This window comes from Shewanella hanedai (assembly GCF_007197645.1).
GTDB classification, from domain to species: Bacteria; Pseudomonadota; Gammaproteobacteria; order Enterobacterales; family Shewanellaceae; genus Shewanella; species Shewanella hanedai.
Window position 1 is genome coordinate 1 of record NZ_VKGK01000006.1, and the last position, 57671, is coordinate 57671.

At 42.1% G+C, this 57671-nt stretch carries 51 protein-coding genes, 1 tRNA gene and 1 pseudogene (1 of these 53 running past the window's edge); 32 read left to right on the top strand and 21 right to left on the bottom strand.

The genetic code is table 11. The features are described 5' to 3' along the window. Positions 1-163: 163 nt before the first annotated feature. Together trxB and ald are read right to left on the bottom strand one after the other, a co-directional pair. Positions 164-1120 carry a thioredoxin-disulfide reductase gene (trxB, locus tag FN961_RS06590; protein ID WP_143563769.1) on the bottom strand — a complete coding sequence of 319 codons (957 nt, stop codon included), beginning with the start codon at positions 1118-1120 and terminating at the stop codon, positions 164-166. A gap of 145 nt (positions 1121-1265) precedes the next feature. Continuing rightward, positions 1266-2381 carry an alanine dehydrogenase gene (gene ald / locus FN961_RS06595; protein ID WP_143563770.1) on the bottom strand — a complete coding sequence of 372 codons (1116 nt, stop codon included), beginning with the start codon at positions 2379-2381 and terminating at the stop codon, positions 1266-1268. A gap of 179 nt (positions 2382-2560) precedes the next feature. On the opposite strand from ald, the gene lrp reads away from it, so the two are divergent. From lrp to serS, 6 genes are all read left to right on the top strand, one after another. Beyond that, positions 2561-3064 carry a leucine-responsive transcriptional regulator Lrp gene (gene lrp / locus FN961_RS06600; protein ID WP_143563771.1) on the top strand — a complete coding sequence of 168 codons (504 nt, stop codon included), beginning with the start codon at positions 2561-2563 and terminating at the stop codon, positions 3062-3064. A 189-nt stretch (positions 3065-3253) separates the two neighbouring features. After that, positions 3254-5800, top strand: coding sequence for a DNA translocase FtsK (locus tag FN961_RS06605; RefSeq protein WP_143563772.1), 2547 nt, complete (start codon positions 3254-3256; stop codon positions 5798-5800). Positions 5801-5907: 107 nt separating this feature from the next. Further along, the gene (gene lolA / locus FN961_RS06610) at positions 5908-6534 is read left to right on the top strand and encodes an outer membrane lipoprotein periplasmic chaperone LolA (protein WP_143563773.1); all 627 of its coding nucleotides are present in this window, start codon (positions 5908-5910) and stop codon (positions 6532-6534) included. A 9-nt stretch (positions 6535-6543) separates the two neighbouring features. Further along, complete coding sequence (locus FN961_RS06615) at positions 6544-7875, top strand: replication-associated recombination protein A (protein WP_143563774.1); 1332 nt, start codon at positions 6544-6546, stop codon at positions 7873-7875. Beyond that, the gene (crcB, locus tag FN961_RS06620; protein ID WP_143563775.1) at positions 7868-8242 is read left to right on the top strand and encodes a fluoride efflux transporter CrcB; all 375 of its coding nucleotides are present in this window, start codon (positions 7868-7870) and stop codon (positions 8240-8242) included. Before FN961_RS06615 ends, crcB begins: the two co-directional genes overlap by 8 nt. 18 nt (positions 8243-8260) lie before the next feature. Further along, positions 8261-9547: a serine--tRNA ligase gene (gene serS, locus FN961_RS06625; RefSeq protein ID WP_143563776.1), complete on the top strand. Its 1287-nt coding sequence runs from the start codon at positions 8261-8263 to the stop codon at positions 9545-9547. A 580-nt stretch (positions 9548-10127) separates the two neighbouring features. Here the strand turns inward: serS and FN961_RS06630 are convergent. The 6 genes from FN961_RS06630 to punR form a co-directional block, all read right to left on the bottom strand. Continuing rightward, on the bottom strand, positions 10128-10475 hold the full coding sequence (locus FN961_RS06630) for a TusE/DsrC/DsvC family sulfur relay protein (protein ID WP_143563777.1): 348 nt from the start codon (positions 10473-10475) through the stop codon (positions 10128-10130). Continuing rightward, positions 10472-10753, bottom strand: coding sequence for a sulfurtransferase complex subunit TusB (tusB, locus tag FN961_RS06635; protein ID WP_143563778.1), 282 nt, complete (start codon positions 10751-10753; stop codon positions 10472-10474). The genes FN961_RS06630 and tusB overlap by 4 nt, the downstream gene beginning before the upstream one ends. Next, positions 10753-11109 carry a sulfurtransferase complex subunit TusC gene (gene tusC / locus FN961_RS06640; RefSeq protein ID WP_143563779.1) on the bottom strand — a complete coding sequence of 119 codons (357 nt, stop codon included), beginning with the start codon at positions 11107-11109 and terminating at the stop codon, positions 10753-10755. Before tusC ends, tusB begins: the two co-directional genes overlap by 1 nt. A gap of 61 nt (positions 11110-11170) precedes the next feature. Then, positions 11171-11560, bottom strand: a complete 390-nt coding sequence (tusD, locus tag FN961_RS06645; RefSeq protein WP_143563780.1) for a sulfurtransferase complex subunit TusD — start codon at positions 11558-11560, stop codon at positions 11171-11173. A gap of 145 nt (positions 11561-11705) precedes the next feature. Further along, the gene (locus FN961_RS06650; protein WP_143563781.1) at positions 11706-12368 is read right to left on the bottom strand and encodes a Bax inhibitor-1/YccA family protein; all 663 of its coding nucleotides are present in this window, start codon (positions 12366-12368) and stop codon (positions 11706-11708) included. 294 nt (positions 12369-12662) lie between these two features. After that, complete coding sequence (gene punR, locus FN961_RS06655) at positions 12663-13565, bottom strand: DNA-binding transcriptional activator PunR (RefSeq protein WP_143563782.1); 903 nt, start codon at positions 13563-13565, stop codon at positions 12663-12665. Between the two features lie 116 nt (positions 13566-13681). On the opposite strand from punR, the gene punC reads away from it, so the two are divergent. The 3 genes from punC (at position 13682) to FN961_RS06670 (ending at position 16719) form a co-directional block, all read left to right on the top strand. Next, positions 13682-14953, top strand: coding sequence for a purine nucleoside transporter PunC (gene punC, locus FN961_RS06660; protein ID WP_373293367.1), 1272 nt, complete (start codon positions 13682-13684; stop codon positions 14951-14953). Positions 14954-15067: 114 nt separating this feature from the next. After that, a tRNA-Ser gene (locus FN961_RS06665) sits at positions 15068-15158 on the top strand. 376 nt (positions 15159-15534) lie between these two features. Further along, entirely contained in the window at positions 15535-16719 is a 1185-nt protein-coding gene (locus tag FN961_RS06670; protein WP_221936104.1) for a sensor histidine kinase, read from the top strand. A gap of 84 nt (positions 16720-16803) precedes the next feature. Here FN961_RS06670 and FN961_RS06675 read toward each other — a convergent pair. From FN961_RS06675 to FN961_RS06685, 3 genes and pseudogenes are all read right to left on the bottom strand, one after another. Next, positions 16804-17019: pseudogene (locus tag FN961_RS06675) on the bottom strand (succinyl-CoA--3-ketoacid-CoA transferase); the annotation flags it as partial. Between the two features lie 194 nt (positions 17020-17213). Beyond that, positions 17214-20426, bottom strand: coding sequence for an efflux RND transporter permease subunit (locus FN961_RS06680; protein ID WP_143563784.1), 3213 nt, complete (start codon positions 20424-20426; stop codon positions 17214-17216). Positions 20427-20429: 3 nt separating this feature from the next. Next, positions 20430-21617 (bottom strand): efflux RND transporter periplasmic adaptor subunit, encoded by a 1188-nt coding sequence (locus tag FN961_RS06685; RefSeq protein ID WP_143563785.1) that lies wholly within the window; start codon positions 21615-21617, stop codon positions 20430-20432. Between the two features lie 372 nt (positions 21618-21989). Here FN961_RS06685 and FN961_RS06690 point away from each other — a divergent pair, with 372 nt between their 5' ends. Beyond that, a complete protein-coding gene (locus FN961_RS06690) occupies positions 21990-22364 on the top strand; it encodes a cation transporter (protein WP_143563786.1) in 375 nt (124 codons plus the stop codon). Between the two features lie 34 nt (positions 22365-22398). Here FN961_RS06690 and FN961_RS06695 read toward each other — a convergent pair whose 3' ends face one another. Further along, the gene (locus FN961_RS06695) at positions 22399-23652 is read right to left on the bottom strand and encodes a Y-family DNA polymerase (protein WP_143563787.1); all 1254 of its coding nucleotides are present in this window, start codon (positions 23650-23652) and stop codon (positions 22399-22401) included. Between the two features lie 101 nt (positions 23653-23753). Next, the gene (locus tag FN961_RS06700) at positions 23754-24167 is read right to left on the bottom strand and encodes a LexA family protein (RefSeq protein WP_143563788.1); all 414 of its coding nucleotides are present in this window, start codon (positions 24165-24167) and stop codon (positions 23754-23756) included. Between the two features lie 172 nt (positions 24168-24339). Here FN961_RS06700 and FN961_RS06705 point away from each other — a divergent pair, with 172 nt between their 5' ends. After that, a complete protein-coding gene (locus tag FN961_RS06705; protein ID WP_143563789.1) occupies positions 24340-25260 on the top strand; it encodes a manganese-dependent inorganic pyrophosphatase in 921 nt (306 codons plus the stop codon). 68 nt (positions 25261-25328) lie between these two features. On the opposite strand, the gene FN961_RS06710 is transcribed toward FN961_RS06705, so the two are convergent. Then, on the bottom strand, positions 25329-27782 hold the full coding sequence (locus FN961_RS06710; protein WP_143563790.1) for a Lon protease family protein: 2454 nt from the start codon (positions 27780-27782) through the stop codon (positions 25329-25331). 326 nt (positions 27783-28108) lie between these two features. On the opposite strand from FN961_RS06710, the gene FN961_RS06715 reads away from it, so the two are divergent. Next, the gene (locus FN961_RS06715; RefSeq protein WP_143563791.1) at positions 28109-28795 is read left to right on the top strand and encodes an SDR family NAD(P)-dependent oxidoreductase; all 687 of its coding nucleotides are present in this window, start codon (positions 28109-28111) and stop codon (positions 28793-28795) included. A gap of 54 nt (positions 28796-28849) precedes the next feature. Here the strand turns inward: FN961_RS06715 and FN961_RS06720 are convergent, their stop codons facing one another. The 3 genes from FN961_RS06720 to FN961_RS06730 form a co-directional block, all read right to left on the bottom strand. Beyond that, the gene (locus tag FN961_RS06720) at positions 28850-29314 is read right to left on the bottom strand and encodes an RES family NAD+ phosphorylase (RefSeq protein ID WP_143563792.1); all 465 of its coding nucleotides are present in this window, start codon (positions 29312-29314) and stop codon (positions 28850-28852) included. Next, positions 29311-29763 carry a type II RES/Xre toxin-antitoxin system antitoxin gene (parS, locus tag FN961_RS06725; protein ID WP_143563793.1) on the bottom strand — a complete coding sequence of 151 codons (453 nt, stop codon included), beginning with the start codon at positions 29761-29763 and terminating at the stop codon, positions 29311-29313. Before parS ends, FN961_RS06720 begins: the two co-directional genes overlap by 4 nt. 274 nt (positions 29764-30037) lie before the next feature. Next, positions 30038-31255, bottom strand: coding sequence for a DUF3103 family protein (locus FN961_RS06730; RefSeq protein ID WP_143563794.1), 1218 nt, complete (start codon positions 31253-31255; stop codon positions 30038-30040). Positions 31256-31827: 572 nt separating this feature from the next. Between FN961_RS06730 and FN961_RS06735 the strand changes: the two genes are divergently transcribed. The 5 genes from FN961_RS06735 to FN961_RS06755 all read left to right on the top strand — a co-directional run bounded on the left by FN961_RS06735 (position 31828) and on the right by FN961_RS06755 (position 35789). After that, positions 31828-32514: a LysE family translocator gene (locus tag FN961_RS06735; RefSeq protein ID WP_143563795.1), complete on the top strand. Its 687-nt coding sequence runs from the start codon at positions 31828-31830 to the stop codon at positions 32512-32514. Between the two features lie 175 nt (positions 32515-32689). Further along, on the top strand, positions 32690-33373 hold the full coding sequence (locus tag FN961_RS06740) for a protein-disulfide isomerase (RefSeq protein ID WP_143563796.1): 684 nt from the start codon (positions 32690-32692) through the stop codon (positions 33371-33373). A gap of 244 nt (positions 33374-33617) precedes the next feature. Then, the gene (locus tag FN961_RS06745) at positions 33618-34505 is read left to right on the top strand and encodes a peptidoglycan-binding domain-containing protein (RefSeq protein ID WP_185972740.1); all 888 of its coding nucleotides are present in this window, start codon (positions 33618-33620) and stop codon (positions 34503-34505) included. A gap of 42 nt (positions 34506-34547) precedes the next feature. Beyond that, the gene (locus FN961_RS06750) at positions 34548-35147 is read left to right on the top strand and encodes a DUF2971 domain-containing protein (protein ID WP_143563798.1); all 600 of its coding nucleotides are present in this window, start codon (positions 34548-34550) and stop codon (positions 35145-35147) included. Positions 35148-35174: 27 nt separating this feature from the next. Next, positions 35175-35789: a hypothetical protein gene (locus tag FN961_RS06755; RefSeq protein ID WP_143563799.1), complete on the top strand. Its 615-nt coding sequence runs from the start codon at positions 35175-35177 to the stop codon at positions 35787-35789. 101 nt (positions 35790-35890) lie between these two features. Here the strand turns inward: FN961_RS06755 and FN961_RS06760 are convergent, their stop codons facing one another. Both FN961_RS06760 and FN961_RS06765 read right to left on the bottom strand, forming a co-directional pair. Next, positions 35891-36547 carry a nitroreductase family protein gene (locus FN961_RS06760; RefSeq protein ID WP_143563919.1) on the bottom strand — a complete coding sequence of 219 codons (657 nt, stop codon included), beginning with the start codon at positions 36545-36547 and terminating at the stop codon, positions 35891-35893. A 260-nt stretch (positions 36548-36807) separates the two neighbouring features. Further along, positions 36808-37719: a LysR family transcriptional regulator gene (locus tag FN961_RS06765; RefSeq protein WP_229814633.1), complete on the bottom strand. Its 912-nt coding sequence runs from the start codon at positions 37717-37719 to the stop codon at positions 36808-36810. A gap of 149 nt (positions 37720-37868) precedes the next feature. On the opposite strand from FN961_RS06765, the gene FN961_RS06770 reads away from it, so the two are divergent. The 9 genes from FN961_RS06770 (at position 37869) to FN961_RS06810 (ending at position 47780) form a co-directional block, all read left to right on the top strand. Next, on the top strand, positions 37869-38840 hold the full coding sequence (locus tag FN961_RS06770; protein WP_143563921.1) for a glutathione S-transferase family protein: 972 nt from the start codon (positions 37869-37871) through the stop codon (positions 38838-38840). A gap of 85 nt (positions 38841-38925) precedes the next feature. Continuing rightward, on the top strand, positions 38926-39903 hold the full coding sequence (locus tag FN961_RS06775; RefSeq protein WP_143563800.1) for a glutathione S-transferase family protein: 978 nt from the start codon (positions 38926-38928) through the stop codon (positions 39901-39903). A gap of 15 nt (positions 39904-39918) precedes the next feature. Beyond that, positions 39919-41088: a questin oxidase family protein gene (locus FN961_RS06780; RefSeq protein WP_143563801.1), complete on the top strand. Its 1170-nt coding sequence runs from the start codon at positions 39919-39921 to the stop codon at positions 41086-41088. Between the two features lie 397 nt (positions 41089-41485). Next, positions 41486-42184 (top strand): hypothetical protein, encoded by a 699-nt coding sequence (locus tag FN961_RS06785; protein ID WP_229814632.1) that lies wholly within the window; start codon positions 41486-41488, stop codon positions 42182-42184. A 355-nt stretch (positions 42185-42539) separates the two neighbouring features. Further along, positions 42540-43829, top strand: coding sequence for an ergothioneine biosynthesis protein EgtB (gene egtB / locus FN961_RS06790; protein ID WP_143563802.1), 1290 nt, complete (start codon positions 42540-42542; stop codon positions 43827-43829). Then, positions 43829-44818 carry an L-histidine N(alpha)-methyltransferase gene (locus FN961_RS06795; protein WP_143563803.1) on the top strand — a complete coding sequence of 330 codons (990 nt, stop codon included), beginning with the start codon at positions 43829-43831 and terminating at the stop codon, positions 44816-44818. The genes egtB and FN961_RS06795 overlap by 1 nt, the downstream gene beginning before the upstream one ends. A gap of 66 nt (positions 44819-44884) precedes the next feature. Then, complete coding sequence (msrB, locus tag FN961_RS06800; RefSeq protein WP_143563804.1) at positions 44885-45331, top strand: peptide-methionine (R)-S-oxide reductase MsrB; 447 nt, start codon at positions 44885-44887, stop codon at positions 45329-45331. Positions 45332-45337: 6 nt separating this feature from the next. Further along, positions 45338-46105 carry a hypothetical protein gene (locus FN961_RS06805; protein WP_143563805.1) on the top strand — a complete coding sequence of 256 codons (768 nt, stop codon included), beginning with the start codon at positions 45338-45340 and terminating at the stop codon, positions 46103-46105. A 196-nt stretch (positions 46106-46301) separates the two neighbouring features. Further along, on the top strand, positions 46302-47780 hold the full coding sequence (locus tag FN961_RS06810; protein WP_143563806.1) for an alkaline phosphatase D family protein: 1479 nt from the start codon (positions 46302-46304) through the stop codon (positions 47778-47780). A gap of 2042 nt (positions 47781-49822) precedes the next feature. On the opposite strand, the gene FN961_RS06815 is transcribed toward FN961_RS06810, so the two are convergent. After that, positions 49823-51115, bottom strand: coding sequence for a tyrosine-type recombinase/integrase (locus FN961_RS06815; protein WP_143563807.1), 1293 nt, complete (start codon positions 51113-51115; stop codon positions 49823-49825). Between the two features lie 639 nt (positions 51116-51754). Between FN961_RS06815 and FN961_RS06825 the strand changes: the two genes are divergently transcribed. After that, positions 51755-53320: a response regulator gene (locus tag FN961_RS06825; RefSeq protein WP_143563809.1), complete on the top strand. Its 1566-nt coding sequence runs from the start codon at positions 51755-51757 to the stop codon at positions 53318-53320. A gap of 83 nt (positions 53321-53403) precedes the next feature. On the opposite strand, the gene FN961_RS06830 is transcribed toward FN961_RS06825, so the two are convergent. Then, a complete protein-coding gene (locus FN961_RS06830; protein ID WP_143563810.1) occupies positions 53404-53868 on the bottom strand; it encodes a hypothetical protein in 465 nt (154 codons plus the stop codon). Positions 53869-54126: 258 nt separating this feature from the next. Here FN961_RS06830 and ccoN point away from each other — a divergent pair, with 258 nt between their 5' ends. The 5 genes from ccoN to FN961_RS06855 all read left to right on the top strand — a co-directional run. After that, the gene (gene ccoN, locus FN961_RS06835) at positions 54127-55551 is read left to right on the top strand and encodes a cytochrome-c oxidase, cbb3-type subunit I (RefSeq protein WP_143563811.1); all 1425 of its coding nucleotides are present in this window, start codon (positions 54127-54129) and stop codon (positions 55549-55551) included. A gap of 12 nt (positions 55552-55563) precedes the next feature. Beyond that, positions 55564-56190, top strand: coding sequence for a cytochrome-c oxidase, cbb3-type subunit II (ccoO, locus tag FN961_RS06840; protein WP_143563812.1), 627 nt, complete (start codon positions 55564-55566; stop codon positions 56188-56190). Between the two features lie 15 nt (positions 56191-56205). Beyond that, entirely contained in the window at positions 56206-56373 is a 168-nt protein-coding gene (locus tag FN961_RS06845; protein WP_064791312.1) for a CcoQ/FixQ family Cbb3-type cytochrome c oxidase assembly chaperone, read from the top strand. A gap of 8 nt (positions 56374-56381) precedes the next feature. Beyond that, complete coding sequence (gene ccoP / locus FN961_RS06850) at positions 56382-57350, top strand: cytochrome-c oxidase, cbb3-type subunit III (protein WP_143563923.1); 969 nt, start codon at positions 56382-56384, stop codon at positions 57348-57350. Positions 57351-57460: 110 nt separating this feature from the next. Then, positions 57461-57671, top strand: partial view of a FixH family protein gene (locus FN961_RS06855; RefSeq protein WP_143563813.1) — the beginning only. The gene runs 269 nt beyond the window's last position; only the first 211 of its 480 coding nucleotides appear in the window; the start codon lies at positions 57461-57463; the stop codon falls past the right edge of the window.

The window sequence follows — 57671 nt, forward strand, 5'->3', positions numbered from 1 at the left end:
TGGCAGAAAGCCTAATTTTAGAGCCTCGACGAACGAGGTCATTTCCTAGGACGGTTAAACGAAGACCTCAGAGATACGCCAGGAATAAAAAATGCCAGTAAGCTTAACTTACCGGCATTAGACGTTATGTCTGCTTTTCATTGTCACCTGATCAAGCCATTAATTAGCTATTCTTAGCATCCAAATAACGTTCAGAATCAAGTGCTGCCATACAACCTGTACCTGCAGAGGTAATTGCTTGGCGATAATGTTGATCCATTACGTCACCCGCTGCAAATACACCTTCAATACTTGTTTGAGTTGCATTACCATCAAGGCCGCTTTGCACTTTGATGTAGCCATTGTTCATTTCAAGTTGGCCTTCAAACATCTGTGTGTTTGGTTTGTGACCAATGGCCACAAATACACCCATGACTTCAAGATCTTTAACTGCACCATCTTTAGTGCTCTTCATCTTAAGCCCGGTGACGCCCATTTGATCGCCAACCACTTCATCTAACGTATTGTCTAAATGAAGGGTGATGTTGCCATTTGCGACTTTATCCATCAAACGCTTAGTTAAGATTTTTTCACTGCGGAAAGAGTCTCTACGATGAATAAGATGAACTTCAGATGCGATATTACTTAAATAGAGTGCTTCTTCTACAGCTGTGTTACCACCGCCAATGACTGCTACTTTTTGATTGCGGTAGAAAAAACCATCACATGTTGCACAAGCAGAAACGCCTTTGCCTTTAAACTCTTCTTCTGAGTCAAGACCAAGGTACATAGCCGAAGCACCCGTAGAGATAATGAGTGCATCACAAGTAAACTCGCCATTGTCGCCTTGTAATTTAAAAGGGCGTGTCTGTAGGTCGACTTTATTTATGTGGTCAAAAATAATCTCAGTATCGAATTTCTCTGCATGTTTTTGCATGCGTTCCATTAGTGCAGGACCTGTCAGATCTTCAGCATCTCCTGGCCAGTTTTCAACTTCTGTTGTGGTAGTCAGTTGGCCACCTTGTTGAATGCCTGTGATCAAAACAGGTTTTAAGTTAGCGCGAGCAGCATATACGGCTGCTGTATAGCCTGCAGGGCCTGAACCCAAAATTAATAGTTCACAGTGTCTAGCTTGACTCATTATTATCTCCGTACCTTTAGCGAATTGCAGGAATTGTAGGGAATTTACGCCAGCGGGTAAAGATTTCTCTACGTATTCTTTTAGATTGTTCTAATCGAAAAAGGGAGCCTTAGGCTCCCTTTGATTTTGACTTAACTAAAACACGTTAGCCAAGTAGAATTTTAGGGTCAACAAACTCTAAGTCGAGTGCTTCAGCCACTTCACGGCATGTGATTTTACCGTGCATGACGTTTAGACCGTTAAGTAAGTGCTTATCTTTCAACAGCGCAGCTCGGTAGCCAAGATCTGCAAGTTTAATGATATAAGGTAGAGTTGCGTTGTTAAGTGCAAACGTTGAGGTGCGTGCAACAGCGCCAGGCATGTTTGCAACACAATAGTGAACAACGTCATCTACGATATAGGTAGGGTCTTGGTGGGTTGTAGCGTGTGATGTTTCAATACAACCACCTTGATCGATGGCAACATCAACGATAGCTGAACCCGGCTTCATACGTTTAATATGGTCTTTAGTGACTAACTTAGGCGCCGCGGCACCAGGAACCAGTACGCCGCCAATAACAAGGTCAGCTTCAAGCACATGCTTCTCGATGGCATCAGCTGTTGAGTAGATAGCCTTAACCTTGTTGTCGAACTGTGCGTTCAAACGACGAAGCGCATCGATGCTGCGATCTAGAATAACGACATCAGCACCTAGGCCTACAGCCATTTGTGCTGCGTTTGTTCCAACCATGCCACCACCGATGATGACGACTTTAGCTGGTTCAACACCTGGCACGCCACCAAGTAGCATTCCGCGGCCACCCATCGACTTCTCGAGTGCCATTGCACCGGCTTGAATTGACATGCGGCCAGCCACTTCTGACATTGGCGCTAAAAGTGGTAATGTACCACGGTCATCGGTGACTGTTTCGTATGCGATACAAACTGATCCACTTTTGATTAAGTCTTCAGTTTGAGGACGATCTGGCGCAAGGTGAAGATAGGTAAATAACAGTTGATCTTCACGTAACATCGCACGTTCAACTGCTTGTGGTTCTTTTACCTTAACAATCATTTCTGAGGAAGCAAAAACCTCTGCCGCCGTTGCTAAAATTGATGCGCCAACGTCAGTATAATCTTGATCTGTAAAACCTATTCCAGAGCCAGCATTTGTCTCTATAAAGACTTTATGCCCTTTGTTGGTTAATTCACGTACGCTAGATGGGACCATTCCAACGCGATACTCGTGGTTTTTGATTTCTTTAGGTACACCAATTATCATCTTCGAGCCTCAAATTGAATAAAAACCCATTTTATATGGGAAAAGTTGTTATTTTGTAGCCCCTAAACGTGATTAATTCAGGGAAATCTAGTATAGTATCAGTTCGGCAGTTTATGCTGCTGAACTTTCGACATACGTAGTGATAAATATTGTTTTAGTGATAAAGCAAGGTTAATAATATGGTTAATAATAAAAAGAGTCCAATAAAAGACTTAGATCGCATAGATCGAAACATACTTAATGAACTACAGATGGATGGTCGCATTTCCAATGTTGAGCTATCGAAACGCGTAGGGCTAAGTCCAACACCTTGCTTAGAGAGAGTTAAAAGACTCGAAAAGCAGGGGTATATTAACGGTTATACAGCATTAGTGAATCCCCATTTCTTGGGTGCATCATTGCTTGTATTCGTTGAAATTACGCTCAATCGTGATAGCTCGGAAGTGTTCGATAAGTTTAATCGTGCGGTACAGTTGCTAGACGACATTCAAGAGTGTCACCTAGTATCAGGCGATTTTGACTATCTATTGAAGACGCGCGTATCAGACATGTCTGCATACCGTCGTTTATTAAGTGAGACTTTACTTAGATTGCCATCAGTTTCGGACACACGTACCTACGTGGTGATGGAAGAGGTTAAGCAAACTAATAAAGTTGCAATAAATATTACTGCTGAATCTTAGGATTCTAATGTAATCAGATAAAAGGAGCCAACTATGGCTCCTTTTCTTATTCTGCTATATGACGATAAAATCATCGCTCACATTAAATTAGATTCATCTTATTACTTTTAGGTGTGTTTAACCGCTGCAAATTAACCATAATTTTGATATCTTACATATACCTGTCTTCATCTTTTTATGGGTTTTCATTTGTCCAAGGCAAACAGTGTTAAAACGTTAACCGGAGTGCAGCGTCTTCTGGAAGGCGGTCTCATTATATGTTGCATGTTAGCAACTTATGTACTCCTAGCCCTCAGTAGTTTTCATTCTTCAGATCCTGGATGGAGTCAATCTCATTTTGACGGGGAAATTCAAAACCTCACCGGGGCCGTTGGGGCCTGGTGTGCTGATGTTCTATTCTATTTTTTCGGCTATACCGCTTATCTGATCCCAATCATCATGGCATTGACTGGCTGGCTACTGTTTAAGAGAACACATAAGCTGCTTGAAATTGATTATTTTTCGGTTGGGCTAAGACTAATAGGTTTTCTTTTAATGGTCTTTAGCTTAGCAGCACTAGCCAGTATGAATGCGAATGATATCTATGAGTTTTCTGCCGGTGGCGTCTCCGGAGACATCATTCGTGATGCAATGTTACCTTATTTCAATAAGTTAGGAACAACCTTACTCTTGCTTTGTTTTGTAGGTGCAGGCTTTACACTGCTAACAGGTATTAGTTGGTTAACAATAGTCGATTTGACTGGTTTTTACTCGATACACCTCCTTAATATGCTAAAGGGGCTGCCAAGCAGATTTAAATCAAGATCTGATGAAACAGAAGACACCCGCGGCTTCATGTCTGTATTCGATAAATTTAAAGAGAAACGCAGTCAACAGAATCAATATGATGCTGATAATGAAGATAAATTAGACGTGCCAGTGAAACCGACTTCTTCGAGGTTTAGTATCTTAGATACGTCAAATCAAGAGCCTCAAGTCGACAAACGAGTTGAGATCAGAACAGAACCTCAGTTTAACCATGATACTGACAACGACCAGAACTCAGCGTCATCAGATGAGGTCGAGTTCGTTGCACACAATGATGTTGATGCAAATCAGGGTATCGAGATCGATTTTGAAAAGAAAGCATCGACAGGGGCTGTGACGGCTTCGCAACGTAAGGGTAAAGAAGAGGCTAAGATTGTTGATGGGATCGTCATACTGCCAGGCCAAAGTGTGGAAGAGTCTAAGAAACCAATCACACCGCTACCATGCATATCACTTTTAGACGTACCAAATAGACAAGATAATCCCATCAGTAGTGAAGAGCTTGATCAAGTGGCTGCGCTTGTAGAGGTTAAACTCGCCGACTTCAATATCATTGCGAAGGTCATGGGCGTTTTCCCTGGACCAGTTGTGACACGATTTGAGCTTGCATTAGCACCTGGTGTTAAAGCATCAAAAATTACAAGCCTTTCTAAAGATCTAGCACGGTCATTATTGGCTGAAAGTGTTCGAGTGGTTGAAGTTATCCCGGGTAAAGCCTATGTCGGTATTGAGTTGCCTAATAAGTTCCGTGAAACCGTCTTTATGCGTGATGTATTAGATAGTGATGAGTTTACGCAAAGCGAATCTCATTTAAGCATGGTGTTAGGTCAAGATATCGCGGGTAAGCCTGTGGTTGTCGATCTGGGTAAAATGCCACATCTATTGGTTGCAGGTACGACAGGTTCGGGTAAATCAGTGGGCGTAAACGTGATGATCACCAGCCTGTTGTATAAATCGGGCCCCGATGATGTTCGTTTTATCATGATAGATCCAAAGATGTTGGAGCTCTCGGTATACGAGGGTATTCCACATCTCTTGTGTGAAGTGGTTACCGACATGAAGGAAGCGGCAAATTCGCTTCGCTGGTGTGTTGGAGAGATGGAACGTCGTTATAAGTTAATGTCTAAGTTAGGTGTTCGAAACCTTAAAGGCTATAACGCCAAGATAAAAGAGGCAAAAGCTGCCGGTGAGCCCATTTTCGATCCTCTATGGAAGTCTTCTGACAGTATGGAGCCTGAAGCGCCAGAGTTAGAGAAACTACCATCGATCGTCGTTATTGTTGATGAGTTCGCCGATATGATGATGATTGTTGGCAAAAAGGTTGAGGAGCTCATTGCACGTATTGCTCAAAAGGCGCGTGCAGCAGGCATACATTTAATCCTCGCGACTCAACGACCTTCAGTTGATGTGATCACCGGTTTAATTAAGGCGAACATTCCAACACGAATGGCGTTCCAAGTATCAAGCCGAATAGACTCTCGCACCATCTTAGATCAACAAGGTGCTGAGGCGTTACTTGGTATGGGTGACATGTTGTATCTTCCCCCTGGAACGTCAGTGCCAAATCGAGTACATGGTGCCTTTATTGACGATCATGAAGTACACGCAGTCGTTGCCGATTGGCACCGACGCGGCAAGCCACAATACATCAGTGAAATTTTACAAGGTTCTACTGAAGGTGAGCAGATTTTATTACCTGGGGAAGCAAGTGAGTCAGAGGACGATACCGATACACTTTATGATGAAGCCGTTGCATTCGTCACCGAGACACGTCGTGGCTCTATCTCCAGTGTGCAACGTAAGTTTAAAATAGGCTATAACCGTGCAGCTCGCATCATTGAGCAGATGGAATCACAAGGTGTGGTTAGCTCCCAAGGACATAATGGTAATCGAGAAGTGCTCGCGCCACCGCCGCCGAAGATATATTAATTGTTCGCGAGTCCACAAATAATAAGATACCTAGCGTGTGTTGGGATCTGGGTAGAGGAGGGAGTTAACTCCTTCTCTATGATAAGCATTAGATGAAAGGAATTAAGATGAGAAAGACGTTATCAGCACTTGTGCTTACTTTGCCACTTTTAGCTTCGCATTATGCACTAGCGGATGAGTCATCAGCGCTAAAAGCTAAACTAACTGAAGTCGCGACACTTAAAGCCAAGTTTGAACAAACGGTTACCGATATAAATAATAAGCAGATCCAGAAAGGCAGTGGGATTTTCGCTTTAGCGTATCCCAATCAATTTTATTGGCACCTGACGGCTCCTGATGAATCACTTATCGTGGCTGACGGAAAAGACGTATGGATCTATAACCCTTTTGCTGAAGAGGTTTCTGTGATGGATCTGAATCAAGCCATTAATGCTTCTCCGATCGCATTATTAGTTCATAGAGATGAAGAGACCTGGTCTCAATATTCAGTGACGAGCAATAATGGCTGTTTCAGCATCAAACCTAAAAGTATTGACGCGGGGGTTGAGTCGGTTAAAGTTTGCTTCGATGACAAGACATTGATTGAAATGGTGCTGCAGGATCAGCAAGGTAATGTCAGCCAATTCTCACTTTCAGAGCAAACTGATATTGCTGACTCTGAGCTGTCCTTGTTTAAATTCACAGTGCCAGATGATGTTGATATCGATGATCAACGTCTACACCCACTTAATTAAGGGGCATTCGTGTCCAGTTTCAGTTTCGATTTTGCTCCAGACTTCAGACCCTTAGCCGCACGTATGCGGCCACAAGAGCTGTCTCAATATATAGGTCAATCTCACCTTTTAGGTGAAGATAAGCCTTTAAGAAAAGCACTAGAAGCCGGCCGAGCTCATTCAATGATGCTTTGGGGACCACCGGGAACTGGAAAAACCACCTTAGCAGAGCTAATCGCAACTTACGCGAATGCGCATGTTGAACGTATCTCTGCGGTGACATCGGGTGTGAAAGAGATCCGCACAGCCATTGAACATGCCAAGAATGTGGCTGAATCACGGGGACAGCGAACTTTACTGTTTGTCGACGAGGTTCACCGCTTCAATAAGAGTCAACAAGATGCTTTTTTGCCTTTTATTGAAGATGGAACCGTTATCTTTATCGGCGCAACGACTGAAAATCCTTCATTTGAGATCAATAACGCACTGCTTTCCAGAGCACGTGTTTATCTGATTAAAAGGCTGACTAACGACGAAATAGTATTGATCGTTAATCAGGCATTAGCTGACGTTGAACGTGGCTTAGGCAAACGAGAATTGACAATCTCGGAAACTGTGGCATTAAAATTAGCGAATGTGTGCGATGGCGACGCACGTAAAGCACTTAATTTAATTGAATTAATGAGTGACATGATTGCTGACGGTGGGAGTTTTACCGAGCAGATGATCATCGAAGTTGCTGGGCAACAATTAGCGGGTTTCGATAAAAATGGCGATCAATTCTACGATTTGATTTCCGCGGTTCATAAGTCTATCCGTGGCTCAGCCCCGGACGCAGCACTGTATTGGTTTTGTCGCATGCTAGAAGGTGGTTGTGACCCCCTTTATATCGCCCGAAGGTTATTGGCCATTGCATCGGAAGACATAGGCAACGCCGATCCTGTCGCGATGACGGTTGCGCTTAATGCGTGGGAATGTTTTCATCGAGTTGGTCCATCAGAAGGCGAGCGGGCCATCGCACAAGCGATCGTCTATCTTGCTAGCGCACCTAAAAGTAATGCTGTTTATACCGCTTTCAAAGCCGCCCGTAACTTAGCACGCGAAACTGGTCAAGCTGCAGTACCGGAACATTTAAGAAATGCACCCACTCAGTTAATGAAAGACATTGGGTACGGGGAAGGGTATCGATATGCCCATGATGAACCAAACTCCTATGCCAGTGGGGAATGTTATTTCCCTGAGAGCTTGGCGGGAAATCGTTTTTACTACCCAACAGAACATGGTTTTGAGAAACGTATAAAATCTAAATTAGAGCAATTATCGCAACTGGATAACGACAGTGAGGTAAAACGGTATGAATAATATTCTATTCGTGGCGCTTGGGGGATCGATTGGTGCAGTTTTTCGCTATCTGATCTCAATTTTCATGCTTCAGCTATTTGGCTCTGCATTTCCTTTTGGTACACTATTGGTCAATATCATTGGCTCGTTTGCGATGGGGGGGATTTACGCTTTAGGTCAGGTAAGTGAAGTCAGCCCAGAAATAAAGGCCTTAGTGGGTGTTGGTTTATTAGGTGCACTCACAACATTTTCAACTTTTTCCAATGAAACCTTGTTACTGATACAAAGTGGAGCTTGGTTAAAGGCATTTTTAAATATCGCTCTGAACCTATGCCTGTGTATATTCATGGTTTACCTGGGACAGCAGTTGGTTTTTTCTCGCATTTAACTATTAAGAATACAAAACATGTTAGATCCAAAATTTTTGCGTAATGAATTAGAAGCGACGGCAGAAAGCCTAGCTACCCGTGGTTTTATTCTGGACGTAGAACGTCTCAGTAAATTAGAGGAGAAGCGTAAGTCACTGCAGATGACGACCGAAGAGCTACAAGCTACACGTAATGCATTCTCTAAATCCATAGGACAAGCAAAAGCCAAAGGTGAAGATGTTGCACCAATCATGGCTCAAGTCGGTGATCTTGGCTCACAACTTGATGCGAAAAAAATTGAACTTGCACAGTTATTAGAAGAGTTAAACTCAATTGCTTTGAGTGTTCCTAATCTTCCTGATGCATCTGCACCGATCGGTAAAGATGAAAGCGAGAACGTAGAAGTTCGTCGTTGGGGAACAATCAAAGAGTTTACGTTTGAAGCAAAAGATCATGTTGAACTTGGCGAAAACTTGGGCGGATTAGATTTTAAATCTGCGGTAAAGATAACGGGTTCTCGATTCATCATCATGAAAGGTCAAGTTGCGCGCATGCACAGAGCATTAGCACAATTCATGCTTGATCTGCATACCACTGAACATGGTTACACAGAAACCTATGTGCCGCTATTGGTCAACGAAGATAGCTTAATGGGGACTGGTCAGTTACCAAAATTTGGTGAAGATCTTTTCCACACTAAGCCTGCGACAGAAGAGGGACAAGGCCTTAGCTTGATCCCAACAGCTGAAGTGCCACTGACTAACATTGCGCGTGATACCATTATTGATGAAGCTGATTTACCTGTTAAGTTAACGGCTCACACACCTTGTTTCAGAAGTGAAGCAGGTTCGTATGGTCGTGATACTCGCGGCCTTATTCGTCAACACCAGTTTGATAAAGTTGAACTGGTTCAACTTGTTAAGCCTGAAGATTCAATGGCGGCATTAGATCAGTTAACGGGTCATGCTGAGAAAGTGTTAGAAAAACTAGGTCTTCCATACCGCACCGTTATCCTGTGTACTGGTGATATGGGCTTTGGTTCAAGCAAAACATTTGATATCGAAGTGTGGTTACCAGCACAGAATACATACAGAGAAATCTCTTCATGCAGTAACATGCAAGATTTCCAAGCTCGTCGTATGCAAGCTCGATATAAAGCCAGTGATGCAAAGAAGCCCGCTTTACTGCACACACTCAACGGTTCTGGTCTTGCTGTCGGTCGTACTTTGGTAGCAGTGTTGGAAAACTATCAAAATGAAGATGGCACTATCACTGTACCTGAAGTACTTCGCCCTTACATGGGTGGCTTAGAGATAATTGGTTAATATCAATTTCTAGCCAAAAGAGATATGCTTAATTAAATCGACGATTAATAAATTAAATGATTAATAAAATTTAACGTCGTCGATTATTTAGAATAATAAATTTAGGGATTCATAATATGGATGCTGGTAGGCGCTATTTTCAGTGGCTTACCTATGTAGGTGTCATCTGTTTATTTGGCGTGATTATGTTTGCTACATTTGGTGAAGCTGCAATACTTATCTTTACGAATGTAATGAGATAGTAATAATCATTTATACGTCCAAAATATTCACTACATTTGGTGAAGCACAATAATATTGATGAAAGTCATGTGATAGACATAAAGCCTTAGCTACTAAAATAGTTGAGGTTTTTATTGGCTGTTTGTAAGAGGCGGAAAGATTGTCAGGTACTACTTTGTCTCGTCATCGTGGCGCTGCATCAGATTGTCTTATTACTTCACGATTTCTTACCATTGACTGTTTTAGGTCGTCTAATCATTATTCCGTATCGGTTATATTATTGAGCGACATTCTGTATATAAAAAGACCTAGCAGTTGCTAGGTCTTTTTATATATGCATAAGTATTAGCTGATCGAACTATAAGCATTTAGCTGGTTTTGGCAGGCCAGCTATTTTAGTTGCTTGTTTAGCTGGCCCAATAGGGAATAGCGTATAAAGGTATTTAGAGTTACCCTTATCGGCACCAAGCTTGATTCCTATGGCCTTTACTAACACTCTTATCGCTGGACTTGTTTTAAATTCAAGATAGAAGTCGCGCACGAAGTTGATGACCTCCCAGTGAGCAGGGCTCAATGCTATTTGCTCTTTTTGTGCAATAATCTCGGCAATATCAGTGTTCCAATCGGTTACATTCTTTAGGTAACCTTGATGATCTGTCTGGATCTGAATTTGATTATATTCAAAACTGTTTTCTGTGTATGTCACCAGCTGATCACCTTGTCATGATGTAATGTTTCTTGAACAAATTGCTCGTAGTTTATGAAGTTAAATTGACTAAGCCTTTCGGTAAGACCTCTAGCCTTAACGTCTTCCTCTAGTATGAATATTCGCCTTTGCGCTAATTCATGTTGCCATGTGTTCAGCAAAAGGGCATTAACGGCATTGCCTGAAAGTAACACGGTGTCTTGCTTATCGATATAACGAAGGCAAGTGGCTAATGCGTTATCTTGGGCTGGAGATGTTTGTATGTGATGTAAAATCATTAGAATACTAAAACCTCATCAGCATCTGCTAAATGTTGTGTGATCTCTGCTGGACTGACTTGAGTAAGTTTCATGGTCAGCTCTGCTTTATCTAACCCATATTCAAGTAACGATGTTTTACAGGCTAATACCGTATCGACATCATAAAGGGGGAGTGCGCCAAAGGTCGCTATAAAATCTTTTGCCCCAACAAGTTCAGGATGCTGCATTTTGACGAGATTAAGTACTCCTTCATCAACAAAGATTAACGATACCTCTTGCTCAAAACTTGCACTTAATAAGGCAAGATCTAATGCTTCTCTTCCATGGGGAGTACCGTGAGGAGCGCGGCGAAAAATAATGGTTAATTTTTTCATTTATAGCTTCTTCATACTTTACAGAACTAATGTCACTTAACGGATTCTAGGCGTAAATGAGTTAAAAACTCACTAATCTATCTGCTCTTTCAATACCTGTTACCAACTCGCCAAGCCCACCCATTTCAAAAGGCGATTGCATGTTCCAATGTTTTGCTTGGCACTCATCTGCTTCCATTTTAGATATGACGCCGCGCCTTAATGAAGCTGAAACACAATTGACGAGTTTAATCTGATATTGATGATTCAGTTCAATCCAGGCCTTGGTCAAATCAAATTCATCAGATGCAGGACTATTGAATGAACTGGTATTGAGTACTCCATCTTGATAGAAGAACACGAGCGAGATCTGATGTCCTTGCTCTAACGACGCCTTGGTAAATCGATAGGCTGTATAACTGGCTGAGCCAGTATTAGCTGCGCCATTAACTTGGATGATGAAGTTACTCATGAATAGGTACAGTCACTCAGGTTGATAAAAAGGCAAAAAAATAGCCCCGACTAAGGAGCTATTCTAACTGAAAACCACGATTTGAAAAAATTGTTATTTAAACTTTGATCAATCAGTATCGCGGCTAGTCATTTAGGAGCTACGATTAATCGTCACCGCCGCCAATACCCATTAGGTGCAACAGCGCCATAAATAGGTTTAGGAAATCTAAGTATAAAGAGATAGTCGCGCGAATGTAGTTGGTTTCACCACCATTCACAATACGGCTTGTGTCATACAAGATAAAGCCTGTCATTAACAGTGCGATACCCGCATTAAGCGCCATAAACATCATTCCATTACCCAAGAACATGTTTACAAGTAAGCCCACAACCATGATGACTAAACCAGCAATAAGAAAGCCTCTCATGAAAGAGAAATCTTTCTTAGTTGTGACAGCATAACCTGATAAAGCGACAAATATTACTGAGGTTAATCCAAGCGCCTGCATAATCAGCTGGGGACCATTTGCCATACCTGCATAATGGTTAAGAATGTAACCTAAAGACGCACCTTGCATACCGGTAAATGCAAATACCCAGAAAAGACCCGCAGCGCTCTCAGCTTTTCTTAATGTCACAAACAGGACCACTAAGCTACCTAAAGACATACCAATAGAGAGAAAAGGACCAATTTGTAATGCCATTGCTAAACCTGCACAAACGGCAGAGAAAGCTAATGTCATAGAAAGTAGCATGTACGTATTTTTAAGAAGCTTATTCACTTCCAGCGTTGAAGTGCCGGTTGAATACATTGTTTGTTGTGTCATATCGTTCTCCAGTGTCCCTTTATAGCAGATGTTCTAATCATATTACTTCGATTCACTTTACTCCAAAGAGTTCCGCAAATCGTTTTTCAGCTTAACTGCCGTAAACGTATAAGGTTAAGCTATTGAATCATACAGTAGCTTATGAGAGGGCGAAAGTCACAAGCGGGTAATTTATGTCATATTTTATGTCTATTTACCCCCAATATTAACTGAAGCTTAAATTTAGCCCTTGTAGGGTTATAATACTCACTTTATCAAGGAGAGGGTAGCCAGTGGCATTATGATGCACAAAAATTAATGAAACCAGTCATTATGGAGTTTGTCACTGTCGCCAAGGTATTCAAGCACCCATGACATGGCCGGAGACATGTTTGCTCCGTTCCAAGCAAGACAACAGGGGCTTGGGGCTTTTGGTCTTTCTAACTCTTTCGCTATCAAGGCACCAGAACGGATAAAAGATTCAGCGAAATGCATCGGTATATATCCTATGCCAAGCCCTTCTCTGAAACAGTTAATGGCCCTGATCCAATCAGGCACCACTAAACGACGTTGATTTTCCAGTAACCAGGTCATCCGTTTGGGGATCTCTCGGGAGGTATCTTCTAAACAAATAGAGGGGTATTGGCGCATTTCATCATCAGTTAACGGCCTGTTTATCTCTGCAAGTGCATGTTTCTTACTCACCACAAACGCCCACTCTATTTCGCCCATATCTCTGAAGAAATAATCGCCACCAACCGGAATCGCCGTTGTGGCACCAATAGCGATATCACTTCGGCCATTAGCAATGGATTCCCATACGCCATTAAAAACTTCAATTCGTATGATTAATTCCACATTGGTAAATTGGCGATAAAAGTCGGCAATAAGGACGCTTATTTTGTCTGCTCTAACAATATTGTCTAACGCGATGGACAAAGTAGGTTGCCAACCATTAGCAACTCGTTTTGTATCATCTTTCATTAAAGCGATATTGGTTAACAGCACTCTGGCATGTTTAACAAAATGCTCTCCAGCTGGTGTTAAACTCACACTGCGGTGGTGGCGTTCAAATAATGTGGCGCCAAGTTCCTCTTCGATCTGTTTTACAGCATAACTAACAGCCGATGGCACCTTGTGAAGTTTATTAGCAGCAGCAGTGAAACTCCCAACCCGTGCGACCATATCGATAAGTTGTAATGATTGTTCAGAAAGCATACCAGTAGCTCCTTGCTGTGAGATTTTTTGATGACACACATCAAAAATAAACGCTTCACAAGGATATAGCAAGTCTTTAGACTTCGCGACATCAGTTAAATTCCATTTTATTAGATATCGAAGTCATTATGAATTCAGTCAGCAATACTAAATATTTCTTCTTCCTCGGCTACCTCGCGCTGCTGAGTATGTTAGGTTTTATCGCAACGGATATGTACCTTCCCGCTTTTAAAGCGATTGAAGACACAATGCAAGCGACACCAGCACAAGTTGCCAGCTCATTAACCTGTTTTTTAGCAGGCTTAGCGATAGGTCAATTGTTGTACGGCCCGTTAGTTCAACGTATAGGCAAGCGTAACTCGCTGTTAATTGGTCTGATCATTTTTGCTATCGCGAGTTTCTCGTTGGCATCAAGTGATACTGTACTTTCGTTTAACATTGCTCGCTTTTTCCAAGCATTAGGCGCATGTAGTGCAGGCGTGATTTGGCAAGCTATTGTGATTGAAAAGTATGACTCTGAGAAAGCACAAAATGTCTTCTCTAACATTATGCCTTTGGTCGCCTTGTCACCGGCATTAGCCCCATTACTGGGTGCATTTATTCTTGATATCAGTGGTTGGCAGAGTATCTTTTTATTACTCACCGTTTTAGCTGCATTTTTGATGCTATTAACCTTAGCATTTGTGCCTAAAGAGACAGTTCATCATGAAGATGTTGAAGTATCAGCACCTATTTCATATTGGGGAATACTACAAAATACCAAGTATTTAGGTAACGTGATTATATTTGGTGCCTGTTCTGGTGCATTCTTTGCGTACTTAACTGTATGGCCAATCGTGATGGAACAGCACGGATTTGCGGCAAAAGAGATAGGCTTAAGCTTTATTCCACAGACCATCATGTTTATTGTCGGTGGTTATGCAAGTAAGATTTTGATCCGTAAAGTGGGTGGCGAGAAAACCCTAACTATCATGCTTGCGTGCTTTGGTTTGTGTGTTCTGTCGATTGTGTTGAGTTCACTGGTCTTTAAAGCGGAAAGTATTCTGCCTTTATTAGCAGCTTTCTCAATCCTAGCTGCTGCAAATGGAGCTATCTATCCAATAGTGGTGAACTGTGCTTTACAGGAGTTTACAAAAAATGCGGCTAAAGCTGCAGGTTTACAGAACTTCTTACAGATGAGTATCGCTTTTGGCGCATCAAGCTTGGTCGCTTTGTGGGCTGCATCTGGCGAAGTTGCTATCGGTTGGGGCATTTTAGTCTGTGCCATTTTAGTTTTTATTGGGTACAAGTTAAGAGCGAATGATTCTTGGTCTGATGTTAAAGCTAACTTTATCACACCAGATCCTGCACGAATTGCACTTGAGCAAGAGGAATTGAACCAAAAGTAATGATTGAATCATCGCCAGCTTGGCGCTGATTCAATCAGTTAACCGCTTTTTATGGAAAAGCATAGAATTAGTGCTTTACATAGAAAGCGGGTCGCTATATTATTCGCGGCGTTCGGAGGGATGGCAGAGTGGTCGAATGCACCGGTCTTGAAAACCGGCATGGGTTTATAGCCCATCTAGGGTTCAAATCCCTATCCCTCCGCCACATTCAAATGAGGCCCTTAGCAGAAATGCTAGGGGCTTTTTCATTTCAAAGCTGTTGAACCCTAGGGTTCCTATTGTTTAAGTCAGCTATCCCTGTGCCACATTCAAGATGAAAGGCTACTCGAAAGAGTAGCCTTTTTTCGTTTAGAAACTATTGAGCTTCAGGGAGCCTATTATTCTTGTCAGCTATCCCAGAGGCATATTCAGATGATGTACCCTTAATAGATAAGCTACGTATAAAAGTGAGTAACCGAGTTATGCGACTAAACACCATAATGATGCTTTCTGCCAGTTTTTAACTACTCTATATTAAACTGACTACAACTGTGCGCCTTGTTGGTAGTTGTGATCTCTAGGGTTCTTTTTAGCGGGAGGACATGATGAATCTAGATGGAACAAATTTCTCTATACTTATTGTTGATGACAATCGAGTAAATATACAGTTACTTAGTTACATTTTTGAGCAGCAAGATTATAAAGTGTTTACCGCTATGAGTGGTGAGGAAGCGATTAAGTTCCTTGCGGATAAAGGTGATGAACTCGCTATTGATCTGATTTTGCTTGATATCATCATGCCTGGATTAGATGGTTACCAGACGTGTGTTGTGTTAAAAGATGACATTAATACAAGTCATATTCCTGTTATTTTTGTCACAGGGAAAGCCAAGCCAGAGGAATTAAGCAAAGGTTTTTCTGTTGGTGCAGTGGATTATATTACTAAACCTATTCAACAAGATGTTGTGATTGCCCGGGTGAAAAATCAAGTTTCTCAGATTCAGCAAGCTAAACTTGAAAATCAGTTATTGGAAGAGAATGAGAAGATGGCTAAGTTGGGTAGCATGGTGTCTGAGATCACCCATGAAGTTGCTTCCCCACTTGGGAATATGCGTCTATCCGTCGATTTTATGCTTAATGAAGTCGCCAGTCTTCGCAGTGAGTTTACTGAGCAAACACTAGATGAAGAGACATTAATAAAATATCTAGATCAACTTGATGAATCATTACGCCTTTGCGGTAGTAATGCGACTCGTGCGACCAGCCTATTGAATGGGTTTAAACATATTGCAGTTGATCAATGTCGCCAGCAGATAATTGAGTTTAACCTCCTTGAATATGTGAATGATATTCTGTTGACTGTAAAACCCAAACTTAAGAAAACGCCCCATAAAGTCAATCTCAATATCGATAATAATATCAGTATTATTAGCTACCTCGGTGCTTTATCTCAGATCATCATTAATTTAATCAATAACTCTCTGATGCATGCTTTTACTGATAAACAGGAAGGGAAAATCACCATCAGTGCCGCAGTTGATGAAGAGAGTCTTATCTTACATTATCGTGACACTGGCATAGGTATGACAAAGGAGCAGCAAAGCAAAGCGTTTACCAAGTTCTATACAACTAAGGCGGGTAATGGTGGTTCCGGCTTGGGTATGTCTATCTGTAAAACGCTCGTTGAGGATGAACTCGGTGGTGAAATAACGCTGTTAAGCGAGGAGGGGTGTGGTATCCACTTAATAATGAAAATAAGCCGACAATTGGAAGACCGAGCGATATAGTTCGCTGGTGTTGAGCCACCTAAACCAGCAAATTCTACTTACACCACATCTACTTTCTTCTAATGCCAAATCATTTAATCGACCTTATAAGATCATCTCAGGCACATGTGCAGGGACAACCAATTCTCCTGCGGTTAACTTTATTATCTCTTCAACAGACACGCCTGGTGCTCGTTCTAACAAATGAAATTTACCCTGCTTAATTTCCAGAAATGCGAGATCCGTTAATACTTTTTTGATGCAGCCTTTACCGGTTAATGGGAGAGTGCATTTACGCAGTAATTTAGATACGCCATGTTTTTTGAGCCGTTGTGGGAGTTTGAAACCCATAATTGCGACTGCCATGTTGCAAGGGATGAAGTCATTCTTTCCTGAGAAATAATCAAGTACTGTTAAAAGTCAGACTATAAAAAATGCCGCTTCTGTTTACAGAAGCGGCATTATATTTTTAGAATCGTGAAACTAGATTGCTATTTAGGCAGCTCTGTTCGTGTTTATAGATTTTCAACAAGGCGTTCATCAACACTGACACGAGACTTACTCCCTACTAACTTTTTGATGTCTTCGATTGCTAGATACAAGCAAGGTATTAGCATCAAGGTCACAACAGTGGCAAATAAGACGCCGAAGGCGAGGGAGGTGGCCATTGGGATCACCATTTTCGCCTGCATACTGGTTTCGGTCATGATGGGCATCAAACCGATGAACGTTGTGAGTGAAGTCAGCATGATAGCTCTAAAGCGTCGACAGCCCGCTTCGAGTACGGCTATTTTCATTGCTACGCCTGATTCTCTGGACTTATTAATGTAATCCACCATCACCAAAGAGTCATTCACCACCACACCAGCGGCGGCAATAATACCAAATAGTGACAGGGCACTAAGATCGATGCCCATGATCATATGACCCAGTACTGAGCCAATCACACCAAATGGGATCACTGCCATAATCATCACAGGTTGAGAGTACGACTTAAGCGGAATAGCGAGCAGGCTATAGATGATCAATAGTGAGATAACAAAATCTCTAAACTGAGTTTTAGCACTGTCCATCTGCTCTTGAATACTGCCAGACACCTCACTTTTAACCTTTGGATATTTGTTCAACAACTGAGGCATAAAGTTGTCACGAATATCTTCTGCAAGCTTAAATGGCTCAGCTTGATCGGCATCGACAGAAGCCCAAACGTTAATGGTGCGGTTGCCGTTTTCACGGCGAATACCATTGACGCCTTGGGTGACGGTGATGTTCGCAACTTCAGATAACGGCACTTCAGCGCCTTGAGGAGTCACAATCAACACGTCAGAGACTTGTGCAATTGAGTTTCGTTGCGACTCAGGGTACCTGAGCATCACCTTGATCTCTTCACCGTTTCTTAAGATACGTTGAGCCTCAAGACCATAGAAACTATTAGCGACTTGAGATGCGATATCGGCCAAGGTTAATCCTAAGCCATAGGCTTGGGGTTTGAGCTCAAACTGCACCTCTTTGGCACTGGATTGTCGACTGTCGTTGACGTCTCCTACACCTTTAAGGCTGTTAAGCTTTGCTTTTAATTCATTTGATGCGGCAACAAGCTGCTTTTCGTCCTTACCTTCCAATCTGAAACTGATATCACCATCATCACGTCCACCACCAAAGAGGTTGTCTTGGACTTCGAATGATTTCATTCCTGGGATCAGAGGCATAGCTTGGCGCCAAAGCTCTGCTAACTCAAAGGTATCAAGCGGTCTTATCTCTGGGTCCACTAGCTTTGTCATCACTTTAGCCGAGGTGCGGCCTTCGAGATCGACTTGCATGTCAGAGACCATACCTTGACCGTATTGCTGTTCGAGTGCTTTATCGACATCGTATACCGCTTTTTCGATAGCAAGGGCTGCAGCAAGTGTGGCTTTTTCTGAGGCATCAACATTCATTTCGAAAGCGATACGCGGGAAATCATGTGGAATTTTGGGCTGTCCAATAAATCGAACCATCCCACCCACATAAAGACCTGCACAAATAAGCATAAAGCTGATGAATACCATGATGGTGGTATAACGATATTTTACGGCTTTAGTTAGCGCTGGACGATAGACGTTTTGAATAAAAGCCTTCAGTCCACGGTCGACCTTATCCTGAATATAGTTAACTATATTTCTGAGCCAATCTAATGGATTTTTTGAACCGGGTTTAACAATGGTTTTCTGCTTCATTCTTGCCAAGTGAGCGGGCAAAATGAGCTTTGATTCTACGAGTGAGAAAATTAAGCATAAAATCACAATGTAGCCAATCGCTTTACCAAAGGCAGAAGAGGGGCCGTCATCGAGTGTCAGTGGTAAAAACGCTGCAATGGTGGTGAGTACGCCAAAGGTTGCTGGTATGGCGACCCGCTTTACACCTCGTATGACGTTATCCAGACTTTGGCCATTTTTATCGCATTCATCATGGGCACTTTCGCCCATCACAATGGCATCATCGACCACGATCCCCAGCACTAAGATAAAGGCAAATAGGCTGATCACATTCACGGTGACATCGATCATCGACATCGGCATGAATAACAGTGCACCGAGGAAACACACAGGCAAGCCCATCATCACCCAAAACGCTAAACGAACGCGTAAAAAGAGTGCCAACATGAAAAAGACCAAAACAGCACCGGTTTTCATACTATCTAACATGAGGTCGAGACGACCTTCTAGGTAGTAGGTCATGTCAACCCACGTCTCAAGCTTTAGTCCTTGGGGCAATACTTCCTGCTTTTTAGCGACATACTCTTTAACGATATCAGCGACATCGGTCATGCTTTGATCGTTTGCAGCACCAATAAAGAAGGTAACTGAATTTTTACCGTTAAACTTAGAGTATTGAATGCCTTCTTGAAAGCCATCAATGACCGTTGCGATATCACCTAAAAGGACATTGGTACCATCATCAAGTGTGATTAACGGCAGGTTTTCGAACTCGTAACCCACATAAGCCTGATTTTGCACTCGAAGATTAATATAACCGTTCTTAGCGCGGATTTGGCCAGCTGACATGTTACGTGAAAAACCGCGGACGGCTTTTGCGACATCGTTAAAGCTAAGACCAAATTCGCGCAGTCTGTCTTTGCTGACCTCAATGGCAATCTCATAATCTAGGCCGCCGTAGAAATCGGTGATATTAACGAGGGGAAGTTGCATCAACTCATCATGTATCTTCTCACCTAACTCTTTAAGTTGTCGCGGTGTCATATCACCATAAAGACTCATATAGAGTACTTCTTGGCGTAGCTTTATTCGCTCAACCTTGGGGCGTTCCATACCATCGGGGAAGCTAGATATGGAATCTATTTCCGATTTGATCTCATCAAGTACTACTTGTGGATCGTAGGAGTCTTCTATTCGAAAGAAGCCTGATGCTGAATTTCGGTTAGAGTAAGTGATGACACGTTTTAGGCCTTGAACACTTTCCAGTGCTTCTTCGACCTTAATCGTTATCCCTTCCTCGACTTCTTGTGGGGCCGCACCAGGATAAAAAGCATTAAACTCGACCCAATTTATCTCTATTTGAGGGAAAAATTGTTTACGTATGGTATCTGCCGTGAGTAGGCCGCCGAGAATAATAATGATCATCAATAAGTTGGCTGCAACGCTATTACGTGCAAACCAAGCTATGATCCCAGAATTGACATCCACTTCCGATGGTTTCGATGCTTGGCTTGTATTGGTAGGCTCTGACATCGATTACTCCTCTTCCATGGCAAGCTGAGTGTCTGTCTCTTCTGAGCTGTCTTGTTGTAATATCTTATCTTCGGGGAGGGCAAGCTGCATCCCTTCGACAGGGTAATCAAGCGCGGATGTGATGACATTCATTCCAGGAGTTAAGCCTTCAGAAATAACCACTTCTGCGCCAAACTGACGAATAACATTGACGGGTTTGTATCTAAGCTTTTTATCTTCATCTAATGTCGCTATGGTGCCGTTGACGACCAAATGTCTTGGTAAAACCGTCACTTCGCCTGCGTCGTTACCAGTAATATTGGCGGTGACATAGGTACCATATCGTAATTCATTCTTATCCGTTTTTAACCCATAAGGATCAATGACTTCAGCCACTAAATAGGTCATGCGACTACGACTGTCGATCACGCCTTCGCTGCGTACAATTTTACCAAGCCATTGCTGTTTTTCACCACCTAGATCAGCGATGAGTGCGACATTAGCATCTTTGCCTTTATTGGTCAGGTATTGGATCTCTTTATCAGCTAAAGGTAAGCGGATCTCTGCGTGATCTGTGCTTAATAGTTTACCTACAGCAGTACCTTGGCTGACGTAAGAGCCTAATCCAATGTTTCTGCTTTCAATCAAGGCATCAAAAGGGGCTTTAATGATGGTACGTTCTACATTGCGAAGGGCACGCTTTAATCCTGCTTCTGAGGAGTTGAGCTTGGCGATTTCATGGGCCAATTGTGGTTTACGTAGGCTCAACTCCGTCGGTACGCCATCTTTAATGCGCTTCCACTCCTCTTCTGCGACTTTACCAAAGGCTCTCTCTTGCACTAAGGTTGCGCGAGCGGATGCTAAGTTGGCCTCAGCATCAATAAGATCTGCATCATAATCACTGGGATCTATTTTTGCTAAAACATCACCTTTTTTAACGAATCCCCCACGGACAAAGGCGTTTGATAGGAATACGATCTCACCATAGACTTGTGAAACTAACTCAGTTTCATATTTGGCTTTGACGACACCGTAGGATCCAACGGAGAAGGTCATCGGGTTCATCTCAACCTGTTGAATCGCAACTAATGGCGTATTATCAACCTCAGCCTTCTCTTCTGGCGGTTTTTTCATTGCAGACATAGCAGCGAACCCACCAACTCCGACGAGTAACACGGCAATGGGTAAAATTATCTGTTTTTTGGTAGCCACACACACTTCCTCTTGTAGGATCTAGGATTTTTATCGTTATCTAAGTTATTTACATGTCTTAGTTTTATTTGGCGAAAGGGTTGCCTTTTAGCTATGTTAAATGATCTAGGTTAATGTTACTTATCCATTATGTAAATATGTATGTCACATGTTGATATATAAATGTTTTTCATTTAACAGAGGTTGAGTGTTTGTCTATTGGAGTTCGATAAGTTTTCAGACGGATTGATGAATATCTCGTGTTGTTGATCTGTATCAAGATGGAGCTAACTTTGTGTTTTTTATGTGACCAATGACTGGCATTATCAACATAGAAGTTGGATATTTTGTGGAAGCTAACCATTGTCATACCCATCAACTAAGGACTTTAAAATGAGTAATGTAGATCATAGGCCTGGTGTGAAAGAGATTAACCTTGTCAATCGGCGGTTAAGACTGGAGGGTATTACTGAAAAGAACAAAGCGGTTATTGTTTCTGAGATTGACGCTTTACTTGGTATTGAACATGTCTCTTTTGATGAATCAACAGAAACACTGAGTGTGGCTTATGACGCTACTCATTGTGATCTAACTGGTATAGAAGCTCTATTGCAAGCCCATGGTGCTGATACGTCTAATGGCATATGGACGAAAATAAAAGAGGGTTACTACAAGTTCGTCGACCAGAATATTAAAGACAATGATGAGCATGATCCTCACTGCTGTAATGCGATGCCAAAAACATTACCTGGCAGCCGAAAAAAGTAATCTTATTTTGCTTTCGTCTATTAAGGCTTCGTTTCTAACAGCTAATTTTCGGTAGATCGTACCAACACGTGGTGTATTGAGGCGTGAGGAATTGTCGCTTCATGCTCCACTTTTGGGCGCTTCCTTGCGCGGCCATAAACAGAGAGTCATTACCATACTTAAGGTTTAGTGCATCGTAGACTTTCATTAAGGCTGGGTCTCTGGCTGGTTCAAACAGATCTTGCTGTCGATGTGTCTCATTAACTAAGTCGACCAATCCAATGCCTATCTTGTAATAATGTACACCGCTGCGAAACTTCTCTTTAGCAATCTGATTAACGATGTGAGTTATCTCTCCAGTGCTATTAGTGGGGTAAGCCAAACGCTGGGTGTGTTTAAATCCGCTTGGATGGGAATCATAAGGAGAATTCGAGGCGAAAAGAATGATCACAGAACATAAAGACCCTTGTGCTCTTGCTTTGCTGGTGGCAATTCCCACATGTTTGCTTAAGGCTTGTTGTAGCGAATACAGATCCGTTATCCGATTACCCACACTGCGAGTTGAGAAGATCTGTTGTTTATCCGCCCTGACTTGATCCCAACCTTTGCAGATCTCGCCATTGAGCTCTCGAACTGTACGCTCCACTTCAATACTAAACTGTTTTTTGGCAATAGCGGGTGCCATTTTTGACAAGGCATAAGCCGTTTTAACTCCCATTATATCGAGCCTTTTTGCGAGGCGACGTCCTATTCCCCATACTTCTGCTGGCACCATTTTAAGCAATATCTCTTTTCTTTGCTGATGATTATCTATCAGACACACGCCGTGATATTGCTGATGTTTTTTAGCGGCATGATTGGCAACCTTAGCTAACGTGAGTGTTGTTCCTATGCCGACACAGACAGGTAAACGCGTCTCTTTCCACACAGTGCGTCTCAGTGCATGGCCATGTTTGATTAAGCAGGGGATAGCAGGGTAACAGTGCTGAAATGAAAGAAAGGACTCATCGATACTGTAAATATGCTGTTCGGGAGCAAATCTGCCGATGACCTCCATCATTGAGGCTGAAAGAGAGGCATAAAGCTCATAATTGGAACTCAACGCGATAATCCCTAAGCGTTCACATTCAGCTTTTATCTTAAAATAAGGTTCAAATTTAGGAATGCCGGACGCGAGTGCCAACCGGTTAGCCGACACAATACAGCCATCATTATTGGAAAGCACAATAATGGGACGTCCTCTCCATTCAGGGCGAAAGACCTGCTCTGCGCTGCAGTAAAAAGAGTTAGCATCGACGAGTGCAAACATAGTGAATGATCCGCTTAACTGAGCAATAAATAGGAAAAAACGGTAAACATGAGTAAATGAGGTTATTTATTATCAATAATTTTAATGGGAGTTTGCATTGTTTATCTCCTACATTTTGTCAGTAAATGGGGTGGGCGATGACAGCGTATCGAGCTAACAACAACACCTTCGATGGTAAATTGATCATATTCATGAATGATGACCGCTTGATTATCTTCATTGGCAGAAAGTAATAACCTTCTTTTGGTATCAATAATTTTGCAAACAAAGCCCCCGTTATAATTCGCGACAATCACATCTTGATCCACCACGGTGACATGCCTATCCACAATCAGAATATCACCATCGAAGATCCCAATATTCTGCATGGAGCTGCCGCTGGCTTGAGCAATAAAAGTGGCACTTGGATGCGCTATTAGTAATTCATCTAAGCTTAAACCGAGTTGCTTATACTCTGCAGCAGGGCTTTCGAAGCCTGTGATCCCAGCGCTGGCTAAGGTAGATATTAATTTCATAAGTCGTGTTTTTATTGATTGCTGTATAAGTATACAGTGTTAGTTTAGCAGTAATCTTTATACTGGCAATCTTTTTTGATTATCTCGGCTAAATCGAGAGGCAAGTTCCAGTTAATCGTTTTTCAAATCAAATGAATTTGGTAGAATGAGGGGAATAATAGGAGAGTTATCAATGTCAGTTTATGTTGTGGGCCATAAGATCCCAGATTCAGATTCAATTTGTGGTGCAATTGCACTTGCTTACCTGAAAAATCAGATCGGTGAGCCTTCGATTGCTGCTCGTTTAGGTGATTTATCACCTGAAACAGCGTTTATTTTAGAAAAGTTTGGCTTCGAAGCACCAGAGTTTAAAACAAGCTATGCCGGTGAAGAGGTGTTTATTGTCGATCACTCTGAGCTAACTCAAGCCCCTGATGATATTGCTGAAGCAACGATTGTCGGTATTGTCGATCACCATAAATTGGGTGACTTAACGACATCGACACCGCTTGAGTGTTGGATACGTCCGGTTGGCTGTAGTAATACCATTATCAAAATGATGTATGACTTCCACGGTGTCGCGATTCCTAAAGACATCGCCGGCATCATGATGTGTGCGATCTTAAGTGATACCGTGATCTTCAAGTCACCGACTTGTACGACTGCCGATATCAAGTGTGTTGAAGCCTTGGCTGAAATCGCTGGCATTGAAGACTTCAAAGAGCTTGGCATGGACATGTTCAAGGTCAAGTCTGCGGTTGAAGGCACACCAGCTCGTGATCTTGTGATGCGTGACTTTAAAGACTTCAACATGAACGGCAATAAAATTGGTATTGGTCAACTTGAAGTGATCGATTTATCTGTATTTGATGACATTAAAGCTGAGCTTGAAGCCGATATCTCGGCATTGAAAGCTGAAGGCGAGCGTCACAGTGTCATTTTACTGCTGACTGATATCATGAAAGAGGGTTCAGAGCTATTGGTCATCACTGACGATGCGGGCCTCATTGAACGTGCTTATGGTATCGCGTGTGAGAATGACAGAGTGTGGCTTGACGGTGTATTGAGCCGTAAGAAGCAGATAGTGCCTCAGTTACAGGATGCGCTAGCGTAAGAGTAAACGCAAACGAAAGGCCGAAACAGTGATGTTTCGGCCTTTTTTATGCCAGCAACAGAATTTTGTTAATGCTGGCATTCATCCATTTGTGATGGTCTATCTAACCGCAGCAGGTTTAAACGGGATTGTGCTATGCCAAAGATAGAGTCACTTGGGTGTTCTACTTGGGCGATGTTCATCCCACCATTGATATTCGGATTCATATTCGGGCAAAGCCCAGCACTGAACCCAGTTAATATTTCAATGGCTTGAGTGACATGTTCGATAGCCCAGATATTGAACTGGCCTTTCTTTACAGCTTCGACAATGTCACTGCGCAACATGAGGTTTTGTACATTTGACTTAGGAATGATGACGCCTTGAGTTGAGGTACGTCCCTTAATCTTACATACATCAAAGAAGCCTTCGATCTTCTCGTTGACGCCACCAATAGGCTGAGCTTCACCGAATTGGTTCATGGAGCCAGTGATAGCGACATCTTGCCTGATAGGCAACTCTGAGAATGCTGACATTATCGCGCACAGTTCTGCCATCGTGGCACTGTCACCATCAACACCGCCATAGGACTGTTCAAATGTAATATGAGTCGTGAGTGGGATCTTAGCCGTTTTACCCAATATTGATGCTAGGTAAGCGGAGAGAATCATCACGCCTTTAGAGTGCAAACTGCCACCTAAATCGACTTTACGTTCGATATCAAACACTTTACCTTCACCAAACGCAGTGGTTGCCGTAATACGATTCGGCGCGCCAAATTGATGATTGGAAGTGCTAATCACCGAAAGAGCATTGACTTGGCCTACGACATTATCTTGAGTGCTGATCAAGGTGGTGCCATTCACAAAGCTTTGCATCACATTGTCTTTTAGACGACATACGCGCAACTCATGATTATGCAGTGCTTGTTCTACATGACTGACGCGGATCATATTGGCATTCGCTGAACGTGCACAATAGTTAGACTCTCGCAGCAGATTAGCGATATCGGCAGAGTGCAGGGACAGCTTGTTCTTGTCGTCTGCTTGACGAGAACTGAACTCAATTATCCGCTTTATGGCATTTCTATCGCAATGCAGCATCTTGTTGTCATGCACGATACTCGAAATAAATTGTGCATATTGTGCCTCAGACTTATCTGTTCTTGGCATCTCATCTTCAAAGTCAGCAGTGACTCGAAACAGTTCACCGAACTCAGGATCGTAATGCTGCAATAGCTGATAGGTCTGATAATCACCAAACAGAATAATCTTCACATCCAGAGGGACAGCTTCAGGATCTAAAGAGATAGTTCCAGAGAGTGTGACCTCTCTTTCAAGAGAACTTAAACTGAGTTTGCGTGAACGCAGCGCGCGTTTGAGTCCGTCCCATACATAGGGCTGCTCAAGTACTTTAGCGGCATCTATCATTAACACGCCACCATTAGCTTTATGTAGACTGCCTGGACGGATCAATGAGAAATCAGAGAAGATAGTACCCTTGAAGGTCGCATTTTCAATGTAGCCAAAGATGCTGTGATAATTGGGTGTCTCTTCAACCACAATCGGCATTTTGCCAGTTTCTTGATGAATGATCACATTCACTTGGTAACGGCGAGGCATCTTTTTATCTAATGAAGCATAAGAGAGCGCCAGTTGTTCCTCGTTACTCTCAAGAAAGAGATCCAAGTTATCTAAAATATCCTTATGCATATCGCAAAGATAGTTCTTCATCACGGCAAAGTTGCTGTATTTTTCTTTTAGCTTATTGGTTAGGTGTGACAATACATCTTGGGCCACCACTTCATCTTGTTTCTGTTGCTTGTCAGTATATTCCTCTTCCCAAACGGTGAATTTTCTGACAATGACACGAAGCTTAGATTCAAGATCTGTGATGCTGCTTTCGAGCTTATTTTGTTCTTTGCGGGAGAGCTGTTCAAAACTCTCTTCGGTATGAGGCTCCTCTCCATTCATGGCGATGAGCTCATAACTGCCTTGAGGCGTGATGGTCAAACTGATGCTCGACTCTTTAGCTTCATCGGTCAGACCAATAAGGGCAGATTCTTGTTTATCGGCTAATAAGCCCTTTAGTTTTTCGGCGCGTGAGTAGTAGATCTCGTTGTCAAAGGCCAGTGGCAGCGCTTTAACCAAACGAACAATGAGTTTCTCAACGTCTTTTTTAAATTCACTCCCCATTCCGGCAGGCACTTTCAGCACCTTAGGTGTACGAGCTTCGTCAAAATCATTGACGTAACACCAGTCATAAAGCATATGTCCGTTGCCATTTGCTTCGTGACGATTGAGGTAGCGCATTACCATCGTGCGCTTACCGAGGCCATTTCGGCCAATCGCATAGATGTTGTAGCCTTTGTCTTTCATTGACATCGCAAACTCAACAGCTTGTTGGGCTCGCTCTTGTCCAACGATTTCATCGAGAGGTGTTAAGTGCTTCGTTGATTTACACTCTTGCGCAAGGTTAGTGAGCGTAGATTCACGGTAAAGCTGGTCACTGCTTAGAGGGGTTATCATCGGAGTTTTTAGCATAGGAAGAACCTCATATATGACTCTTGGTATATTCAGTGTAGGCATGAAGATTTTAAATTTCAGTAGTTTATTTCAATTGTTAACAACTTTATGACGATTTAGGTGTTAAGTGCTTACTTTATAAACACTGATGACTATTACATGGCTAGATTCGTCATTACAGGTTAGTCGACAGAGGAAAACAAGATATATTATTAACAGTTGGAGCAAGAATGACACCCAATTTTCTGAATTCAGGTGACGAGTGGCATCGTATTTAAAACATTAATTACATTTACTCTCCTTGATGATTACTCATTAAGGCCTGTGAACATTTAGAGGTCAACATGATTGTTATTACCGGAGCGAGTAGTGGCTTAGGCGCTGCGCTTGCTAATTTATATCACCAAGAAGGCGAGTCTTTATTGATCACGGGTCGCGATAAAATCAGGTTATTTGATGTGGCCAATAGTTTGGACACGACTCCTGAAAAATCCAAGGTATTGGCTAAAACGGCTAATTTAACCGATTCTGTGGAAGTTGAAGCCCTGTTTGATATGTGTGAGCTGCAGCCGAGCACTATCATACACTGCGCCGGAAGTGGTTATTTTGGATCCATTGAAGAGCAAGATCCGGAAATGATAAAGAGGTTGATGGATAATAATGTGACTTCGTCCATCATGTTGCTTCGTGAAGCGGTAAAACGTTATCGCGAGCATCCTGTTACTGTCGTGGTGGTAATGTCGACGGCAGCCTTAATGGCCAAAGGAGGGGAATCCACTTATTGTGCGGCTAAGTGGGCGGTTCGAGGCTTAGTTGAATCGGTAAGATTGGAGTTGAAATCCATTAACAGTCCGATGAAAATTATCAGTGTCTACCCAGGTGGAATGGCAACGGCATTTTGGACTACGAGTGGTAAAGCACTTGATACATCCAGTTTTATGACCGCTAAAGAGGCTGCGTTGATGTTAAAGCAAGCCCTTGTGACCACTGAACATGGCTACGTGTCAGACCTCACGATAAACAGAGGCTAAGATGAGAAGGATAGGCCTATTCTTTGTGGTGAAAAATATTGATGCTAATTTGGATTAAGTTAACAAACGACTGTCCATGGTGAATTCGAGTTCGACCATGCTTTCTAACAGTGCAGAGAAGTTAGGGTGCTTGATATTGAGCAGATAATTGCTCTCTCTGGTGACAATGCTCGAAGGTACACACAGGGCTAGACTACTTTGACTTGTGAGCCATTCATCACCCAGATCGGCTGTTTCCGATGGGGCAGGATCTTCTTGCCAGTTTTTAGGTAGGTTCTGCGCTTCTAGCAACATCATGTCTTTTTCATTGATGTCGACAGAGAATAGGGAGTAATGATTGATCTGGTGAGCGCTTTCTAAATGGACTAACACTTCTAAGATAGCCAAAGATTCAGAACCCGCTAGATAGATACACGATTGACCTCGGCTGTTCCAACGACCGCCGTAAAGCCGTGCACCTTCACCATCAAAGGCATTCGTTGCCCATTTTTTCTTGACGATACGATAGCCTGTGATCACGCAAATACACCGTGCTCTAAGCGGCCAATAAGATTCAATACCGCTTCGGTTTCTGCCGAAGTTGATAGCATCTCAATAGGGCGTTTGTCACCGAGTCCACGTACCGGATTTTTTAACCATTTGGAGGCATCACTGTTGTTTCCCTCAAACAGATCGAGTGCAGACTTGTAGACTTCAGCGAATCGATAGAGACGGTCGCTCTCGTCTTTGTTGAACCTTCCGGCTTTAGCCCTGCGCTGCAACGTTGCGCTGGCAATGACAGTAGCATTAGCAAGTTCTGACTTTTCAAGTCCGGAGATCTTGGCTAACTTGGCGTAAACCTCGAAAGGTAAACCATTGTGTAAGGCTGCATATAAGCTTGCCCCACGTGCGGGAACACCAACCAACTGCCAGAAACTCATGACCTTTTTTGCCGAACTTGTCGGGGTAAAGACATTCATTGTTGTCATCGTTACAGCCCTCATCAATAGTGCGCTTACCACAAATAATAAGCGATATTCATCTCGATCACTGAGGATATTGAAAAACAACTTCAATATCATTTGATAGAGTAAGTATATATCATTTGATAGCTAAGTAAAATTTAATCGCTAGCCGAGGATAAGCAAGGATTGTAACGGAGTAGGTGGTTAATGGTTTGGCTGGTCACTGTAATGTGGTGGATTAACGATCAAAAGGCTCGTCTTGATGAAACGAGCCTTAATCTGTATTTGGTGTCTAGGCTTATCTGGGTTGAATAATCAGAGGTGCAAATGTTGCTTTTGCATTGCCTCCAGCACCAGAATGCTGGGTGTAAGTCTCACCCTCTTGCAAGGTGTAATACACATCCAGATGGTCATCATCGTTAGTGAACCACGCATCTGGCATTGCTGCTAGAATACCATTCGTGATGGTGGCGATAATGGAATAACCTTGTACCTCAGGATCGGGAATGGAATTTAAAACTTGTTCTGCAGCAAGTAACAATGCTGAAGCGAGATCCTTATAGTTGGTACCATCATCATGCTCCATGAGAATCATATCGGCGGCAGCCCAGCGGTAACGCTCCCAATGAATGATGATCTGATTAGGATAATACTGAGTATCTGAATAATCCAAATACGGCATCTCTATCAGATCTAACACCGGCTCATCACGACTTGGGTTTACGCCAGTGACAATCGCGTAAACCTCAGCTTTGCCTGAAATCCAAGGCTCCTGATCATCTTCAACACTAATTTGTTTGATCACAGTGGTTGAAATAGGTTGATCTGATGAAGTACTCACAGAACTTAACTGGCGATTTTTACGGTTAACTTTACTGACTGAATTTGTGCTTGATGGAAACGTCTCACGCATGACAGCCAAGCCTTCACTGATTGCTTTTTGTTTATTCAGAGCAATGACCAGTACGGGTCTTTGTGGAAGTTGATATACATCCAGCAGGTGAATATTGCCGTCAAGATCATAGGCCTCAATGTTTACCCATTGCTTGTCATCGCCATCGGGTTCAAATGCAAACAGTGGAGATTGCCCCTGCTGCCAGTCGGCGAGCATGCTGGCATCTGCTAAGCGAAATTGAACAAGATGGGTATCAACTGATGCACGGCGGTAACCCGATAGGGCATCTTTATCTGCAGGGAGATGAGTCTGTAAGCCTTTAGCTTCTCTTATGGTAAGTTCAGCATGACGTAAGGCTTTATCATCGATGCCGCTTAATTGAAATGCCTGTTCTGCATTCATGGTTAAGCGATATTGATTAATCGTCGATTTTAAGATGGGAGAGACTTGAGCGTACTGGCGGCTCAGTTCAAGTGCAATTTCACGTTTAGCGTCAACAACACGACTCGATACTGGGGAAGTCGATAATGCATCATCGACTGATTGAGCATAACTCGAAGATGCAGTGGCAGTCACCAAGGGCACCGTTAACATTAGCAAGCTTAATGAAATACTTTTCATATTATATCCTTCATTGAATACTCTGTAGGCGCTATTTATCAATAGCTTCACGTTTGCTTTTGTCTGGTCCGACTTGCATAAAATCACAGTTACGAAGGTATGTAAATGATAATTATTATCAAATAAAGGTAAAGACATAGGCAACAAGATGTGAATAGGATCACGTAGCGAATAGCTAAGCTAAGGGATGTTAAAGGTAAACCTGCTGGATTCGCTTTAAGAAACGGGATTATATGAGGTTCATACATGCCTTTGACTTGCTCTGTCCTTGAGACTTAGTTAACCTGTTACTTCTTATCTTTTTCGTTAACAAGGTACTCCATGACTACGTGCACAACTTGTATTAGAGCTAATCGCTGCCCACCGCGCGGTTAATTCAGATAGCTTAACTAATCTCGTGTTTGATTGCTGTTGATGAACTCAACTTGCTTGTATTTCAAAGAAACTTGATTAGCTAGCACACCACAAGTTAGCTCTTATATCTAAGCGTCAGTGATGACTTAGCTGCTTAGTGACAAGATTTTGCACACTACTTTTTTGAAGATGCAATGACATCTTCTAATGGAATCGTCATGAATATCGATACAATCATTCTGTTTGCGGGGATCGTTTTCCTCATCGCCATCATACCTGGTCCAAATGCCTTACTCGTCCTGTTTACCGCACTGACTAAGAGTCGATTGCAGGCCTTTAGTAATATTGCTGGTGTAAGCTGTGGCTTTATTGTCCATGCGTTTATCTCAGCGCAAGGATTAAGTCTGTTACTCACCCAATCTGTATTCGCTTTTACCTTACTTAAATGGCTAGGCGTGGCCTATCTAGTCTGGTTAGGCATTACCAATATTCGCGCCGGTTTAAAGACTAAAATGATAAGCATGCCGACGATGCACAATGATAATCAAACTGGTCAGGATACAGAGCAACCAAAAATAGATAGAGCAGAGAACCTTCAAAGAGGGGAAAGTGTCGTCAGTAATTTTATTAAAGGTTTTCTGACAAACATGCTCAACCCTAAAATAGTGCTATTTTACTTGTCAATATTCCCGCAGTTTGTTTCGCCGCAAACCGTGTTTGCCGACAGTATGCTACTGGGAATGACACAAGCGATTGTGGTCTCCTCTTGGTTTTTGGTGGTTATTCTACTGGCTGAGCAGTTTAAAGCTGTGCTGACAAATGCAAAAATAGCCAGATGGATGAATTATGCGGTTGGCAGTCTCTTTCTTGCTTTTGGGGTTAAGTTAGCGACAGCTAAACTTTAAGCTTAATTCATGGTTTCAAATGGAATCAAACAACAGATCCATGTTATTCATGGCTCTGTTCAATTTGGCCTTCAATTATCCAGTAAGTAGCCAAGATTAACTGCAAATGTGGTTTGTATCTTACTGGTAAAGTCACTAAAATATTCGCCATTAGTTTTTGACAAGATATAACCCAATGAGCGCCGACTTTTCAATACCAGAAGATCTACTTACAACACTTGAATCTACAGCTGATGAGCCAGCGTCAGATGAAGTGACCTTAGAGTTGTATTTTATCTACGACTCTCATTGTCCATGGAGTTACGCGGCCACCCCTTTAGTGAATGTAATTAGCGAAGCGTTTCCTGAGATGAAAATAAATCTCATGCATTGTGCCCATTTCAATGGCACAGATTCAGCAGGTCAGGAACAAGTGGATGCAGTGTTAAAGCTGAGTGCTGTTAAATTTAGCAAAGAACACATTCGCTACGTAAACAGCCCTAAAAACGCCATTAAAACCGCCAACCTAATGGCTTGGATGCAGAGCAAGCAACCGAATAAACTTCTTCCAGTGTTAAATGCGCTGCAAAAAGCCCACTTTATTGATGGGAATCCACTTGATTGTAAACACGACTTTAATAACATCGTTGAGCAGTTTAAGTTATCTCCTTCCAACAAGGTGTTTAAAGATGAACTGAGTAGCGATGCCGAGTTTGTGCTTGGCGATATTACTGAGATCCAAGAACTGATAGAAACGACGGCGTTCCCAGTGATGTTAGTCATGGCAAATGACCAAGGGATCTTTATCGATCACTCACAATATTTAGGTCAGCCGTTAGAGGTTGTTGAGTTTCTAAAAAGAGAAATGAAATCACTCTAGGTGTTTTGTGAGCTATATCAATAGTCAATTAACGTCGTAGAAGTGAAGAAGCCAGAGCAAATAGCTCTGGCTTTTTTGCTTCTAAGCATTAGACCCTCAGACTAATCCAAAGGGGTGAAATAGTGACAATGACTGGGTTTTACTCTCCGTTAATTTTACTATTACAGTGGGAATTAACAAATTTATGAAAGCTAAGAAAAGGAACCAATGCATACACTCTTTTATGACATAAAAGGACATTATGATGAATTTAACAATAAAGAGCAGTGGAGATGACGTTAAAACAATTCAAGAGATGTTGGCAGAAATGGGATTTCAACCAGGCTCCGTGGATGGACTGTATGGGGGAAAGACAGAAGTCGCCGTGATTAAGTTTCAGGAGGAGCAAGGTCTGTATGCCGATGGTGTTGTAGGGCCCAATACTTGGAATGCCATCAGAGAGGCGTTAGCGATCCACCGAGATGAGCAAATAAGCCCTGCTGTTGATGATAGTGGACATACATTGATGGATTGGCAGCGTGTTAGCGCAGATCGCTATAAAGGCGGCTATGATCGCTTCTTCTTACGTGAAGATGTGGCCAGCGCCTACATGCGGGTATACGAACAAGTTCAGCAAGCAGGTGGACTGATCACCAGTTCCGGCGCAAGACGTTCCCTCAAAGCAAAAATGAACTCCTCACGCAGCGCGACCTCTTTTCATTACACTGGCAGAGCATTAGACCTATTTGTCGGCAGTGGCATGAAAAAGACGCGTACTGATCCTTTTATTATCTCCCCCGATGGCGACAGGTTATGGCGAGTGTATGCCCGAGCCGAAGGCGGTACACAAATGGACTTAAAAGCGGTCACCTACGACTCTAGAGAAACAGGCAAGATAGTAACAGGTCGATTTATCGATCTAACGTCTCTGTTCAAAGAGGAGGGGTTTGAGCGGATCCGTGCTCGGAGTTCATTCTTTAAAAAAGGGCCCTGGTTAGGCGCTGAGTGGTGGCACTTCCAATATGAACATGGATTGGAAAAGGGCTTGTCGACTTTTGGTGATGAGCTGCTTAAGGTATATAGCGAGTCAGAGCTTCGAGAAACGCCAGTATGGCAATACCGACATCGAGTATTTGGTGTGAATTGGTTTTAAGTTTATATTGGCCTTTATATTATTGAGATAGAAAGGGATGATATGAGACTGTATAAATACAGAGGTTTCGATAACCTGGAGTTTGCACTGGATATATTCGTCAACAAACGCTTGTTTGCTGCGGACTTCAAAACTCTTAATGATCCAATGGAAGGACGCTATATCTACTCAAAAGGGATGCTGACCAAAGAGAGTATCTCCCTCATCCGAGGACGAAAATCCGAATATAAGTTACTTTCGCTCAGTGAGACGCCAGCCAATATGCTGATGTGGTCATATTACAGTGAAGGCCATAAGGGTTTTGCTGTTGGCGTTAAGGTGACAGATAAGCATGTATCGATTGAACCTGTCGATTACGTTGACGATCTCAAACTTGAAATCATTGAAGACGGGGATATTGCAAAAAACATTTTAACTAGAAAACTTAAGTTCTGGTCCCATGAAGAAGAGCACAGAGTCTTTACACACGGCTCGCCTTTTGTTGCTGTCGATGTACAGGAACTGATATTTGGCATAAATACCGAGCCTAGGCACGTAGAATTGCTCACCAGCATCGCCAAGAAGTTTTGCCCTGCAATACAGGTTCGCCAACTTAAGCGTACTGATATTGAAATGGGTGAACTCGGTGAGGATGAGATATAAAACCAACAATGGAATATGGACGAGAAGATGATGAGTAATGGGAAGAAATACAGCAGGCTTTGGGGAGTATTAGGCGTCATTGTTGTCGCTATTGTCGCGTGGAAGGTTAAACCGATCAATTTATCGATAGAAAGTGATGCCATTGACAATGCGGCGTCACTATTAGGGACATTGATACTGTTATCACTGTTTGTGGAGCGCGCAATTGAGGTCTTTCTGTCTGCATGGCGAAGTGCAGGCGCCGATGAGTTAGACAGAGTGATAGAGTTAAGAAAGCTGGCCCTGAATAAATTTATAGAGGCTCAACAAGAACCCATCGCCGAACAAGAGTCTGCACAATGTAAAAGCTTGACCATTCAGTTGGAAGAGGCTGAAAAGAAAAGAGCTGAATACAGGGCGGGTTCCCGGTTTATATCGCAGTGGTTAGGACTTGGGATCGGTATTTTTATCTCATTTATAGGGATTAGAATCATCGGTAATATTGTTGATTCATCGAGCTTAACAGGCTACCAAGCAGGCATGTTTGTGATTGTAGATATTGTCTTTACTGGCGCGGTATTGGCTGGAGGTTCTGACTCCATCAATAAAATCATGAAGGTGTACAATAACGCCATGACGCAAACCATCAAAAAGTCTACGTGATAGGCTTTGATTACAAGGAAAATAGCATTAGTCAGACGTTATTTTCCTAGGGTACTCTTTTCTTTAAAAAGCTATTTCCTTAAGAATATTGGCCTTGAGCTTTAAAGAACCGTCAGTACGTCCGGCATCGCTAAGCGAGACTTAGGCAGCGCGGCATTATAATCTTCTTCGCCGTGATGATAACCAATGGCAAGCGCAACTTCACACATAAATCCGCCTAACTCATCTTTGAAAATCTCACCAATCAACTCACCGTCAACCCCTTCCATTGGAGTTGAATCAATGCCTAGTCGAGCCAGCACATGTAAGGTATTACCTAAAGCTAAATAGGTTTGCGACTTAGTCCATGTTGCAGTATCACCTGACTCGTCGGTATTAAGCTCTGCAAAGGCGAATCCACCAAACGCTTGTTCACGATCTTCAGGCTTAGTTCGGCCATCAGCAATGCCTTTATCAACGACTTTGGCATAATCTTCACGGGTATAATGAGGATTATGCGCAAATAAGATGGTATGAGATGCCGCTTTAATGTGTGGCTGATTGAACTGGAACTTGTTAGCAAAGGTGTCATGCATACGTTGCTTGGCTTCATCACTCTCAATCACGATAAACTTCCACGGTTGAGAATTGATTGAAGAAGCAGATAAACGCATCGCTTCATAAAGGATATCGAGCTCAGCTTGGGGAATACGCTTTGAAGTGTCGTACTTTTTAGCGGTATGACGATTGTTTAAATCTGTAATGATAGGGTGATTCATAGTCTGTGTCATTTCTCTAATGAGCCCTCTTAATAGAGGGAAATATAAATAGGTGTGTGGTTAAGCAAGCTTGGTCATTTCATTCAGGGTAAATTGCTCGACACAATCTTGAGTTTCAGCCAAGTATTCTTGTAAATGCTGGTTACTCATTGTTGTAAGGTTGAGAGTGTAATCCGAATGAGCTTAACTAAAAACAGATTAATCATAGAATCTTTATCAATAAAATATTGATAATCAGTGCGCAAAACTGAGAAACAGTGTTATTGCTCCCAATAGGGAATATCACCGAAATGTTGACTTAAGAAGTCGATCAACATGCGCACCTTCTTTGGCAGATAACGATTTTGGGGATACACCACATAGGCTTTCATTGGCGGGATCTTATAATCAGGCATGATTGTTTCAAGCGAACCATTGGCCAGCTCTTGCCAAACAATAAAACGTGGTAAAAAACTAATACCGTGGCCTGATACCGCCATGGCTTTTAAAAAGTCACCATTGTTGGCTGTACAGTGACTTTCCATTGGCACGCTGATCCGCTGTTGCTGTTTATCGATAAGTTCTATCCCCGCAAGAGGCAGGCGAGAATACTTGAGTAACTTGTGACTTTTTAACTGCTCAGGCGTTTCGGGTTTGCCATGCTGCTCTAAATAACTGGGGCTCGCACAGATAAGATGACTGATAGGAGCAAAAGCTCGCGCCCGCATACTTGAATCCGTCAGATGGCCAATACGGATAGCCAAATCAAATCCCTCCTCAACGAGATCGACATTTCGGTCTGAAAAATCAATGTCCATCTGCAGATTAGGGTGCTGTTGGGCAAAGAGCTCAAAAGCGTTAACTAAGTGCATCACCCCAAATGACAAAGGAACCGTAAGCTTTAATGTCCCCTTTAAACTTTGTTGCACCGACGATAGCTGGCAATTGAGCTCATCGACCTCCTCTAAGAGCAGCTTACACTTTTGATAATAGATATTACCAGCTTCTGTAAGGCTGGATTTTCGCGTTGTGCGGTTAATGAGTTTTACGCTAAGTTGCTGTTCTATCTCACTGAGCCGTTTACTCACAGCTGATTTGGCTAAATTTAACTGCTCGGCAGCCTTAGTTATCCCGCCAGTCTCGACCACCTTGATAAAGATCTGCATGTTTTCTAATTGGCCCATAGATGTCATCAACTCTCGTTTGCTAGATATCACTTGAGACTATCATATTGTTCTCAAACTGCGAACAATCTATGCGCCTGTTTACTGTTTATCCACAAGCCCTACAGGTTTACGATTCTTATCAAGCGAATAAAACAGCAGAACGCTAGGAGATTATGATGGGGTTATTAGTAGAAGGTAAATGGCAAAACACCTGGTATGACACGGCAACGACGGGTGGAAAGTTTGAACGTAAAGCCTCGAGTTTTAGAAATTGGGTAACCAAAGATGGCAGTGCGGGCTCCTCTGGTGTAGGCGGTTTTAAAGCTGAGGCTGACCGTTATCATCTTTATGTGTCATTGGCATGCCCTTGGGCACATAGAACCATCATTTATCGCAAGTTGAAGGGACTGGATAAGCTCATAACCATGTCTGTTGTGAATGCATTTATGGGAGATGAGGGCTGGACCTTTGAACCTGGAGAGGGCGTGATCCCAGATCCTATTCATGGTGCTCAATTTGCTCATCAAATATATACCAAAGCAGACTCACACTATACCGGTAGAGTAACGGTGCCTATTTTGTGGGACAAGAAAACCAACACTATTGTGAGTAATGAGTCTGCTGAAATTATCCGTATGTTTAATTCAGCGTTTGATGATGTGGGGGCAACCTCAGTGAATTTCTTACCTGAGCGTTTACATCGTGAGATTGATCAGATGAACGATTACATCTACCCGACCATTAATAACGGGGTTTATCGTGCTGGGTTTGCCACAACACAAGCTGCCTATGATGTTGCTGTTGAGGAGGTGTTTACTGCCCTCGACAAGCTAGAAGCCCTATTGGCCAAGCGAAGGTATCTGATGGGCTCACAAATTACTGAAGCAGATTGGCGTTTGTTCACCACTTTAGTGCGCTTTGATGCTGTGTATGTTGGTCATTTTAAATGCAATAAAAAACGCATTGTGGATTACACCAATTTGTGGGGCTACTTGAGAGATCTATATCAGCAGCCAGGGATCAGTGACACCGTGGATATTCCTTATATCAAGGCACATTATTACGGCAGTCATGAATCAATTAACCCAACACGAATTATCCCTAAAGGGCCACTATTGGATTTCACTACAGCGCCCCAAAGATACTAATTCAAAGGCTGGTGCATAGCACTTAATCGATAATCAACTTGCTCGGAATGTATTCCAAGAGTCGGTTCAAAAAGGGAAGTGGAATATGGGCAAATTAATTGAAGGTCGATGTCTGACAGACGCGCAAGTTGATGCGTTTGAAAAGCAACAATATCAAGAAAATCAAGGTCATTTTCAACGAGGTACCGCCAAGTTTAGGAATTGGATCACCGCTGATGGTTCGGAGGGTGAGAGCGGTGTTGGCGGATTTAAAGCCGAAACGGGGCGTTATCACTTGTTCGCAGCTCTTAACTGCCCTTGGGCGCATAGAACCTTGATCTATCGCAGTATCAAAGGACTAGAAGATGTCATTAGTTGCTCGTTAGTCAAGCCACTTAGAAATGATCAAGGCTGGGTGTTTGATAAATCAGGACGCTTTAGTGATGACTTGTATCAGTTAGAGAATATGCACAGTTTATATAGCAAGGCGGCACCCGATTATACTGGCAGAGTAACGGTTCCCGTCTTGTGGGACAAGCAGCAAAAGAAGATTGTAAGCACTGAGTCTTCTGAAATTATTCGTATGTTTAATCAAGCTTTTTATCAAATAACCAACAATAAGGAGGATTATTACCCGCAGCAGTTGGCAGTTGAAATTGATGAACTGAACCAGTTTATTTACGACAACCTTAATAATGGGGTTTATCAAGCGGGGTTTGCGCGCAGTCAGCTAGCCTATGACGAAGCTGTGACCAAGGTCTTTATGGCCCTTGAGACAATTGAAGCGCGCTTAAGCACTTCATCATTCTTGCTTGGCGAGCATGTCACAGAAGCAGATTGGCGCTTATTGCCCACCTTAGTGCGATTTGATGTTGGCTACTACAGCGCGTTCAAATGCAATATTAAGGCAATACGGGATTATCCCAACTTGACGCGTTACTTACAACGGCTGGTGGACATTTCCGGCGTGTCACAAACCATTGATTTGGATGTCTATCGCAAGGGATATCACTCAACAAGCTCACTGCGAAACCCCCACGGAATAGTACCTGTTGGGATGTCTTCTACCTTTACATTAACTTAGATAAAAGAGGCAGTTATGAACAATCAACAACACACTTATCATGCATCAGCGACATTAACTGCTCCAGTTAATCAAGAGTTGCACGCAGATGGTCTTTACCACCCAAATTTGGGCGGTATTACACGCAGTGGCATGGCCAATCATTTTCCCATGACCATCATGAGCTTAGCTGCACTCGGTGGTACAGATGAAGATATTCAACGCTTTAAAAATCGTTGGCCTAGAAATCGTACATTGATTCAACAAATGGGATTAACAGATGAGCAAATCGTTAATCTAGATAATTGGCCTGAATACTTAGGTAGACCTGAATTATTAATCGAGTTCAAAAGAGTGTTCCTAACAGGAATCGATAGTTTAGGTGCTGATAAGTTTATCAACCATGCGCTAAATATCATGGCAGATGCGCTACCGATGGGACTGTTTCATCCTGTTATTCGCCTCAGCTTTGCCCGAATGCAGGGAGATGCTGGTTTGATAGCCGATGCACTGGCTTACTTTGCCATTCGCTATCAAGATCTCTATGCCAATATCGACGCAACAGAGGTTCACGCCGAAGAGAATGTGATTGATATTGATGTACTGTCTACCTGGACAAGTATCGCCAAACGAATTGAGACAGGGGAGGTTAAACTCAATATCAGAGGTCCGAGTTTGCGCGTCGGTGAACATTTATGTAGCGATCCCTATGTTCATGAGCTGGCACTTAATCAAGGCTTCACGATAAATCAGACGAATCTGCCGACACGCATGTCTGAGATCTGCAAAGCGGCTGTTGCGCTGTATTTGTCAGAGCCAGCTTTGACGACTTTACACGCGGTCACCGCTGCTCAAGCTCTGGTCGATTTGACCTTGTCATTGACATCGATTAATGCTGTGAAAAAAACAGATGACGATAGAGATAATGCAGACCATGAAAATCAGGTTTATGTAAAACTGTGGAAAAGGTATTGGATCTGGTTAATGGGTCTATATCTAGAAAAAAGGGTACCAAAGCTCACATTCACAGGCTTTGAAGCTGGTAGAAGCCCATTACTGAATTGGTCAAGCCTTGCCAGATTTGCTGTGAAACTAAATGAGGTTCATGACATCAAGATGGTGTTTTCATGTAAATGGTTAGCAGAAAACCTAGAAGATCATGAGATATACCGAGTTGCAGCAAATCAGATAATCGCTGATCATTAACGTCCATTCACTTATTTAATTCAATTCAATAGCCTAACGCGTGAACAAATCTTACTTAGCCTTCAAATGAAAGCTAAGTAAGGTTTTCAGACTTAGCTTCAAATCTTTCAGAGATCCTATTACCTTTCTACCGCTATCTAGGAACTCATTATCATCAGTTAGCGCTTTTTATCGTTATCCTGAACTTGTTTCAGGATCTAGATTGAGAGAAGTATGACGACACTGCTTATTAGATTCTTCAAAAGAGTGTAAATGACAGAGGAAAATATCTATGTCTTTGACGTTCGTGGGCCCTGATAAAATAACCAATTTAGGTAAGGGTATTTGACGGGAACATGTCTGTGTATTATAGGTTTATAAGGCATAAAATTAATGACTTATGGATGGGGCGTTATATTTGAAATGTTCTAAAAGAGAGAGCTGTCCATATCCCTGCAATGGCAAACTTCCGAAGCATTTCGATGCTTGTATTGATGTAGGCTTAGCCAAGGTAATGGAAGTAAACGCTATTCCGCAAGCTATTGGAGAAAAAATAGCGCTAATCCTGGAGGATAATCTCGATGCTGCGAGCTTTTGTGAGCATGGTGGCAGCTATTCTCTGTCTGTTACTCCACCGAGAAAGCGGGTATTAGATCGTGTCATCGTGCATAAGTTCGAACAGTATTATGTTCAGATCACTGAAAAACTTTCCGAGAAAAAGCGTCAAAGCAACCAGTTGGGCGATCTGTTTGAGGTGATCCCTCGGGGTGAATGTTTGGATCTATTCTTGTCTTTAATCAAAGACCATTGCATGGGAAATGAGCAGGTAAAAACATTTACACAACGGATAGAGGTGTTAACCAACCGCTTTTCAGATGAAATGGGAATAAGCTGGCTAGATTTGTACGAGAGTGATGAGTATGAAGCGTGCATGAATGAGTTATTTTCGATTGTTTTCCATTACCTCAAAGATAGAAAGGTGCCGATCCCTGCGCTAAATATTAAACTTGATCACAGGTATCAGCCAGAAAGAATCAATAAGCTACTGCGTTACATGAGTAAGCTATGGCTAAATCAGCACCATGGTGACTCAACAGAGATACCTGAATTAAAGTAATGTTCGATATTTCCTTGCTATTTTATCCTCACTAAAGAAACCCGTATAACCTTGTGAAGTCAGCTCAGCCCAAGATAACGGCAGCGCCATACTTAAACGCCTATTCCTATTTGTACTTATCTGTCTTTCAGTTTTCATGGATAAAACTCATGTTCACTTTCGTGCATACCGACACTTTTTATTGTCATTTATTGACTGATATTAACTGTTTACCCAGAATTTATTAGCGCTTTCTTATTGATAATGTGTCACTCAGATAGTAGGTTAAATACATTGCTAGCCTAGCTTTTTAAACTGGATATGGCGGAAAGGCTTGCTAGATGCTGAAAGGAACACGTTGAAATAGAGGGATATTATGCTTTCGTCAGATTCAAAGATGTTGTCTGCAAGAGCTGAATTGCTTGATTGTTACCTGTCTGTGCGCAACGATACTGACGATATATGCCGTCCCTTGGCAATTGAAGATCACGCTGTACAACCTAATGCTGAAGTTAGCCCGCCCAAATGGCATCTGGGACACACGACTTGGTTTTTTGAAGAGCTGATTTTGGTTCGTTTCATGCCTGACTATCAACGCTGGAATGAACAATATCGGTTACTGTTCAACTCCTACTATAAATCGGCGGGTCAACATTGGATCCAAAGTGAGCGAGGGAATCTATCTCGACCCAGAGTTGATGAGGTATTGGCCTACAGAGCTTATGTGGATCATCACATGACATTGCTGTTACAGAGTGATATTGATGAACCGGAAATGGAGGAGGTGCTTGAGATTGGCATGCATCATGAGCAGCAACATCAAGAGCTCTTGTACATGGACATTAAGTTCATTCTCGGTGTTAATCCAATGCAAGTCACCTATGATGATTCATTCTTACCAGAAGCTAAAGGCCTGTTTGTTAAGGGCGTAATGAGCGAGTTGCCTAAAACAGCACTCAATGAAGCAAATTGGGAAACGTTTGAAGAGGGAATATATCAACTGGGTTATGGCGGTGAACATTTTGCTTATGATAATGAGTCTCCACGGCACAACACCTATCTCTACCCCTTTTCGATAGCAAAACATACCGTCAGTAATGGCGAATATTTAGCGTTCATTAATGACGAAGGCTACAACACAGCACGTTATTGGCTAAGCATGGGCTGGGATTGGTTGGTTGAAAGCCATATTAAGCATCCATTGTATTGGCAACAAGAAGATGGGCAATGGTATGAGTTTACGCTTCACGGTCGACACGTTTTAGATCTTAACGCCCCTGTCACACACATCAGCTATTTTGAAGCTGATGCCTTTGCGAGCTGGAAAGGTTGCCGGTTGCCAACAGAGCAAGAGTTTGAAGTCTACCTGCAACAAAACCCATCAGAGCAAGGTCTTGTAACAGAACTTCATCATCCAAATAACACCAGTGAAGATGTAGGGCAGGTGTGGTGCTGGACTCGTAGTCAATACACTGCCTATCCGGGCTTTAAGCCTTATAAAGGGATGCTCGAAGAGTATAATGGCAAGTTTATGTGCAATCAATTTGTCCTAAAAGGCGGCTGTATTGCGACACCAGTAGGGCACTACCGTCACTCTTACCGAAATTTTTATCAACCTCATCAAAGGTGGATGTTTTCTGGCATCCGATTAAGTAAGGATATCTAGTGGAGATAACTAAATTAATTAACCAAGGTTTGTTTGACGAAGATGCGCTAAAAGAGCAATTTGCCATCGATGTGTTAACAGGATTATGCGCTACCCCAAAAAACCTAGCAGCCAAGTATTTCTATGATGATATTGGGAGTGATATTTTCCAAAAAATTACCCAACATCCCGATTACTACCCAACACGTACAGAGTTTCAAATCCTCGACGCGATAAAAAATGATATTCCCAAAGTGATTGGCGAGGAAGAAATTGATATCATTGAGTTAGGTGCGGGAGATTGCCATAAAAGTAAGTTAATTATCGATGGTTTTTTAGATGCCGGCTGCAAAGTCAATTTCTATCCCATCGATATTTCAGAGCAAGCCATGATCTTACTGCAGGACAATATCGCTTCTCACCCGAACTTAAAGGTACACGGGGTCGTGGCAGAGTATTTTGATGGTTTGCGCCTAGTGAGAAAAAAATCCACCAACAAGCAACTGGTGCTTTTTCTTGGGTCTAATATTGGCAACTTTGATCGTGTGCAAAATCAAGGTTTTTTGCGCCGTTTATGGATGAGCTTAAATGCAGATGATTACGCGCTCTTAGGCTTTGACTTGAAAAAAGATGTTGGTGTACTTACCGCGGCATATAATGACTCAAGCGATCATACTCGAGACTTTAACCTTAATCTGCTCACACGCATAAACACCGAGTTGGGCGGTAATTTCAATATCAATAAGTTCCAGCACTTTGGTGTGTACAGTCCGATTTTGGGCGCGATGGAAAGCTATGTTCTAGCAAGTGAGAGTCAGGATGTATACATTTCGGCTTTAAAGCGGTCTTTTCGCTTTGAAGCTTTTGAGCCTATTCATCTGGAGTATTCGTTTAAGTTTTTGAAAAGTGATATCGATTTCATTTGTCAGAAAAATGGATTCGATGTTGTTGAGCACTTTACTGATCCTAAAGAATATTTTATCGATTCACTGTGGAAAGTAGAGAAATAGCAGCTATTCAGGGCAAGGCCACAATCAACATCGTACAAAACAAGATTGAATTTACATAGGATAGTTATGAAAAGTTATACCAAATCAGCCGAAGCCATTGCAGCCTTAAGTGATGAGCAGTTTCGGGTAACACAGCAAAATGGCACAGAGCGACCAGGGACAGGGGAGTTACTTGGCAACAAAGAGCCCGGTATATATGTGGATCTGGTATCAGGTGAGCCGCTATTTGCCTCATCAGATAAGTATGAATCTGGTTGTGGTTGGCCAAGCTTCACCAAACCAATAGAAGATAAACACGTTAATGAGGTGCGCGATAATACTCATAGCATGACACGTACAGAAGTGCGCTCTAAACATGGTGACAGCCATTTAGGCCACGTATTTCCTGATGGACCTGCAGATCGAGGTGGCTTACGCTACTGCATCAACTCGGCATCTCTGCGATTTGTTCACCGAGATGAGATGACTGCTCAAGGTTATGGCGATTACTTAAATCAAGTGGAAGACATCTAAGCCTCTATGTTTGATGCCGATAATACTGTATCGATTCGAACCTTCTGTACCGAAATACAGCCCGGCAGTTTGCAAATTATCCACCTGTATAACTCTAAGGCTGCTGCGCTCACTGCCGCTGAGCGCAATAGAGTTGTGGATGATTTTGATCATGCATTTGTCTACTTGAACGCATCTAATCGCGCTTGGGTAAAATGGCGTAACAAAGCTGGAGAAATTCAGCTTTGTGGCAGCGGCGCTTATGCATTAGCTTGGATGATGTTAAAGGATAAACAGGGCTTTCAAGTCGAGATCAACAGTGATTATCACACTCTAGTTGCCACATCTGAGCAAAATAAACTCTGTCTAACACTCCCGAATATTCATCCTGTGGAGATCTACTTTCTTGATGACGAGCGAATGTTTGTCGACAAAATGTCTGGGATCTATCTACTCGAATTAACCTCTTCCAATAAGCTTGAGGACACTCAGTGGCTCAACAGTATGATGAACATGAACCGACTCTCTGAGCTGGGGATTCACGGTTTTTGTGCATTCCATTGGGATAAGAAAACGAATACAGGCATGCTCAGGTATTTTGTGCCTTGGCATGGTCGCGATGAAGATTATGTTACTGGGTCAATTCATCAATACCTGACACCGTTAATCTATGATTTGTATGGGGTCGATACACAAGAGTGGCACCAATGTTCATCCTCACACGGAACGCTAACGAGTGTGTATCAGGCTGAATATGTTCAGATCAGCGGAAATTGTCAGTTAGTATCTGCTTAAGACGCTTCAATGTGTCCCACTATTTTATAGACCGCACAGCGGTTAACACTTCACTTTACAGCACTCAGAAAATCCACGGCTAAGCGAATGATCAATCAATAATGGTAATTGATAAATGATGAGGCTCAGAGTAAGTTATTACTCAATGCAGATATTCAATACGGATTAAAATACACCAAATAAAAGGATTTTTATTATGGCCCTTAAACTCATTTTAGGCCCTATATTAGGGCTTGAGTCAGACAGCCTCTACACAGTGTTATTTGTTGCTAACAAATCAATCATTAACCCGAAGGTTAACTACTTAAATACCTCAGTCGATGCGATCAATATTGGTGAGATTGAATCTGGGATTGTGTGGCGAGCTGAATTGACACTATCGCCAGATACCGCACAACATATCACTTACTCCATTCATTCTTCTGATATGCCAGTCAATGATGCAAGAAATGCCTGTCAGTGGCGCTTCTACGTGCCCGCGAAAGATGAGCAGCCTAAACTGGCGTATGCCTCCTGTAACGGCTTTTCAGACTATAAATTAATGACCTCGACCGATAATCCTTATCACTTATGGGAAGAGATGGCCGCACAGCATGAGGATGAGCCTTTCTCATTATTGCTAATGGGCGGAGATCAAGTCTATGCCGATTCTATCTGGACGACGGTGCCAACATTAAAGGCCTGGAATGATGGAGGTCGCAAACAAAAAGTTAAATATGTTCCCAGCAAAAGAATGCAAGATCAGATCAGTCGATTCTACAACGACCTCTATATCGACCGGTGGAATAAGCCTGCAATGGCACAAATGCTTGCTTCTGTACCATCTCTAATGATGTGGGATGATCATGACATCATAGATGGGTGGGGCAGTTTCCCATCACAAATACAAACTTGTCCTGTGTACAACACCATTTTTGAAAGTGCTAAAAAGTTTTTCTCATTGCTGCAAATAAGAGGACACTCGAATCAAACGCTACTGTGTCAACAAGATGAACCCACGCATTTCAGTAGTCATGTTAAGTTTCGGCATTTCAATATTCTGGCACTGGATAACCGCTCGGAGCGTTCAATCAATGAAGTCATGAGCTCTTCTCATTGGAGTGATGTTATCTCGACTTTAGAATCAAACTGTCTTGATGGCGATTTACTGGTACTCAGTGCAGTGCCTGTTGTCTACCGAGATTTTTCTTTCGCTGAAAGTGCGCTTGATGCCACGCCGTGGGAAGAGGAATTGACTGATGATCTTAAAGATCATTGGAGAGCCAAAGAGCATGAAGGTGAGCGCTTAAAACTCATTATGCGTTTATTGGATAATGTAAATACTCGCCAAGGGAAAACGGTCATGTTATCCGGAGACGTACACCTAGGTGGTTTAGGCATTATCATCGATGAACGAGGCGACACCAGAAGCAGCATTCATCAAGTGATTTCATCAGGCATCGTTCACCCAGCACCCACTTACATGCAATGGCTTGGGATATTAGCGGTCACAAACGATAATCTGGAATACCTAGATGAAACGCGCTTGGTCACATCGAACATGATAAAACCACATGGCTCAAACAAATACATCCGCAACCGCAACTTTGTGACCCTGCTCGAAGGCAGTGACAGCAAGTTATGGATCAACTGGATCTGTGAAGGCAAAGATAAACCTTCCTATCCGCTGCAATAACGCGCTGTAAACTTGCAGTCTCAGGAGGCATAGGGTGGTGATGAATAAACTAACGCTTATTTTCAAGCCATCCCCTGGAAATAAGCTCTTAGGCTTCTTTCCACCTATCCTTTTACTCATTAAATCTGTGTTTCAACTTTACTCTTAGTACCGCTAACCATATGGTGCCTATCTACTATTTTTCGTGAGCAAAGCTATGGCTTTGTTAAAGTACTGACTTTTACATTATCTAACGACCTAGTTAAGGTAGTATTGGTTTATGGTGTGTATCTATTTTTACTCAATTATTTAGAGGCTAAGAGTAAAAAGTCTCAGTTAGAAAAGCTCAAGATTCCGTCTCAATACCTCAGTGTTAGCAATGGGAAAAATAATACTCGGATTAAACTGAGTGACATTTCTTATATTCTGGCAATGAGTTACCTAAGTCACTGATGTTCAAATCTACATCTCTACTTCCATCTGGAGAAGTACTGTCTATTGGAGGCTATGATGAACGAATTCAACCATCGAAGGAAATCTGGTTAATTAGGGAGCGTTAATGCTGAGCGATAAGAGAAGGGGGCTTGTTACTTTCTCTAGCTGTGTCTCTAAGTAAATTACACTCTCTAACTAAGTAGAGCTTACAGCTAGAGTGCATTAATAATCTGATTCACTAACTTGCTAGTTACCAGGTGCAAGATAAACTCGGATCAGAAAGAGCACGCAGATCGGTCTGTTAAGGCTATTTCACTTCATTCAAGCCGATAGTGAGAGGTGCAGCCTTAACTTCTCGTAATAAATTTCAAGTTAGAATCGAAGTGTTTTGAGATGTAACCAAATACGGCTCATATACGCACCAGTATAGGAAACAGATTTAGTTTATGTGGAGACGCTCACTAGTATGACAACGACTATGGCAACAGCTATAACAAACTATGATTCGATTAAAGTTAAAGTTAAACTGAAGACAGAGGACAACACAGAAGCTTCAATGTTGATTGACTTACTCATACAAACACTATTTAACATAATATACATTGTGCGCACTTATGTGTATTTCTATATATGGCGAGAGTATGATGTGTTACCTATCTCAATTGATTGATTTCAAAGCTATCACTTAGGTTCTTATATAGTTACTTATATTAGGCACTCATATAAGTACTCATATTCAAAGCACTATAATCAAACTTACTGCTTGAGTTCGTATGTCACTTACTACACAAACAGATAACTGCGTCTCTTTATCTTTATTCATTACAATGAAAGTTCTTCTAGAAAATGACAGCCAGGCAATGCCAATAAAAGCAGATTGTTTTTGGCAAACCTTAGTTAAACGACTTTAGGTTAGCCTTAAGTGAAACTGGCTTGCGACGTTTAAAGTAAACATTGAGCTATACGCTCTAATTGCTACTAATCAACTCAGTAATCTTTGATTATTATCGTGTGCTACGTGAAATCTGAGAGCCAGTACTCCTAGAAGTTTCAAAGCATGCACGTAGCAACGCATTGAATTAAAGTGGATTATTGAAGTGTCTAGGTTTTCTCTTTAAACGCTAGCTGGTTATGGTCAGTCAGTTTACGCCTGGAAACCATTGCTACTGATAAACACTTTTAGTCAATACATTGGTGGATTTACTGCTTGAATGTATTTCGTCCCATCAATGGTTGGCGCTGTTTAAGCATTTACAATGTCTAGGTTTACCCTAAATGTTTGCTCCTACATCATGTAAATGGCGATACAGTCAAAGTTTATAGGCAAGTAAGTCTTCAAGTGACCATGCATAATAGGCTTACAAAGTACTAAAACTAATTAAAAGCCCACTTAATAACGAGCAAAAAAGTGTATAAGCCACTGACTGATGTATAAGATTTATGGCTATCATATTCAAAACATTCTCTTAAAAACAATGCCTAAAAACGATTTTGAACCAGTTTAACGCTACATAAAGGAATAAAAAAGAGAGCGATAAAATCTTACCCCAATTGCCGATAATGATACTTATCGGCATTAAGGTAGATGATTTAAATGGTGTGTTAAATGAATCGCTTAAACACTATTTTTATTCGATACCTTGCAAGTGATCTAATGGTTTGTTCTGGGCGCTGTGATGTCGCTCAATTTGTGAAGTATGTAGGTATTGTGACGTGGTATCGATACTTTCATGACCCGCATCTGCTTGTACGTGTGATAGTGGCCGACCATTAATATTGATATCGTGGGTGATGCCTGTGTGCCTAATATTGTGTGCTGTGAGCTTACGCATTTGATGCGCATCTTCGATTAAACCATCATTTTCGATACAGTTAGCTGCTTTTTCGATGATCTTATCAACTTCTTCTCTGATTTGACGTATGCCTAAGTTCGCATTGATATTGCCAACCTCCCTGCCTCTTCCTGCTGCTCTATGACGAATAAACAAGGGATGATTCTCCCCTGCTACCGGATAGTCTGCCAATTTTAGGAAGCGACGATACTCAACTAAACCTTCCAAAAGACTCTTGGATATAGCAACAGAGCGACGCTTGCCCCCTTTGCTTTGAGGAATATAAAAACTCCAGATCCCGGTTTGACTGTTTTGCCTAAATTGCTCCATCACGGGGGTGTAACCTGCTCTTGCACTGACTTCCGATATTCTTAGGTAACAGAAGTAGACTAGCTTTATGAGAAACAAACTACGTTGATGAAGCTCTGGCTCCTCTTTGGCGAGATTCTCTACTGTGGAGATAACGTATGACCATTGCAGTTCGCTAAATGAGAGCATACTGCCCTCCTCAGCTTTAATCTGGTATTTCTTCTTGGAGGAAAATCGGCTGTGATTCATCCAGGCTTGAGCAGGATTGCGTTCACAGTAGTCTTCGCTCATCAAATAGCTGTAAAAAGAGGAAAGAATGGCAACCTTCGTCTTTAGTGCATTTTCACTTAGTGAGTATACCTGCTCTTTGCCCAGTACTTTTTTGCCAACAAACGGTCGCCAAGCGTGATTAGGGACCCTTATTCCCGTGGGTTTATCGAGCTTAAATTGTGCCACGTTAAAGTAGCCAATTAAGTAAACTGGCGGATTTTGGCAGTAATCTAAATACCGTGACACTTCGCGTCTGGTTAACACTGCAGGCGAAAGCTTCACGATATCGAAACACCAATGGAAGAAAGTGGTTAGTTCACTTCGGTATGCCTTATAGCTATTTTCATTATTTTTTTGTTCATAGAGAAGTTCGGTTGCATGTTCATATAGCATTCCGGCGTCGGTCACTTCGTTGATGCTGATTTGGGTAATATACTGATTAATAAAGCTGTTCCCCTCTTGAATGTGCAAGGCAGATTCAAATAGAGGTAAAACGGGAGGCATTTGCATAAACGCTCGATATCAAGGCTAGAAGCACAAAGTGATGTGTTCTTTATTAAATAAGTTCGGTTAAGGCATTGATCTTAACAGTGTTAACTGATTTATGTCATGGTTTTTAACCCATTTAAATTAAACCGATGAAATTCCCCGTCCACTCGGTGCTAGAACACTGGCTAATTAAATTATGTTAGTGATTTTGTTACCAGAACTTGTTATTTCGTCAACTTGTTCGATACTTGTAGTTGAGTCTGGTTTAGTAAAAAAATTAACGGATTGTGGGCAGGTTTGAGAACATGACTTTACGCACCCAACCCGCTGGCTACAACACAATAAACATAGCTGCCATACGGTATGTTTAGAATCCTGATCCAGACAGCGAAAATCAGCAGCACACAGTTCACCTGATTGAATTAATTTGGCTAGCTTATCTGCTGAAATTGAAAGATTAACTTGGGAATCTCGCATGATTTGACCTTGAAAAGTATCGTTAACTTAATACTACACGCAAATGAGAATCGTTATCAACTAATCGTAGTGAAATACTGTAACTGTAAGATGATTTTTTGTACGACTATTTTCCACCCCCTTTACATTGTTCTACACTCAATGCACTGGGATAAAACTTTATAACACTGTTGAGGTTGTCTAATGCTGATCGATATAGCAAAGAAGAGCCCACTTTTTTCAGGGAAAAAAAAGGCGCCAGAGGCCAATTCAGGGCCTGCATGGAAGATCCTTATCGTCGACGATGAACCAGACGTTCATACTGTCACTAAACTCGCACTGTCTAGATTTAAACTTGATAACCGCTCCTTAGAGTTTATCAACGCTTATAGTGGCGAAGAAGCAAAACAGATCCTGCTTAAAGAGCAAAACATTGCGATGGCGTTTGTTGATGTCGTTATGGAGAGTGACCATGCAGGCCTAGAGCTTGTAAGGTGGATCCGTGAAGATAATATGAACAAGGCGATACGCCTTATTCTACGAACGGGTCAACCAGGTCAAGCACCTGAAGAAGATGTGATCGTTAATTATGACATTAACGATTACAAGGCTAAGGCTGAGCTTGATTCAAGAAAGCTAGTGACTAGCGTCTATTCAGCACTTAGATCTTACCGCGATATAATGCAGATTGAAGAGGCAAAAGAAGCGCAAACAAGACACCGAAGAGGTCTTGAAAGAGTGGTTAATGCCACTTCTGGTTTATTTGAACTTCGAACGCTCCACAATTTTGCTGATGGCTTGCTAACTCAAGTGGCTACTTTGCTTAACTTTGACAGTGAAACCCTCCTGCTATCTTGTAAGTCTATTGATGCGATGAGTGAACAGATCAACTCAAATCAATTGCATATACTGGCAGGAACGGGGCAATACTCGAGCAGTCATGAAAAGGTTGTTCCTGATTATATAAAACAGAAAATACTACAGGCTCTGAAAGATAAGTCCTGCATTTATGAAAAAGATTGTTTTGTTGGTTACTTCCCTGCAAAGAGTGGTTGGATCAACATTATGTTCATGGATGGGATTAACAGTATTGATGATTTAGACAAAAAGTTAATTGATATTTTTGCCATTAATGTCGGTGTCGCTTTTGAAAACTTATTACTCAATAAAGAGTTAGAAGACACACAGTCTGAGTTAATTCTGCGTTTAGGCGATGTAGTTGAGAGTCGTTCGAAAGAAGCGGCTAACCATGTAAAACGTATGTCTGCCTATTGCTACCAATTAGCATTAATCGCAGGACTCGAAAGACAGGAAGCTGAGCTTATTAAGCATGCGTCCCCTATGCATGACATCGGCAAAATAGCCACGCCGGATGCAATTTTGTTGAAACCGGGCAAATTAGATGCTGAAGAATGGAATATTATGCGACAGCATCCTGAAGTGGGTCATCAAATATTGGCGAAATCTGAGCGTCCAATTTTAAGAGCCGCGAGTATTATTGCCCTGCAGCATCATGAGAAATACGATGGTTCTGGTTACCCTTCTGGTTTAAAGGGTGAAGATATTCATGTGTTCGCAAGGATTGTTGCAATTGCCGACGTGTTTGATGCGCTCTCTCATGCCCGCTGTTATAAACCTGCATGGCCAATTGAGGAAGTGTTGAAAGTGATGAGAGAAGGGTCTGGCCTGCACTTTGATCCAGTATTGCTGGAATTATTTATTGAGAATATTGAAGTCTTTAACTTACTAAAAGAGCAACTACACGACTAAATATGTCGAGATTTTGGATTGGAGTGAACAGGTAAAATACAAGCATAGTCTTACGTATTTCACCTCTTCACTCTTTTTATTTTCTAAGGTTCGTCATCAGCTAAAAAATCAAAAATTGCAACTTTTTGTTCACCTTTCACCGTGAAACTAACAAATGCACGCCACACCATATAATCGGTACTACAAGAACCGTATATAAGCGATCCGTTATATAGGTTTTCACCTACTTTACTTAAATTAACAGGGATAACGCCCATAAACATATCCCTGCCCTCAATGCGTACTTTTAGATCTTCTATTTTTTCAGAGCTGGTAAGGCTTACAGTTAATGGTTTTTCGCTTGGAGCGCCGAAAGGAGTGAGTAATAATTCAATGTTAATCCCAGTAACATTTCTTATACATGGCCCTTGGTTAAACCTGCAAAGTGTATCATCCTGTATCTTTTGACTTGTTTTTGCTGATTTTTCTGGCGTGCATGCAGTCGTAAACACAAGCATAAACAGTAGAAAGCAGAGCCGTGATTGAGACATTACATTAACAGGTAGCACAAATAATAACCTTTGATAGTGAAGTGTTTACATTCTAAGGAGTAGTTTGATCTAGATCAACTTTTGAAAGGCTGCAATTCCTATCTTTTTTGACATAGCTCAAGTATCATTAGTTTACCTTGCAAATTTAACAAAATTGCAAGGCAACACATTGACATGACCCGATGTATTTCGTAGGGAATAAAATTTATGTCTTTTTCACGAGTAAAGTTTTGAGTTTACTCACAAGTATAAGTAATAAGCAGTGGAAGCAATAAAATGAACCATTCCCAGCCTCAAGGCGCTGATTACAATTACACCGTTGTTCGCCAGTTTGCCCTCACGACCGTTTTGTGGGGAATTGTTGGTATGTCAGTTGGTGTATTGATCGCGGCTCAGTTAATCTGGCCACAACTAAACTTCGATACTCCATGGTTAACATACAGTCGTCTTAGACCTCTGCATACTAATGCCGTGATTTTCGCGTTTGGTACTTCAGCACTTTTTGCAACATCCTACTATATCGTTCAACGTACCTGTCAAACCAAGTTATTTGCGCCAAAATTGGCCGCATTTACCTTCTGGGGTTGGCAAGCCATCATTCTATCAGCCGTTATTACTCTGCCTCTTGGTATTACAAGTGGTAAAGAATATGCTGAATTAGAATGGCCAATTGATATCGCCATTACCTTAGTTTGGGTTTGTTACGCAATAGTATTCTTCGGTACTATTATTAAGCGAACTACATCCCATATTTATGTAGCGAATTGGTTTTTTGGTGCCTTCATCATCACAGTCGCTGTATTGCACATAGTTAATTCTATGGCTGTTCCTGTTAGCTTATGGAAGTCTTACTCTCTATATGCGGGTGCAGTCGATGCAATGGTACAGTGGTGGTATGGACACAACGCAGTAGGCTTCCTGCTTACCGCTGGTTTCTTAGGCATGATGTACTACTTTGTTCCTAAGCAAGCTGGCCGTCCAGTTTACTCCTATCGTCTTTCTATTGTTCACTTCTGGGCATTGATTGCTTTGTATATTTGGGCTGGTCCTCACCACCTTCATTATACAGCTCTGCCAGATTGGACTCAGTCACTTGGTATGGTGATGTCTCTAATCCTATTCGCTCCTTCTTGGGGTGGTATGATTAACGGTATTATGACGCTATCAGGTGCTTGGCATAAGTTAAGAACAGATCCTGTTTTACGTTTCCTTGTTGTTTCATTGTCTTTCTATGGTATGTCTACCTTCGAAGGCCCAATGATGGCTATCAAGACGGTAAACGCCCTTTCACACTATACTGACTGGACTATTGGCCACGTTCACTCTGGTGCGTTAGGTTGGGTTGCTATGGTTTCTATCGGTTCTCTATATCATTTGATTCCTGTTCTTTATGGACACGGTCGTATGTACAGCACTAACCTCGTTAACGTCCATTTCTGGTTAGCAACGATTGGTACCGTTCTGTATATCGTATCTATGTGGATTTCTGGTGTGATGCAAGGTCTGATGTGGCGTGCAGTTAACTCTGACGGAACGTTGACATACAGCTTCGTTGAAAGTATTGAAGCCTCATACCCATTCTACTTCGTACGATTCCTTGGTGGCTGTTTCTTCGTAACCGGTATGCTAATTATGGCATATAACGTGTTCAAGACAGTAAAGGCACCGAAAGAGTCTTTGCCTGCATTAGCAGAAGCATAAGGGGTAGATTTGATGAAATTTAATCATGAGATAGTCGAGAAAAACATCGGTCTTCTAGGGATCTTTACCGTTATTGCTATTAGTTTTGGCGGTTTGGTACAGATCACTCCTCTGCTTTTTCAAAAAGATACGACTGAACCTGTTGACGGGTTGATTCCTTATACAGCGCTTCAAACTGAAGGTCGTGACATTTACGTTCGTGAAGGTTGTTATAACTGTCACAGCCAGATGATCCGTCCTTTACGTGCAGAGACTGAACGTTACGGTCACTATTCTGTCGCCGGTGAATCAGTTTGGGACCACCCTTTCCAGTGGGGTTCCAAGCGTACTGGTCCAGATTTAGCCCGTGTTGGCGGTCGTTATAGCGATAAATGGCATGAAGTTCATTTGATAGATCCACGTGCAGTGGTTCCACAATCGAATATGCCAGGTTTCCCTTGGTTGGCAGAGAACAAGCTTGACGGCAAGTTAACTGGTCAGAAGATGGAAATCCTACGTAATCTTCATAAAGGTGGAAATAAGGGTCAAGACCTTTACACCGATGAAGAAATTGCGGGTGCACAGAAAGCGGTTGAAGGTAAAACTGAAATGCAAGCACTTATCGCCTATCTGCAGTCCCTAGGACATGCACTGAAATAATTAGGAGGCAATTATATGGATTACGGAACAATACAAGGCATTATAACTATTGTCGTGATGTTTACCTTCATCGGTATATTTGCATGGGCTTACAGCTCTCGTCGTAAAGATCAATTTGATGAAGCGGCTAACCTTGTTTTTTCAGAAGATGAACTTAACAAGGGTTCAGGAGAACATAAGTAATGGCATTGATGACTAACTTTTGGAGTATATGGATAACTGTACTCACACTCGTGGTAATCGTAGGATGTTTCATTCTATTAAGACTCGTCACTAAAAACACCACTGGTGTTGAAGAAGGCGAATCGATGGGTCATAGCTTTGACGGTATCGAAGAACTGAATAACCCACTGCCTAAGTGGTGGAGTTATATGTTCTACGTCACTATCGTTTTCGGTGTGATTTATTTAGCACTTTACCCAGGTTTAGGTAACTACAAAGGTCTTTTAGGCTGGTCGAGTTCTAACCAGAGTATTGGTACTGAAAACGGCATTAAAGCTGACTCTGAAGCGGCGATTGAGCTTGCTAACAAAGAAGGCCGCTGGGTTCAGTATGACCAAGAAGTTAAACGTGCTGATGAACAATTCGGTCCGATCTTCAGGGCTTATGCTGAAACACCGCTTGAAGAGCTAGTGAAGAACGAAGATGCCTTAAAAGTGGGCGGTCGTTTGTTCTTACAAAACTGTTCTCAATGTCATGGTAGTGATGCCCGTGGTAGTAAAGGCTTCCCTAACCTCACTGATAATGATTGGTTATATGGTGGTGAACTTGCCACTATTAAAACAACTCTTATGAATGGTCGTCATGGCATGATGCCGCCAAAAGGTGGTTTGCCAATTGAAGACAGTGAGATTAAAGGTTTAGCTGAGTATGTGACTAAGCTTGCCGGTCGAGACCATGATGAAGCTCTTGCTGCTCAAGGTCAGGCTTCATTCATGAAAGGCTGTTTTGCTTGTCATGGTATGGATGCTACCGGTAACAAGTTTATGGGTGCACCTAACCTGACTAACAATATTTGGTTGTATGGTGGTAGCCGTGGCGCTATTGAGCAATCAATTAAGAATGGTCGTAGTGGTGTCATGCCAGCTTGGAAAGATGTATTAGGTGAAGAGAAAGTTCACGTAATCACTGCTTATGTTTATAGTTTGTCAAACAAGTAGTTACATCTAAGTTATAAGAAGGCCTCGATCATATCGAGGCCTTTTTTTTAGTATGCTAAATCACTTCTTTAGCGGTAAAATAACTCCAATTTTTTCAATAGGTATTCAACATGAAACAACCGCAAGCCTGGTATAAGCAGTTCTGGCCTTGGTTTTTAATTATCTTGCCTCTATGTGCTGTTGTGGCGAGTATTAACCTACTCTATCTTGCTATCGATAACAAAGATGCGCTCGTTTCTGAAGATTATTATAAAGATGGAAAGCGCATCAATATGGACCTGAAGAAGATCAAACATGCCAAGCAACTTGGTATGCAGTTTG

What these genes read in the sequence shown, in the direction of transcription:
- trxB (WP_143563769.1), bottom strand. Translation starts at nt 1,120, where the DNA reads ATGAGTCAAGCTAGACACTGTGAACTATTAATTTTGGGTTCAGGCCCT.
- ald (WP_143563770.1), bottom strand. Translation starts at nt 2,381, where the DNA reads ATGATAATTGGTGTACCTAAAGAAATCAAAAACCACGAGTATCGCGTT.
- lrp (WP_143563771.1), top strand. Translation starts at nt 2,561, where the DNA reads ATGGTTAATAATAAAAAGAGTCCAATAAAAGACTTAGATCGCATAGAT.
- lolA (WP_143563773.1), top strand. Translation starts at nt 5,908, where the DNA reads ATGAGAAAGACGTTATCAGCACTTGTGCTTACTTTGCCACTTTTAGCT.
- crcB (WP_143563775.1), top strand. Translation starts at nt 7,868, where the DNA reads ATGAATAATATTCTATTCGTGGCGCTTGGGGGATCGATTGGTGCAGTT.
- serS (WP_143563776.1), top strand. Translation starts at nt 8,261, where the DNA reads ATGTTAGATCCAAAATTTTTGCGTAATGAATTAGAAGCGACGGCAGAA.
- tusB (WP_143563778.1), bottom strand. Translation starts at nt 10,753, where the DNA reads ATGATTTTACATCACATACAAACATCTCCAGCCCAAGATAACGCATTA.
- tusC (WP_143563779.1), bottom strand. Translation starts at nt 11,109, where the DNA reads ATGAAAAAATTAACCATTATTTTTCGCCGCGCTCCTCACGGTACTCCC.
- tusD (WP_143563780.1), bottom strand. Translation starts at nt 11,560, where the DNA reads ATGAGTAACTTCATCATCCAAGTTAATGGCGCAGCTAATACTGGCTCA.
- FN961_RS06650 (WP_143563781.1), bottom strand. Translation starts at nt 12,368, where the DNA reads ATGACACAACAAACAATGTATTCAACCGGCACTTCAACGCTGGAAGTG.
- punR (WP_143563782.1), bottom strand. Translation starts at nt 13,565, where the DNA reads ATGCTTTCTGAACAATCATTACAACTTATCGATATGGTCGCACGGGTT.
- FN961_RS06670 (WP_221936104.1), top strand. Translation starts at nt 15,535, where the DNA reads ATGATGAATCTAGATGGAACAAATTTCTCTATACTTATTGTTGATGAC.
- FN961_RS06680 (WP_143563784.1), bottom strand. Translation starts at nt 20,426, where the DNA reads ATGTCAGAGCCTACCAATACAAGCCAAGCATCGAAACCATCGGAAGTG.
- FN961_RS06690 (WP_143563786.1), top strand. Translation starts at nt 21,990, where the DNA reads ATGAGTAATGTAGATCATAGGCCTGGTGTGAAAGAGATTAACCTTGTC.
- FN961_RS06695 (WP_143563787.1), bottom strand. Translation starts at nt 23,652, where the DNA reads ATGTTTGCACTCGTCGATGCTAACTCTTTTTACTGCAGCGCAGAGCAG.
- FN961_RS06700 (WP_143563788.1), bottom strand. Translation starts at nt 24,167, where the DNA reads ATGAAATTAATATCTACCTTAGCCAGCGCTGGGATCACAGGCTTCGAA.
- FN961_RS06705 (WP_143563789.1), top strand. Translation starts at nt 24,340, where the DNA reads ATGTCAGTTTATGTTGTGGGCCATAAGATCCCAGATTCAGATTCAATT.
- FN961_RS06710 (WP_143563790.1), bottom strand. Translation starts at nt 27,782, where the DNA reads ATGCTAAAAACTCCGATGATAACCCCTCTAAGCAGTGACCAGCTTTAC.
- FN961_RS06715 (WP_143563791.1), top strand. Translation starts at nt 28,109, where the DNA reads ATGATTGTTATTACCGGAGCGAGTAGTGGCTTAGGCGCTGCGCTTGCT.
- parS (WP_143563793.1), bottom strand. Translation starts at nt 29,763, where the DNA reads ATGACAACAATGAATGTCTTTACCCCGACAAGTTCGGCAAAAAAGGTC.
- FN961_RS06730 (WP_143563794.1), bottom strand. Translation starts at nt 31,255, where the DNA reads ATGAAAAGTATTTCATTAAGCTTGCTAATGTTAACGGTGCCCTTGGTG.
- FN961_RS06735 (WP_143563795.1), top strand. Translation starts at nt 31,828, where the DNA reads ATGAATATCGATACAATCATTCTGTTTGCGGGGATCGTTTTCCTCATC.
- FN961_RS06740 (WP_143563796.1), top strand. Translation starts at nt 32,690, where the DNA reads ATGAGCGCCGACTTTTCAATACCAGAAGATCTACTTACAACACTTGAA.
- FN961_RS06745 (WP_185972740.1), top strand. Translation starts at nt 33,618, where the DNA reads ATGAATTTAACAATAAAGAGCAGTGGAGATGACGTTAAAACAATTCAA.
- FN961_RS06750 (WP_143563798.1), top strand. Translation starts at nt 34,548, where the DNA reads ATGAGACTGTATAAATACAGAGGTTTCGATAACCTGGAGTTTGCACTG.
- FN961_RS06755 (WP_143563799.1), top strand. Translation starts at nt 35,175, where the DNA reads ATGATGAGTAATGGGAAGAAATACAGCAGGCTTTGGGGAGTATTAGGC.
- FN961_RS06760 (WP_143563919.1), bottom strand. Translation starts at nt 36,547, where the DNA reads ATGAATCACCCTATCATTACAGATTTAAACAATCGTCATACCGCTAAA.
- FN961_RS06765 (WP_229814633.1), bottom strand. Translation starts at nt 37,719, where the DNA reads ATGACATCTATGGGCCAATTAGAAAACATGCAGATCTTTATCAAGGTG.
- FN961_RS06770 (WP_143563921.1), top strand. Translation starts at nt 37,869, where the DNA reads ATGGGGTTATTAGTAGAAGGTAAATGGCAAAACACCTGGTATGACACG.
- FN961_RS06775 (WP_143563800.1), top strand. Translation starts at nt 38,926, where the DNA reads ATGGGCAAATTAATTGAAGGTCGATGTCTGACAGACGCGCAAGTTGAT.
- FN961_RS06780 (WP_143563801.1), top strand. Translation starts at nt 39,919, where the DNA reads ATGAACAATCAACAACACACTTATCATGCATCAGCGACATTAACTGCT.
- egtB (WP_143563802.1), top strand. Translation starts at nt 42,540, where the DNA reads ATGCTTTCGTCAGATTCAAAGATGTTGTCTGCAAGAGCTGAATTGCTT.
- msrB (WP_143563804.1), top strand. Translation starts at nt 44,885, where the DNA reads ATGAAAAGTTATACCAAATCAGCCGAAGCCATTGCAGCCTTAAGTGAT.
- FN961_RS06805 (WP_143563805.1), top strand. Translation starts at nt 45,338, where the DNA reads ATGTTTGATGCCGATAATACTGTATCGATTCGAACCTTCTGTACCGAA.
- FN961_RS06810 (WP_143563806.1), top strand. Translation starts at nt 46,302, where the DNA reads ATGGCCCTTAAACTCATTTTAGGCCCTATATTAGGGCTTGAGTCAGAC.
- FN961_RS06815 (WP_143563807.1), bottom strand. Translation starts at nt 51,115, where the DNA reads ATGCAAATGCCTCCCGTTTTACCTCTATTTGAATCTGCCTTGCACATT.
- FN961_RS06825 (WP_143563809.1), top strand. Translation starts at nt 51,755, where the DNA reads ATGCTGATCGATATAGCAAAGAAGAGCCCACTTTTTTCAGGGAAAAAA.
- ccoN (WP_143563811.1), top strand. Translation starts at nt 54,127, where the DNA reads ATGAACCATTCCCAGCCTCAAGGCGCTGATTACAATTACACCGTTGTT.
- ccoO (WP_143563812.1), top strand. Translation starts at nt 55,564, where the DNA reads ATGAAATTTAATCATGAGATAGTCGAGAAAAACATCGGTCTTCTAGGG.
- FN961_RS06845 (WP_064791312.1), top strand. Translation starts at nt 56,206, where the DNA reads ATGGATTACGGAACAATACAAGGCATTATAACTATTGTCGTGATGTTT.
- ccoP (WP_143563923.1), top strand. Translation starts at nt 56,382, where the DNA reads ATGACTAACTTTTGGAGTATATGGATAACTGTACTCACACTCGTGGTA.